The organism is Brevibacillus nigriterrae (assembly GCF_049846925.1).
Classification (GTDB): domain Bacteria; phylum Bacillota; class Bacilli; order Brevibacillales; family Brevibacillaceae; genus Brevibacillus_H.
On record NZ_JBNCMT010000018.1, the window covers coordinates 57672 to 106966 of the forward strand.

General features: G+C 44.7%; 50 protein-coding genes and 12 tRNA genes. 9 read left to right on the top strand and 53 right to left on the bottom strand.

Features of this window, described 5'->3' with window-relative positions; all coding sequences use genetic code 11:
• Window positions 1-74 precede the first annotated feature (74 nt).
• The 3 genes from ACPW7N_RS14475 to ACPW7N_RS14485 all read right to left on the bottom strand — a co-directional run bounded on the left by ACPW7N_RS14475 (window position 75) and on the right by ACPW7N_RS14485 (window position 3873).
• A complete protein-coding gene (locus tag ACPW7N_RS14475) occupies window positions 75-1097 on the bottom strand; it encodes a homoserine dehydrogenase (RefSeq protein WP_425651812.1) in 1023 nt (340 codons plus the stop codon).
• A gap of 82 nt (window positions 1098-1179) precedes the next feature.
• Window positions 1180-3183 carry an oxidoreductase gene (locus ACPW7N_RS14480; protein ID WP_425651813.1) on the bottom strand — a complete coding sequence of 668 codons (2004 nt, stop codon included), beginning with the start codon at window positions 3181-3183 and terminating at the stop codon, window positions 1180-1182.
• A 144-nt stretch (window positions 3184-3327) separates the two neighbouring features.
• A complete protein-coding gene (locus tag ACPW7N_RS14485) occupies window positions 3328-3873 on the bottom strand; it encodes a hypothetical protein (RefSeq protein WP_425651815.1) in 546 nt (181 codons plus the stop codon).
• A gap of 230 nt (window positions 3874-4103) precedes the next feature.
• Here ACPW7N_RS14485 and ACPW7N_RS14490 point away from each other — a divergent pair, with 230 nt between their 5' ends.
• Both ACPW7N_RS14490 and ACPW7N_RS14495 read left to right on the top strand, forming a co-directional pair.
• Window positions 4104-5009 (top strand): NAD(P)-dependent oxidoreductase, encoded by a 906-nt coding sequence (locus tag ACPW7N_RS14490; RefSeq protein ID WP_425651817.1) that lies wholly within the window; start codon window positions 4104-4106, stop codon window positions 5007-5009.
• 18 nt (window positions 5010-5027) lie between these two features.
• Window positions 5028-5468, top strand: a complete 441-nt coding sequence (locus tag ACPW7N_RS14495) for a hypothetical protein (RefSeq protein ID WP_425651818.1) — start codon at window positions 5028-5030, stop codon at window positions 5466-5468.
• 13 nt (window positions 5469-5481) lie between these two features.
• Here ACPW7N_RS14495 and ACPW7N_RS14500 read toward each other — a convergent pair whose 3' ends face one another.
• The 11 genes from ACPW7N_RS14500 to ACPW7N_RS14550 all read right to left on the bottom strand — a co-directional run bounded on the left by ACPW7N_RS14500 (window position 5482) and on the right by ACPW7N_RS14550 (window position 16714).
• The gene (locus tag ACPW7N_RS14500; protein WP_425651820.1) at window positions 5482-5847 is read right to left on the bottom strand and encodes a response regulator; all 366 of its coding nucleotides are present in this window, start codon (window positions 5845-5847) and stop codon (window positions 5482-5484) included.
• 20 nt (window positions 5848-5867) lie between these two features.
• Complete coding sequence (locus ACPW7N_RS14505; RefSeq protein ID WP_425651821.1) at window positions 5868-6878, bottom strand: HD-GYP domain-containing protein; 1011 nt, start codon at window positions 6876-6878, stop codon at window positions 5868-5870.
• A 131-nt stretch (window positions 6879-7009) separates the two neighbouring features.
• Window positions 7010-8125 carry a response regulator gene (locus tag ACPW7N_RS14510; RefSeq protein WP_425651822.1) on the bottom strand — a complete coding sequence of 372 codons (1116 nt, stop codon included), beginning with the start codon at window positions 8123-8125 and terminating at the stop codon, window positions 7010-7012.
• Window positions 8118-11237 carry an ATP-binding protein gene (locus ACPW7N_RS14515; RefSeq protein WP_425651824.1) on the bottom strand — a complete coding sequence of 1040 codons (3120 nt, stop codon included), beginning with the start codon at window positions 11235-11237 and terminating at the stop codon, window positions 8118-8120. The genes ACPW7N_RS14510 and ACPW7N_RS14515 overlap by 8 nt, the downstream gene beginning before the upstream one ends.
• Before the next feature lie 102 nt (window positions 11238-11339).
• Window positions 11340-11795 (bottom strand): GNAT family N-acetyltransferase, encoded by a 456-nt coding sequence (locus ACPW7N_RS14520; protein ID WP_425651825.1) that lies wholly within the window; start codon window positions 11793-11795, stop codon window positions 11340-11342.
• A 22-nt stretch (window positions 11796-11817) separates the two neighbouring features.
• Window positions 11818-12273: a hypothetical protein gene (locus tag ACPW7N_RS14525; protein WP_425651826.1), complete on the bottom strand. Its 456-nt coding sequence runs from the start codon at window positions 12271-12273 to the stop codon at window positions 11818-11820.
• A gap of 48 nt (window positions 12274-12321) precedes the next feature.
• Window positions 12322-12567: a hypothetical protein gene (locus ACPW7N_RS14530; RefSeq protein WP_425651827.1), complete on the bottom strand. Its 246-nt coding sequence runs from the start codon at window positions 12565-12567 to the stop codon at window positions 12322-12324.
• Window positions 12568-12715: 148 nt separating this feature from the next.
• Entirely contained in the window at window positions 12716-13030 is a 315-nt protein-coding gene (locus tag ACPW7N_RS14535) for a hypothetical protein (protein WP_425651828.1), read from the bottom strand.
• A 160-nt stretch (window positions 13031-13190) separates the two neighbouring features.
• Window positions 13191-14651, bottom strand: a complete 1461-nt coding sequence (locus tag ACPW7N_RS14540) for an LCP family protein (RefSeq protein ID WP_425651829.1) — start codon at window positions 14649-14651, stop codon at window positions 13191-13193.
• Between the two features lie 214 nt (window positions 14652-14865).
• Window positions 14866-15783, bottom strand: a complete 918-nt coding sequence (locus ACPW7N_RS14545) for a pseudouridine-5'-phosphate glycosidase (protein WP_425651868.1) — start codon at window positions 15781-15783, stop codon at window positions 14866-14868.
• Window positions 15761-16714 carry a carbohydrate kinase family protein gene (locus ACPW7N_RS14550; RefSeq protein ID WP_425651830.1) on the bottom strand — a complete coding sequence of 318 codons (954 nt, stop codon included), beginning with the start codon at window positions 16712-16714 and terminating at the stop codon, window positions 15761-15763. Before ACPW7N_RS14550 ends, ACPW7N_RS14545 begins: the two co-directional genes overlap by 23 nt.
• A 259-nt stretch (window positions 16715-16973) precedes the next feature.
• Here ACPW7N_RS14550 and ACPW7N_RS14555 point away from each other — a divergent pair, with 259 nt between their 5' ends.
• Window positions 16974-18176 (top strand): MFS transporter, encoded by a 1203-nt coding sequence (locus tag ACPW7N_RS14555; RefSeq protein WP_425651831.1) that lies wholly within the window; start codon window positions 16974-16976, stop codon window positions 18174-18176.
• A gap of 76 nt (window positions 18177-18252) precedes the next feature.
• Here the strand turns inward: ACPW7N_RS14555 and ACPW7N_RS14560 are convergent, their stop codons facing one another.
• From ACPW7N_RS14560 to ACPW7N_RS14585, 6 genes are all read right to left on the bottom strand, one after another.
• Window positions 18253-20319: a YecA family protein gene (locus tag ACPW7N_RS14560; RefSeq protein WP_425651832.1), complete on the bottom strand. Its 2067-nt coding sequence runs from the start codon at window positions 20317-20319 to the stop codon at window positions 18253-18255.
• 107 nt (window positions 20320-20426) lie between these two features.
• Window positions 20427-20669: a hypothetical protein gene (locus tag ACPW7N_RS14565; RefSeq protein WP_425651833.1), complete on the bottom strand. Its 243-nt coding sequence runs from the start codon at window positions 20667-20669 to the stop codon at window positions 20427-20429.
• Window positions 20666-21652, bottom strand: coding sequence for a hypothetical protein (locus tag ACPW7N_RS14570; RefSeq protein WP_425651834.1), 987 nt, complete (start codon window positions 21650-21652; stop codon window positions 20666-20668). The genes ACPW7N_RS14565 and ACPW7N_RS14570 overlap by 4 nt, the downstream gene beginning before the upstream one ends.
• Before the next feature lie 167 nt (window positions 21653-21819).
• The gene (locus tag ACPW7N_RS14575) at window positions 21820-22767 is read right to left on the bottom strand and encodes a 3'-5' exoribonuclease YhaM family protein (protein ID WP_425651835.1); all 948 of its coding nucleotides are present in this window, start codon (window positions 22765-22767) and stop codon (window positions 21820-21822) included.
• Between the two features lie 15 nt (window positions 22768-22782).
• Entirely contained in the window at window positions 22783-23382 is a 600-nt protein-coding gene (locus ACPW7N_RS14580; protein WP_425651837.1) for a YkvA family protein, read from the bottom strand.
• 2 nt (window positions 23383-23384) lie between these two features.
• Complete coding sequence (locus ACPW7N_RS14585) at window positions 23385-24017, bottom strand: DedA family protein (protein WP_425651869.1); 633 nt, start codon at window positions 24015-24017, stop codon at window positions 23385-23387.
• Between the two features lie 183 nt (window positions 24018-24200).
• Between ACPW7N_RS14585 and phaQ the strand changes: the two genes are divergently transcribed.
• The 3 genes from phaQ to ACPW7N_RS14600 all read left to right on the top strand — a co-directional run bounded on the left by phaQ (window position 24201) and on the right by ACPW7N_RS14600 (window position 25731).
• Window positions 24201-24575 carry a poly-beta-hydroxybutyrate-responsive repressor gene (phaQ, locus tag ACPW7N_RS14590; protein ID WP_425651838.1) on the top strand — a complete coding sequence of 125 codons (375 nt, stop codon included), beginning with the start codon at window positions 24201-24203 and terminating at the stop codon, window positions 24573-24575.
• Between the two features lie 41 nt (window positions 24576-24616).
• Complete coding sequence (locus ACPW7N_RS14595; RefSeq protein ID WP_425651840.1) at window positions 24617-25126, top strand: hypothetical protein; 510 nt, start codon at window positions 24617-24619, stop codon at window positions 25124-25126.
• 143 nt (window positions 25127-25269) lie between these two features.
• Window positions 25270-25731, top strand: coding sequence for a DUF2062 domain-containing protein (locus ACPW7N_RS14600; protein ID WP_425651841.1), 462 nt, complete (start codon window positions 25270-25272; stop codon window positions 25729-25731).
• A gap of 66 nt (window positions 25732-25797) precedes the next feature.
• Here the strand turns inward: ACPW7N_RS14600 and ACPW7N_RS14605 are convergent, their stop codons facing one another.
• The 12 genes from ACPW7N_RS14605 to ACPW7N_RS14660 form a co-directional block, all read right to left on the bottom strand.
• Window positions 25798-26022, bottom strand: coding sequence for a hypothetical protein (locus ACPW7N_RS14605; RefSeq protein ID WP_425651843.1), 225 nt, complete (start codon window positions 26020-26022; stop codon window positions 25798-25800).
• A gap of 181 nt (window positions 26023-26203) precedes the next feature.
• Window positions 26204-26353, bottom strand: coding sequence for a hypothetical protein (locus tag ACPW7N_RS14610; RefSeq protein WP_425651871.1), 150 nt, complete (start codon window positions 26351-26353; stop codon window positions 26204-26206).
• Between the two features lie 106 nt (window positions 26354-26459).
• Window positions 26460-26795, bottom strand: coding sequence for a PspC domain-containing protein (locus tag ACPW7N_RS14615; RefSeq protein WP_425651844.1), 336 nt, complete (start codon window positions 26793-26795; stop codon window positions 26460-26462).
• A 114-nt stretch (window positions 26796-26909) separates the two neighbouring features.
• Complete coding sequence (locus ACPW7N_RS14620) at window positions 26910-27524, bottom strand: flavin reductase family protein (RefSeq protein ID WP_425651845.1); 615 nt, start codon at window positions 27522-27524, stop codon at window positions 26910-26912.
• Window positions 27525-27578: 54 nt separating this feature from the next.
• Window positions 27579-28742: a homogentisate 1,2-dioxygenase gene (locus ACPW7N_RS14625; protein WP_425651846.1), complete on the bottom strand. Its 1164-nt coding sequence runs from the start codon at window positions 28740-28742 to the stop codon at window positions 27579-27581.
• Between the two features lie 23 nt (window positions 28743-28765).
• Complete coding sequence (locus tag ACPW7N_RS14630; protein WP_425651847.1) at window positions 28766-29701, bottom strand: fumarylacetoacetate hydrolase family protein; 936 nt, start codon at window positions 29699-29701, stop codon at window positions 28766-28768.
• Window positions 29702-29903: 202 nt separating this feature from the next.
• A complete protein-coding gene (locus tag ACPW7N_RS14635; RefSeq protein ID WP_425651848.1) occupies window positions 29904-30242 on the bottom strand; it encodes a DUF3870 domain-containing protein in 339 nt (112 codons plus the stop codon).
• 61 nt (window positions 30243-30303) lie between these two features.
• Window positions 30304-31209 (bottom strand): RluA family pseudouridine synthase, encoded by a 906-nt coding sequence (locus ACPW7N_RS14640; protein ID WP_425651849.1) that lies wholly within the window; start codon window positions 31207-31209, stop codon window positions 30304-30306.
• 111 nt (window positions 31210-31320) lie between these two features.
• The gene (locus tag ACPW7N_RS14645) at window positions 31321-31473 is read right to left on the bottom strand and encodes a hypothetical protein (RefSeq protein WP_425651850.1); all 153 of its coding nucleotides are present in this window, start codon (window positions 31471-31473) and stop codon (window positions 31321-31323) included.
• A 382-nt stretch (window positions 31474-31855) separates the two neighbouring features.
• Complete coding sequence (gene tpx, locus ACPW7N_RS14650) at window positions 31856-32377, bottom strand: thiol peroxidase (RefSeq protein ID WP_425651851.1); 522 nt, start codon at window positions 32375-32377, stop codon at window positions 31856-31858.
• Window positions 32378-32483: 106 nt separating this feature from the next.
• Window positions 32484-33020, bottom strand: a complete 537-nt coding sequence (locus ACPW7N_RS14655; RefSeq protein ID WP_425651852.1) for a hypothetical protein — start codon at window positions 33018-33020, stop codon at window positions 32484-32486.
• A gap of 53 nt (window positions 33021-33073) precedes the next feature.
• Entirely contained in the window at window positions 33074-33919 is an 846-nt protein-coding gene (locus ACPW7N_RS14660) for a lipid II flippase family protein (RefSeq protein ID WP_425651853.1), read from the bottom strand.
• A gap of 323 nt (window positions 33920-34242) precedes the next feature.
• On the opposite strand from ACPW7N_RS14660, the gene pyc reads away from it, so the two are divergent.
• Window positions 34243-37689: a pyruvate carboxylase gene (gene pyc / locus ACPW7N_RS14665; protein WP_425651854.1), complete on the top strand. Its 3447-nt coding sequence runs from the start codon at window positions 34243-34245 to the stop codon at window positions 37687-37689.
• Window positions 37690-37835: 146 nt separating this feature from the next.
• Window positions 37836-39092, top strand: coding sequence for a flagellar filament capping protein FliD (gene fliD, locus ACPW7N_RS14670; RefSeq protein WP_425651855.1), 1257 nt, complete (start codon window positions 37836-37838; stop codon window positions 39090-39092).
• A 78-nt stretch (window positions 39093-39170) separates the two neighbouring features.
• Here the strand turns inward: fliD and ytfJ are convergent, their stop codons facing one another.
• The 8 genes from ytfJ to ACPW7N_RS14710 all read right to left on the bottom strand — a co-directional run bounded on the left by ytfJ (window position 39171) and on the right by ACPW7N_RS14710 (window position 46114).
• Window positions 39171-39647 (bottom strand): GerW family sporulation protein, encoded by a 477-nt coding sequence (gene ytfJ, locus ACPW7N_RS14675; protein ID WP_425651856.1) that lies wholly within the window; start codon window positions 39645-39647, stop codon window positions 39171-39173.
• Entirely contained in the window at window positions 39620-40270 is a 651-nt protein-coding gene (locus tag ACPW7N_RS14680; RefSeq protein ID WP_425651870.1) for a DUF2953 domain-containing protein, read from the bottom strand. Before ACPW7N_RS14680 ends, ytfJ begins: the two co-directional genes overlap by 28 nt.
• Window positions 40271-40330: 60 nt before the next feature.
• A complete protein-coding gene (locus ACPW7N_RS14685; RefSeq protein WP_425651857.1) occupies window positions 40331-41308 on the bottom strand; it encodes an S-layer homology domain-containing protein in 978 nt (325 codons plus the stop codon).
• A gap of 196 nt (window positions 41309-41504) precedes the next feature.
• Window positions 41505-41702, bottom strand: a complete 198-nt coding sequence (locus ACPW7N_RS14690) for an alpha/beta-type small acid-soluble spore protein (protein WP_425651858.1) — start codon at window positions 41700-41702, stop codon at window positions 41505-41507.
• 152 nt (window positions 41703-41854) lie between these two features.
• Complete coding sequence (locus ACPW7N_RS14695) at window positions 41855-43000, bottom strand: MGDG synthase family glycosyltransferase (protein WP_425651859.1); 1146 nt, start codon at window positions 42998-43000, stop codon at window positions 41855-41857.
• Window positions 42997-43581, bottom strand: coding sequence for a YkoP family protein (locus tag ACPW7N_RS14700; protein WP_425651860.1), 585 nt, complete (start codon window positions 43579-43581; stop codon window positions 42997-42999). Before ACPW7N_RS14700 ends, ACPW7N_RS14695 begins: the two co-directional genes overlap by 4 nt.
• 149 nt (window positions 43582-43730) lie before the next feature.
• Complete coding sequence (locus tag ACPW7N_RS14705) at window positions 43731-44384, bottom strand: TerC family protein (protein WP_425651861.1); 654 nt, start codon at window positions 44382-44384, stop codon at window positions 43731-43733.
• A 71-nt stretch (window positions 44385-44455) separates the two neighbouring features.
• Complete coding sequence (locus tag ACPW7N_RS14710) at window positions 44456-46114, bottom strand: M20/M25/M40 family metallo-hydrolase (protein WP_425651862.1); 1659 nt, start codon at window positions 46112-46114, stop codon at window positions 44456-44458.
• A 233-nt stretch (window positions 46115-46347) separates the two neighbouring features.
• On the opposite strand from ACPW7N_RS14710, the gene ACPW7N_RS14715 reads away from it, so the two are divergent.
• Complete coding sequence (locus tag ACPW7N_RS14715) at window positions 46348-47481, top strand: sensor histidine kinase (protein WP_425651863.1); 1134 nt, start codon at window positions 46348-46350, stop codon at window positions 47479-47481.
• 168 nt (window positions 47482-47649) lie between these two features.
• On the opposite strand, the gene ACPW7N_RS14720 is transcribed toward ACPW7N_RS14715, so the two are convergent.
• From ACPW7N_RS14720 to ACPW7N_RS14780, 13 genes are all read right to left on the bottom strand, one after another.
• Complete coding sequence (locus tag ACPW7N_RS14720; protein ID WP_425651864.1) at window positions 47650-47856, bottom strand: hypothetical protein; 207 nt, start codon at window positions 47854-47856, stop codon at window positions 47650-47652.
• 136 nt (window positions 47857-47992) lie between these two features.
• Window positions 47993-48066, bottom strand: a tRNA-Gly gene (locus tag ACPW7N_RS14725).
• A gap of 5 nt (window positions 48067-48071) precedes the next feature.
• Window positions 48072-48159, bottom strand: a tRNA-Leu gene (locus tag ACPW7N_RS14730).
• A 16-nt stretch (window positions 48160-48175) separates the two neighbouring features.
• A tRNA-Pro gene (locus ACPW7N_RS14735) sits at window positions 48176-48252 on the bottom strand.
• 5 nt (window positions 48253-48257) lie between these two features.
• Window positions 48258-48334 (bottom strand) — tRNA-Arg (locus ACPW7N_RS14740).
• A 7-nt stretch (window positions 48335-48341) separates the two neighbouring features.
• A tRNA-Gly gene (locus tag ACPW7N_RS14745) sits at window positions 48342-48417 on the bottom strand.
• Between the two features lie 26 nt (window positions 48418-48443).
• A tRNA-Leu gene (locus ACPW7N_RS14750) sits at window positions 48444-48530 on the bottom strand.
• Window positions 48531-48552: 22 nt separating this feature from the next.
• A tRNA-Lys gene (locus tag ACPW7N_RS14755) sits at window positions 48553-48628 on the bottom strand.
• Window positions 48629-48641: 13 nt separating this feature from the next.
• A tRNA-Tyr gene (locus tag ACPW7N_RS14760) sits at window positions 48642-48726 on the bottom strand.
• A 41-nt stretch (window positions 48727-48767) separates the two neighbouring features.
• Window positions 48768-48843, bottom strand: a tRNA-Thr gene (locus ACPW7N_RS14765).
• A 93-nt stretch (window positions 48844-48936) separates the two neighbouring features.
• Window positions 48937-49013, bottom strand: a tRNA-Asp gene (locus tag ACPW7N_RS14770).
• 27 nt (window positions 49014-49040) lie between these two features.
• Window positions 49041-49117 (bottom strand) — tRNA-Met (locus ACPW7N_RS14775).
• Window positions 49118-49198: 81 nt separating this feature from the next.
• Window positions 49199-49274, bottom strand: a tRNA-Val gene (locus ACPW7N_RS14780).
• Window positions 49275-49295 lie beyond the last annotated feature (21 nt).

Here is a 49295-nt window from a genome sequence, read left to right on the forward strand (position 1 = left end):
TTTATTATATTGGTAAGCCTGTCCCCATAATAAAAAAGACCCTGCCCCGAAAGGCAGAATCTTTCCTGTGACGATCAGTTATGCTTTTGAAGGATATGTTCCAGATCTTTTAAGGCTGCCGCCGCTGCTGCTCGTGGATCAGACTTTCCTCCGACGACCAGAAAATCTCCCATCACATCTGTTTCTACGTAAACTGCCTTGGTTGTACCTTTGACTTGCGCAAGCGGATGATCAACTGGCAGTAATTCCTTTTTCACCTGTACGGTAACACCTTGCTCTGTCCGCACAATACTTCCGATCAACTTGGGAACAACGTTCTGTTCACGGTATTGTGCCAGCTCATCACTTGTGATCGGTCCAATCCCCTCTCGCTTGACATCTTTTAGCTGTACGGCTGTTTCGAAAGCGGCATTGGCAAGAATCGTCATTTTGCAGGCCGTATCCCAGCCGTCGATATCAAATTGCGGATTTGGCTCGGCGATTCCCATTTGTTGGGCGAGGGCTACCGCTTCTTCAAAGCTCAACTGCTCATCTACCATTTTGGTCAAAATGAAGTTGGTTGTACCAGTAAATATTCCGCTCATCGATTTCACTTCACAGCCAGCCAAATTATATTCAAGCAGGTCGATGGTCGGTAAGGCGGCGGCGGTAGCACCGCTGATTTTTAGCATCACATGATGCTGCTTGGCAAGTGTAGAGAGGCCTTGGTAGTCGAGCACCAAGGCTCCTTTGGATATGGCGATCGCATGGATATGCTTTTGCAGCGCACTGCGAAGATACGACATGCCAGGTTCTCCATGCTCGAAGTTGGTTGGCCCTGCCTCAATCAATACATCGATCCCCGCCTGTGCAACAAAACCGGCTCCCGTATATTCTGCTGATTCCTTGTCTGTTACTGTACCGTTTCGAAATTCCTCTATCTCAGTGAGTGTCAGTCCTTCGGGATCATATATGCCAGAACGTGATTTGCAGACGGCAACCAATTGGACATCTGCCCCGTACTTTTGACGATAGTGTTCACGTCTTGCTTCGAGGAACCCAGCAACATGATATCCTACAGAACCAAAGCCACTGATCATGATTTTCCACTTTTTCATTCCAGCCAACCTCCAGGCACCTTACCACGAAGCAATCCGCCTGCCTGAAGTTGTTCAACCTGACTGGACGAAAAGCGTGGCATTAGATTTGACGACCGATAATGGTTCCTTCATAGATGGCCCGTTTCGCATCCAATTCTCCTGCTGTTTTGGCGCCACCTATTATATGATAGCGCACTTTGTCCTGTAATTCTTCACTTAATTGAGTATTTGAATTGGCGCCAGCAGCGATAATCACCGTATCAGCAGAGATGAATTCCTCTTCTCCGTTGCGAATAATTGTCACACCCTCTGGCGTAATTTCCTTGTAATCAATTTGGGTAATCATCTCTACACCATGGTGTTTCAGGGTTGCGATCGTTGCCCAGCGCGTGGTTTTTCCCAAGCCAGTGCCCACATGCTTGCCTCGGCGAAGCATGGTGATTTTTCGCCCGCTCAATGAATAGCGATGTACGTTTTTCGGATCCAAAATTCGGTAGCCAACCAGGTACTGCGTCGCTTCTTCCCGAATACCTCCACTGTTCAACAGCAAATGGGAAAGGTCGCAAGCAATTCCGCCCGCACCGATGATGACAACTCTTCGGCCCACTTTTGCTTTCCCTTCAAACACGTCTGTGTACGAAACAACATGCGGCAGGTCTGCTCCAGGCAAGTCTAATTGTCGAGGGGAAACACCAGTAGACAACACCACTTCCTCAAATCCCTCGGCAAGCAACTCTTCTGCTGCAACCTCCTGACCGAGGCGAATATCAACACCAAGCTTATGCAACTGAACACGATAATAACGAAGTGTCTCATTGAACTCTGTTTTGCCTGGCACCTGTTTGGCATATAGGAGCTGGCCACCGATTTCCGGAGATTTATCAAACAGTACAACCTGATGTCCACGTTCGGCTAATACACGAGCCGCTTCCAGACCAGCAGGGCCTGCGCCAACTACTGCTACTGTTTTCTTCACATCTGCAGGAGCCAAAGGTAATTCAAGCTCTCTTCCAGCGACCGGATTGACGAGACAGGATGCTGGCAATCCAGAAAACACGTGATCCAGACAAGCCTGGTTACAAGCAATACAGGTGTTTACGTCGTCGAATTTACCAGCTTCACTCTTTTTCACGATGTATGGGTCAGCTAGGAACGGACGAGCCATGGAGACCATATCGACGGAATGCGTGCGGAGGATCTCTTCTGCCAGACGAACGTCGTTGATCCGGTTGCTGACCACGACAGGAATCGATACAACCGCTTTAATCTGTTGTGCTACCCAGACAAATGAGCCCCGTGGTACCGTCATATAGATTGTTGGCACCTGTGACTCATGCCAGCCGATGCCGATATTGAGCGCATCTACCCCGGCTTGTTGAAGCATTTTGGCAAATGCTTGTGTTTCTTCCATCGTTGTGCTCTCTGGAATCAGATCTAGTCCTGACATCCGGAAAATCACCGGATATTCTTTGCCAACCGCTTCTTTTACCCGCTTCGCGATTTCTACCCCAAAACGACTGCGGCGTTCAAAATCGCCTCCCCACTCATCTGTCCGCTTGTTCGTTACAGGAGAGAGGAACTGGTTGATGAGATAACCTTCTGAACCCATGATTTCTACGGCATCATAGCCTGCTTTTTGTGCCCGAAGCGCAGCATCTACAAAATACTGAATTGTCTCTTCCACTTCTCTGGATGTCAACTCACGTGGTGTGGTGCTGTTAATGGGAGCTCGCAACGGAGACGGAGCTACTGGATCGAGACCTGTTTTTTCTTTGTATGCGTATCGACCGGTATGGAATAGTTGCATGGCAATTCGCCCACCTTCACGGTGAACCGCATCTGCTACCAGTTTTGCTTTTTCAATGTGATCGTCGTGGAAGATATTGAGATACTCATCCCCAATTCCTCCTTCCGGGCAGACCGCAATTCCACCTGTTACAATCAGACCTGCCTCACCTTTGGCACGCTCAGCATAAAAGGTTGCCAGCCGTTCCATTCCATTTTCGAGCCCTTCAATTCCGACATGCATCGAACCCATCAGAATCCTATTGGGCAAGGTCAATCCTGCGAGTTGAATCGGTTCAAATACACGATTAAGTATCATACATCATCCCCCTGAACTTTTGAATGAATACTCATTCATTTTTAAGTAGTAAATTCTTGATACTCTGATTAAATTCCTTCCTTTGTGAGTTATTTTTATAAATATAAAATAAAGTCTGCAATTTTTTGCTGTAACCAATATGCACTATTGAGCAAATTTCCTAAATAGATAAACACTTAACCCCATCCATGATATTCCGAAGGGAACCGACGACCATGCGGTAATGAATTGGTCATTAAATATGAGTAAAGAAACAGAACTCAACAACAGTAAAACCCTGGTCCAAAACGGTAATAATTGAGACTTAAGCATGCTTACACTAAAAAACAATAACCCTGCGATTGTTATTAGAAAACCAATTGGCTGAGCAGCTTCGTACTGGATACTCAAGTCTATTGAAATACGAGATATCGTACCAAAAAGATAAAGGAAGCTTCCGAGCAAAGTAACATTTAGTGCCCATCGTGCAGATCGTTTTGCGTCCTTTAGGGACGCATATAAACCAGCCAATCCTATGCCGATACAAGCTATTCCGCATCCGAACCATGGCATAAGAGACTGAGAACTTCGGTAAATTTGAGCATCGGGGTTACCAGGGGGCATCATGGACAATTCAAAGCCCATCCTTAGCCAAATCATCCCACCGATTAATGCAGACAAGGCGGTGATTAAAAAAACAACTCTCTTCATCAAAATTCTCACCCTTTGTTATAGATATTCCCACTATCGTTCAAGTGAAATTGCTTCATTTCTATTGAGCATTTCGCTCAACCTGCAAATTCTTTGGCCTCATCTTGAATGAGGACGAGCACACATGTAGACTAAGCATAGTAAGAAAACCCACCCGACACAAGCTATCGCTAGCGCCGGGCGGTGCCCCAAACTTATACATAGCAAGAGAAAGCGGAGGGATACTAGAGATGGAAAGAATAGGATTTATTGGACTAGGAACTATGGGGATGCCAATGGTTCGCAATCTTTTGCAGGCAGGTTTTGATGTACATGTTGTGTCTCGCAGTCGTGGACCAATTGACAAGGCAGTGAGTCTGGGTGCCATTGAAGCAAGCAATCCACGTGAGTTGGCGGAAAAGGTTGATATCCTGCTTACATGTCTGCCATTGCCGCCTTCGATTGAAGAAGTTTATTTCAGTGCAGACGGAATTCTCGAGGCTGATCTAACCAATAAACTGATTATTGATCACAGCACAGTCAGCCCGTTGACCAACAAGCGTTGTTATGATGCTATCCAGGCAAAAGGTGGCTCCTACATGGATGCGCCGATCAGTGGAGGACCGATGGGTGCTGAGGCTGGCACGTTGGCGATAATGTGTGGTGGCAAACGTTCTGATTTCGACCGTGCACTTCCTGTATTTGAAGCGATGGGCAAACATCTATTTTATATTGGTGACATCGGAAACGGCAGTGTTGTCAAGCTGATGAACAATTATCTGATTGGCGTACATACGGCTGCGCTCGCAGAGACATTTACCCTGGCAACCAAAATCGGTGTGGATACAGAGCTGATGAGGGACGTACTCACCGTTAGTACGGGTGACTCCAAAATGTTGCACCGCATTGTTCCTCTTGTCCATGAACGTGATTTTGCCGCCCGATTTAGTAATGAACTCCTGCACAAGGATATGAAAATTGCAACCGAGCTCGCCGAGTCGTACGGTGTAGACATGCCGATTAATCAGCTTGCAGAAAAAATGTATGCAGAAGCAAAAGAAAAATACCCCAAAGAAGACATGGCTGCTTTGTTTAAAGTTTATGAGGAAAAAGTTGGCGTAGTTGTACAGGGCAAAACCAAAAATGTAGTGGTTTAAATTGAGGAGGAGTTTGAATTGCGTTTTTGGATCACCGTCCTGCTCATCTTTCTCCTTGTGCTCCCGTTAACTGCTTGCGGTTCAGCAAACAAGGATGAAAACAAACAAGTCATCATGTTAGAGGGACGCAGCGGGGATTGGGAAGCATCCCTGCGAAGCACGTATGTGACTACTACTACTCCGGACAAAGGAACGCTGTATCAATCATTGACAATTCGCTATATTGGCAAGGAACCACTGGTTCAAAAGTTCTCTTTTGCTTATCAAGACACGGTGGACAAGATCAGCCAAAATGACGTCCAAACACTGCCATCGGGTGTCTATCAGGTTCAGTCTCAAAAGGAAAATACAGTTGCCCCGTGGGATTTTGCGAAATGGGGACGGAATCAGGCCAATTTGACCATTCAGTTCCAAGGGCAAGAAATCGCATTGACGATGATAGCAACAGGGAGGCAGTGATAAACTGCCTCCTTTATTGTTTTAATGCCTTTGCAACAGCAGAAAGTATATTCTCCCTCTGAATGGGCTTCACCAAAAAATCGTTTGCTCCGCCTCTGATCGCATGAATCACCAATTTGCGTTGTGCCATTGTTGAACACATAATGACTCTAGCATTAGGATCAACCTTCTTGATTTCCATCAACGCTTTTATTCCATCCAATTTCGGCATGGTAATATCCATAGTGATCAAGTCAGGCTTATACTGTTTGAACAAGCGGACAGCTTCCTCTCCATTGGTCCCTTCTGCAATAACACTATAGCCTGCTTCTTCCAATAAGTTCTTTAACATTAGTCTCATAAACGACACATCATCTACTATGATTATCTTTGCGAGCATCACTCAAACTTCCTCTCAACTCAACCAACAAGTTGCTCTATCTGTACGTTGCGACACTTACGTAAATCAATATAATGGTTATCAAGTTGCACCAATGGCTTAATCGGGTCCTCTTGATGAATCAAGGTAACTCGTCCCTTTTGACCGTCAGAAAGAATGACTTGACTTCCAACCGCCATCTCCATCATCCGTTGAACAAACACATGGCAAATAACCGGATCCAGCTTGCCAAACCGTTCTGCCATCATCTGCTCAATTACTTTAAAAAACGGTTGGGCTTCCTTATACACCCGTTTCGATGTCATGGCATGAAACACATCAGCAACGCCAACAATTTTACTGAATAAATCGATCTGCTTCCCTTTGACTTTATTCGGGTACCCGCATCCATCCTCCCGTTCATGATGCTGCAAAGCTACTAACGATACACGGGGATGCAGATTCGATATTTGCTGGATAATCTCAAAGCCAAAAACTGTATGTTGCTTCATCTTGTTGAATTCTTCATCTGTAAATTTGCCAGGCTTATTCAGGATTTCATCGCAAATTTTGATTTTACCGACATCATGAAGCGCAGCAGCCAGTGTAAGCAAGTTTAGTTCCTCTTGATTCAAATGCATCCATTTGCCAATCATCGTCGAAATTACTGCTACCCCGATATTATGGCGATAGGTATAATCATCTTTTGCCTGTAACCCGGATAACACACTGTAAAGATTGGGATATTCCGTAGCATGATGAATGGCGGGAATGATGTTCATATGCAGTTCTTCCAAAGGTATATCGCCTGTGGAATGTATATATTCAAAGATTTCTCTCATTTCTTCCGTCGCACGATACACCAGACTCTCATTGGTCTTTTCCTGTTGCGTCACCTGTTCCACATCTTCGTTCGAGACGTGTACACCATTCTTTGAGATGACTTGGACAAGTGAATCTGTCAATATGGTCTTCTCCGATGCCAGCAGTAATCCCCCTTTCGTAAATAGATCCCGTTTCAGCCTAGAGCCAATCTGGTCACTTGCTTTCATTTTTAATCCTCCCTATGGAAGTTAAACATACACATTTGAATTCTACTGAATAGCTCTCACAAAATTCTCACAAAATACCATTTTCTAATAAATTACAAAAAAAGAAACAGAGATTATCTCTGCTTCTCAGTTCATGATTTCAAATAAGATGAAACAAAGCTTTTCATCTCTTCAGGAGGCTCCATCTCCAATTCCCGACGATAGAATGCCTCGAACCGTGCATACTGCTTTGCCACTTTTTCTCGATTCCCACATCTTGCGTAAATTTGTAACAGGATCATGTTCATTTCCTCATTCAGAGGATACAAAGTCAGGAATGCCTCCAGCCGTTGCTCCGCTTTTTTCCAATCCCTATTCTCAAGATCATGCTGAATCAGTCGATGGACAAGCCATGTAAATTGCTTTCTGTACCCTTCCTCCAATGGAGTTTTCCAAATGTAGTCTTTCCCCTCCAGCAGTGATCCGTTATAGAGAATACACAAGTATTCAGCTTGCTTCGCATCCCGCATCTGATCGGTAATCGAAAAATCGTACCGTTGAAATACTAACACATCATACTCTAGTTTTGCTGGTTCCAATATATACCCTTCGTTTGTTCTCTGGATATCCACGTCGATCTCGTGCTCTTTCAACAGTTTCTTTAAACGATACATCGTATTGTGTAAATTATGCGAAGCCCGGTCTACATCCATGCCCGGCCACAGCAATTCTGCCAATTGCCACTTGTTTATATCTCGCTCGGGATAACATAGAAAGTAAGAGAACAATTCTTCTGTCTTTCGTGTTGTCCAACGAACGAGTTCTCCTTTCGAATTTCGAACTTCAAATCCGCCAAAGCATCGGATCGTTGCATGTCGAACTTTCTCTTCCACCGGGGCAGCAAGTCGATGCAGCTTTATCAAACGGTTGGTGACCCGCTCGATCGCCGCTGGTGTCACAGGTTTCAAAATATAATCAAAGGCATACACCTGAAAGGCGTCCAACGCATACTGCTTGTAGGCAGTTGTAAAAATAATTTTGGTTTGATCGAATAGCTCATTAATTTTTTGAGCGAGTTCAAGCCCGTTCATTTTCGGCATTTCCACATCGAGAAATACGACATCCGGTTGAAGGTGTGGTAGACAAGCCAGTGCCTCAAGGGGATTCGTGAAAGTACCCAAAATGGTGTAGTGCGGGTTAAGACCGATCACATATTTCATTAGATCCAGAATGGGCTTTTCATCCTCCACTATTACTGCCTTAAACAAACTTGCCCCTCCTCTCTTCATCAAAATCAGCTTGTCCATCATAAGGTACAGGCAAATACATCGTAATTTTCGTCCCGTATCCCATTTCCGAGCTGATGGTTAACGTTGCATCTGGGATATTATCGAGGCGTTTGCGGATGTTCTGGATACCAATGCCGCCTCTTTGTTGCTCACCTTTTGTTAGTTGATAAAGAAGATCATCAGATATGCCGACACCATCGTCTTCAATCATCACCTTAAGATAACGATCACCTTCGACAATGGAAAGCGTAACCTTGCCCTGTCCCTCCTTCTCAAAAAGCCCATGTCGGATGGCATTCTCCACAAACGGCTGGACGCATAAAGAAGGTATTTCTTTATTCTGTACACTGTCATCAACATAACAGATAAAGTCGAAACGTTCTCCGAAGCGAGCCTTTTCAATCTCGACGTACGCATGAATCAGTTCCAACTCTCGGTACAGCGGAACGAACAGCGTATGACGGTCCATATCCAGAATATAGCGTAGATACTGACTCAGCATGGATAACAAATAAGCCGCTTTTTCTCCATCCGTATAACAGAAAGAGATCACACTACTAAGAGCGTTGTACAGAAAATGGGGTTTGATCTGAGCTTGATGGAACGCATGCTCATTGCGAATCGCCTCCTGAATCGACGTTTTCATCGCAATCAATGTCTGAATCCTGGCAATCAGCGTCTCCGCATCAAATGGCTTGGTCACATAATCATTCGCCCCTGCCCGATAGCCAAGGGCAATGTCATGCGGTGTGTCCTTGACTGTCGCAAACAAGATGGGCAGATCGAGGATAGAATAATGGCTTCGTAACTTCTTGCACAATTCAATACCCGAGATTTCCGGCATCATGACATCCAGAATGACAAGATCAACCTCTGTATGTTCTATCATTTTGACCATCGCTTCTTTTGCCGAGAAAGCGGTAATCACATTGTACCGATGCCGTTTCAAAATGTTCAGCAGCGTATGAATATTGGAAGCCTCGTCATCAACAATCATGATCGTATGCTCATGTTGATCTAAAATATCAAGCTGTACGCTGTCACCGAAAACCCTTTTCTGCTCGATTGTCGTACTAGCAATTTCATGATGAGCAGATGTCTGTTCCGCTCTCGGCAAAGCAAATGTCATGCACGTTCCTATTCCAGGCTCCGACCACTCCACCCGGATGTCTCCGTTCATTTGTTCAACCAGCTTGCGACTGATGTACAAGCCAACCCCCATGCCTGTGAAACCGTCTTTGGGAAGCGGTTGATCGTACTGCTCAAAATACTCGAAAATCGCCGTATGTTTTTCCTTGGCAATCCCCACTCCCGTGTCCTCTACGGAAATAGACACTGTACTTCCGACCACACTCGCCATCACCTTGATCGTCCCTTTGTCTGTGTGCTTAATCGCATTGTGTACAAGATTGTACATGATTTGACGAAACCGGTTCTCGTCTGCCAGAACCAAAACCTGGGGGGCAACCTGATTGTCCAACCGCACAGACTTGCCCAAAAGCTCGAATTGCAGCACATCAAATACAATTTGGGTTACCATCTTTACATCCACAACTGTCAGATTCAAGCGCAGCTCCCCATGCTTCAAGCGAGTGACATCGATCAAATCGTGAATCAGCATGGACAACTTGATGGAAGTATCCTTGATCAGCCACAGATTCTGTTTTTGCTTTGCCGATAATGTTTTCTCTTCGTCATCCAACAGATAGGAAGTGATATTCAGAATGCCATGTAGCGGTGTCTTGATCTCGTGGGACGTATTTGTTAAAAATTCATCCTTGAGTTGATTGGATATCGTCAGTTGATGTGAAAGTGTCTTTGTCTTTTCATAAGCATGAGAGAATCGCACGGCCATCAGAATATTCATGAAGATGATGAAGTACAAGACACCAATTTTCCCTGCCAGATCGGTTGGTACTAAATTTACCGCATAAAGAATTCCGTCTATTAAATAGATCGTCAGTGAAACGCCTGAACCAATAAACAGCAACAGTTCCTTCCCGTTGGACAATTCCCCCTGATTTTTACTGGAGAGATAGATTATTCTTCCCAGGATATATAGGTAAATGAGTTGCGCATAAATCAATAAAGTGCCCTTCACTTCGGTATAGACAGAATAAGGCAGTACGAGAATCGCCACCATGTAAAGCAGAATTGGGCTAATAAACTGTATCATCCTGGTTTGTGACATAACCTTGGTATCAATGGAACAGAAATACATGATCAGGAGTATCGAACTTAGAAACAGAGTAACATCCTGCAGCTTGTATGCAATGGTGAAAGGAATAGCGGGTAATAATCGCAGCAGTATCTTCTCGCCATAAACTGATTGATAGACAAACAGGGTAACTAAATACATTCCGCTGAAAAAATAGGATTTCTCCTGCAATCGCATGAAATAGAAGCTGAGATGATACGCCGACATAACAGCAAGTATGATAATAAAGGCGATATCGGTCCCGAGCAGGATACTATTCTCTTTTGTAATATCCTCAGGCAATCCAAATTGGATCGAATTTACGATGCCCCCATTATAGAACATGTAATTTGCCACTTGAACCACAATCTCGATTTCGTGGTTATTCGTATGAAATACCACAGAATAAGGGGTATTCCCGGGAGTATGGGTATCTATGTCTGTTGCGGGCACTCCGCTTTCCCCTGCTATACTACCATCGAGGTATAACCGATGAGCCATACGGATGTTCCTTGTTTTTAGCCCGAAAATTTCCTCCGAATCTGGAAGAAACACTTTCAGTCGATACGTCCCAAAACCTTTTCTGTTCATACCACCATCGGCATTTTTCCCTTTCCACGTACCAGGCACGGATAGATACGAGGCGTCTTTATGTGTTCCTTTGAAAAAATCTTCAGGCGCAAGCAATTTTCCCGGATAAAACTCCCACTCGCCATCCAAACCAACCAGTCCTTGATGTCGAAAATCCCAACCTGACAAATCCAGCACTCCCTGCTTCGCAGTCGGTGCTCCCTGATTTGGAATCGTTCGCTCGTAAATACCAATGTATATCGCAACAGACAGGAAGAAGATCAGGCCAATTCCGATGTATTTGAGGTAATTCCTTATATTCAATACCGATACCCCTTCCGTCGAAAATTGCCTTTACTCAAACCTATCATTTCATACTCACAAAAAACTCACAAATACAAAGAAGAACACCCCAGCGGGTGATCTTCATTTGATCTCTTTTTCAAAACAGGTAAGAAAAAAGTTGGGTGCTACTTCTATTTCCTGAATCGGATGAAACCCATTCTTTGTGTAAAGTTTTTTTGCAGGGGTGTTCTTTTGCCCTGTGGATACAATCACTTTGTCTATACCCTGTTCTACTTGATGAATATAGGATAATAAAGACTGGGCAATTCCTTTTCTAAAATGATCAGGATGAACGATTAGTCGATGGATATCGAGGATGTCCTGTTCTCTTTTGTATGAAATGGCACCTGCTAATTCTCCATCGTAAAAAAAGCCATAAAATGTTTCACCACACGATTGCAGGGTTTCAACAGTATCCTTCAATGGTGGAATATCGTAGAAACCAATTAGCTCTGCTTCAATCTGATAGGAAGGTAGCTGAATGTTTAGTACTTGCACAGCAGTTTCATGTTGTTCGATTTCCAAACGGTTGATCATCACATTTTGTCCTTTAGTTTATTTATAATCGTGTAAGCTGATTTACCTCAGATGCACATTTGCTTAACAATTGATGAATCTCTTCTTCCGGCATTTCTAGGTTGAGAATAAAGAAGTAGTCGAGGATATGTTCTACTTCTGCGGTTTTATCAGTACTTATGTAGCGACGTTTTTCTGTAATGCTCACACTTTCTACAATTTGTTTGGCTGACTCCCAAAGAGACGCTGTCTCTCGAACGATGCCTTCCTGTGACAGATAATGAACTTCTACCTCCAGTTCACAGGTTGTTTCATCAATGGGGAAGAAATGTACACGTGCCAGTGGATTTTCGATCTCATCACGTGGGACAAATTGCAGTTCAACTTCATGCTGTTCTCCTGCATCATAAACAGATTGTTCTGATTTGAGCAGAATATTGGCAACTACCCCTTCTTGAAGCAGCAATTGCTCCAGCTCTTGAATCAGTTTCTCCAGCATACGTCAGCCCTTCTTTCTTTCATTCATCTCCCTCTATTGTAGTAGATTTTAATCGCCTCCTCCACCTCCACCATCTCCACCGCCGCCGCTGTCAGAAGAACCGCCAAACCAGCCGCCGTCCGAAGAGTCACTTCGATGATCATCCCAATCATTTGAACCTCCGTCAGAGCTGTAGTAACTGTCAGAGGAATGATGCCGCTTTTTTGCCGCTTTCGGTGAAGCTGAAGAGAAAATAATTGCACTTATCACGATGATGCCAACTACACCAATAAAAATCCATGTCAACACTTCCATTCATCCACACTCCTTTGCTTCGTAAATACCCTTCTCCTAGTACTACGAATACCTTATTCCATTTGTTGCAAAACTTGAATGAAAAATGAAGACAGTAAACCACAAAACGGCTTACTGTCTTGTCATGTACTATTCTGTTCATCTTATGTCATGAACTAGTGGTAGGACTGCCCCAGTTCTTGTGATTAACAAATTCGGATAACCATGCTCGGCGAATCTCCTGGTTCGGGCATAATCCCAACACATAACTATCGCCTCGCATATACTTTTCCTTGATCCATTCTTTGTGTTTTCGAAAGAATGCCTTCTGAAACTCAATGGGCATTTGTTGATACTCTTCCAGAGCTGTAGGGTTTTGGAGAAAGAAATCTTCATCGTAGACAATTTCATCATCACTTTGTTGTCGACTGAACAGCGCCAAAAAGATTAGAACGATCGCTAAATTCACCCAGAATAGTGTCATACAAAACCCTCCCCGTCCTGCTAATCTTCAAATTGTCAGAAGTGTCAGTTTTTATATACTATTATTTTACCACCTTTTTGGTGTTATTAAACCCCTGATAAATGAAAAAATCAGGAGACTTTCGCTCCTGATTTCATGATTTTATGATTTCTGTATTCGCTTATCCATTGGTCCCATTCGAGCCGGTCGAATTGGATCCATTGGTATTCGTATCGGTCGGCGGTGGTGAAACGATATCTGCAGGCGGTGCAGTTATATCAGGTGGTGGTGTTGTTTGCTCCGGAGTAGATCCTGTTTCCGGTTGTGTCGGTACGGTTGTATCTGGTTGTGTGTTGTTACTATCTGTGCTATCTGTGCTACCCGGCTGTACCACATCGGCAGGTGGAGTATCAGTTTTCGGCTGCTCGGTTGTCGCTGGGTTCTGTTTTGGTTTTTCAGGAGCAGTTTTGGCTGGTGTTGCTTCTGACGCTTTTGTCGTCTGTTTTTTTCGGGGCTTGGTGTTCGTCGTCACTTCACTATCATCCCCGATGGATGAATCGTTCACTTCCGCTACTGAATCCGTAATGCCCATTTGCGATTTCAATGTTGATCTGATTTCTTTCAACTGCTCAGCAGGCAACAACGTATAGCTGATATTTGGATTCCAATACGCCTTGTTTTCGAGGGTCGTGATATTGCTGGATGTCACTCCCTTAAAGTCAACAACCAGTCCTTTTATTTGTTCAGGGGAAAGGTCCGTATGAACATGTTGTCCTCCAACTTCAATAACTTTAAAGATTTTGGTGAATCCCTCGAAGGACGTCATCTTATCCATAATGGAGCGAATGACTTCCTGCTGACGGCGATTTCGGTCAAAGTCATTGGAGAAATACTTGGTTCCTCGGTTATCATGACGATGACGTACATAGCCAAGAGCCTGTTCGCCATTTAGTGTCTGAATTCCCGGTTCCAGATTAATGTGAGTATTGTCTGTCGGATCGTCGTAAACGAGTTTGCGGTCTACGTTTACCTCTACTCCGCCCAATTCATCGATGATTGATTTGAATCCGTCAAAATCGACTTCTACATAATATTGAATCGGAACACCGAGCATTTGTTCCAGTGTTTTCTTCGCTAAGGTTACCCCATTTTCCGTTGGCGTCTGTCCATTCACTTCCGCTTGACGACGCTCCACTTCCCCATTTGCATAAATGGCATTGATTTTATGATAGCCACGGTAGCCTGGTATCTTGATTCTCGTATCACGTGGCAAAGAAAGCATGGTGACTTGCTTCGTAACCGGATTAACGACAGAGACGATCATTACGTCTGTATTCATCGAGCCTGTTTCCTTGCGAGTATCTCTTCCCAAAATTACAATACTAAGCGGTTTATCGGAGTGGTAAGCATCATCGAGCCCTTCAGCGAGCGTATTGACACCATCCCGATTATTTGAGCTAGCATTTTTAATCGCTTCATCCACTTGCCAGTAAAAGGAAGCTGCGACACTTCCACCAATCATTAGCAAAAATAAAAATCCTATTGTAAGGATGCGACGGAGTCTTTTCCGTTTGTTTGGCCTTGCCACTTTAGAACGTTTGGCTGTTTCATTCGAACGGCCTCTTGATACTGAGTCCGACATGAGATCAATCTCCTTATTCGTGTGAGTCTATACTATACACATATATATGTAAATCATCGAAATTATCGTACAAGCATGAATCGACATTTGAATGAAAAAAACCCTGCAAACCATTGTATCATACGCATGCAAGTTTTTGTAGAAAAATGTTGGGCCTGCAGTCGTAACGACTGACAGGCCCATCTCAAAGATCATGTTCAATTATTGATTCTAATTATGCTTGGTATTTCGCTAATTCAATGGCAATCTGCGCTCCCACACGGGCATTGTTTTTCACAAGTTCAATATTCGCTGATAAACTGCGCCCAGCGGTAATTTTTCCCAATGCTGAAAGGAGGAATGGTGTCACTTCTTTGCCACCAATGTTGTTCTTGCCTGCCTCCTGTAATGCTTTTTGAATGGCATCTTCAATCTCGGCTGCAGGTAAAGCAAATTGTTCGGGGATCGGGTTGGCAATGATCGTTCCCCCATCTAAGCCCAATTCCTGTTTCTCAGCGAGAATGCGAGCAACCTCATCAGCAGAGTTCACCTTGTAGTTGCAAAGATACCCGCTCTCACGGCTGTAAAAGGCAGGAAAATGCTCTGTTTGATAGCCGAGCACAGGAACTCCCTGTGTCTCCAGATACTCCAGAGTAAGACCAAGATCCAGAATCGACTTCGCACCTGCACAAACTACCGCTACATTGGTTTGAGCCAGTTCCATCAAATCTGCCGAGATGTCCATCGTCTCGGCTGCCCCTCTATGTACTCCCCCGATGCCACCTGTGACGAAAACGGAGATTCCTGCCATTTTCGCAACGATCATCGTGCCTGCTACGGTAGTTGCTCCATGCTTTTTCATCGCCACGACATACGGCAGATCCCTGCGGCTTGTCTTGATCACCTCTGTGGCTTGAGCGAGTTGTTCAATCTCTTCTGTGGTTAACCCTACCTTCATTTGCCCGTCGAGGATAGCAATTGTCGCAGGAATCGCACCGGCTTCACGAATAATCGCTTCAACAGCCAATGCTGTCTCTACATTCTGGGGATAAGGCATTCCGTGGGATATGATGGTTGATTCCAGAGCAACGACTGCCTTTTTATTGTTAAGTGCTTGTTGTACCTCAGGTTTAATGTCCAATTTCACGTAAATAATCCTCCTTCGCCTGTTCCAAATCTCGCATGTTTGTATCCGCTACGGACTGATTGCTTCGCAAGGCAAATCCAGCCATAGCCATGCCATAAGCGGCACGTTCAACCAATGAATTGGTTCTTGTTAAACCATACATGACTCCCGCCGTAAATGCATCTCCAGCTCCGGTAACATCGAGGACATCTGCCTTAGAAGCAGGCAGCCACATCTGCACTTGCTCCTGATGGATGTAGACCCCTTCGGAACCGAGCGTGATAAACACTTGCTCCACGCCTTGCTGATGCAACTTGGCGGCAGCCTGCTTCACTTCATCCTGGGTAGACACTTCCATACCGGTGAGAATAGCTGCTTCGTCTCTGCCAGGAGCAAGAAGAGTCACCCCATCCAGCAATCCTTTAAAACGTTCTGCCTTTTTCACAGATACCGGGTCAAGAGCAATCAGCTTGCCTTGCTTTTTCGCATGTTCAAGAAATTGTCGTATGATTTCAACAGGTAGATTGGCATCGAGAAATACCCCTGTTGCCTTACTCATTAAATTAAGTCCCGTATGTATATGTTGCTCATTCCACGCCTCAGTTATGGCCATATCTGCAATCGCCGTGAGCAATTCACCTTCTGCATTATGTATGGAAACATACCTGCCTGTCCGATAATTCGGTAGTCTCAGCATCCCAACAGTACTTACACCACTTTTCATCGTGGTTTGACGAAGCCATTCGCCGTCTGTATCCTCCCCCACCAGCGAGCAGAGAACAACTTCATCACCTAGTCGAGCCAAGTTTTCAGCTACGTTCCTGGCAACACCTCCTGGTGAAGTGTGGACAATCCCTGGATTGCTTGTGCCCAACTGAAGATTGTACAGTGGCTCTCCTTTGATATCGACATTCGCTCCACCAACTGCCAACCAGCTTCCTGCGTGCTGACTCTCCATATAATTCCTCCTTGCTTACCCTGAGTTCTCTCTTACCTGGCAATTGAAAAACTGTTATTTATCAGAGGAATACCTAATTCTACTAGTTATTATATCAGTACTTCCCCTTCTGTCCATTCTCCGCGTACACGAATCATCCAAAATGAGTTGATGACTTACTTACTTTTCGTGTGTTACAGTTTGTGTAGATTATTAAGTAGAGAAAAGTTCACAAAATTGTTGGAGAAAAGCAGGAATAGATGGAGAAGGGAGAACACCTATGTCAGCTTCAAATCAAACCGTTTACCGCATCTTGTTTGCTGTAAGCCTCGTGCATCTGTTAAACGACAGCTTACAAGCTGTAATACCCGCAACTTTGCCTATTTTACAAAAAAACTTGTCTCTTAGTTACGCTCAACTCGGCATTATCCTACTTGTTATTAATATCGTATCTTCCATTTTGCAGCCAGTGATCGGCTATATGACGGATGTAAAACCAAAGCCTTTTTTATTGCCTGTCGCCATGCTCGTCTCTGGCCTCGGAATGCTTGGGATTGCCTTTGCTGAAAATTTCTACACGGTTCTGTTTGCTGTAGCCCTCGTTGGTGTTGGGTCTGCCGTGTTCCATCCAGAAGCGTCACGGGTGGCCTACCTTGCTGCTGGACCTCGGCGTGGACTTGCTCAATCTATTTTTCAGGTTGGGGGAAACGGAGGACAAGCACTTGCCCCGTTAATGTCTGCATGGTTTTTTGTGGCATTTGGTCAGTTGGGTGCAGCCTGGTTTACGCTTCCTGCAGCAATCGCCTTGATCGTGATGGTTTTTCTTGCGTTTTGGTACGGCAATCAAAACCGTCTGGCCAAAAAACAGACGACAACCGTGGAGCTTAACTACCGAAGAGAGCGGATGATTGCACTTGGTTTGCTTGTTGTTTTCGTCAGTGTTCGGTCATGGGTCAGTGCAGGATTCCAGGCTTTTTATCCTTTGTATCTGATTGATGTCAAACATATTCCATATAATGAAGCACAATATTATACCTTTACTTTCTTGATGGCCGGCGCCATCGGTACTTTCTTCGGGGGACCACTGGCTGATCGCTTCGGCAAACGCAATTTGATGGTTCTCTCTACGCTGGGTGCTCTGCCATTTATCCTTTGTATGCCATATGCACACGGATTTTGGGCATATCCACTCCTGTTTGTCGGCGGATTGATTTTACTGTCCAGCTTTTCTGTCACTGTTGTTTATGCACAGGAATTGCTGCCAGGTCGTATTGGCACCGTATCTGGCCTGATTATTGGTCTTGCTTTCGGAATGGGTGGCATCGGCTCATACTTCCTGGGAATTCTCGGAGACACCCATGGGCTAACGTTTGTTATTACCTTGTGTTCGATTTTACCGTTAGTCGGATTTCTCGGTTTGCTGTTACCCAAAGATGCAACGATTCAAAAATGGGAACAGGCACGTCTGCGAGCCGCATCCTAAGAGGATTCGATTCTTAACAAATAAAGAGCAGGTTTCCTTTTAGGAAGGAAATCTGCTCTTTGATTTTTGTCATATTTTAGATCAGTACAGACTGGTTCACACCGAGAAGTGTGCTGATTGATGGCGGATACACTTCCGGAGTGCCAAACAATCTCCATTCTCCCTGATCTGTCTGTCCGATCAACCCGAACAGCATCCAGTCTTCAGCAAGCCCCGAATCAATTTCCTCGTGGAACACGATGGAAATTACATCTCCGTTGCCAAGCTTCACAGACCATCCATTCGTCTGTTTTTCCAGTAGAACCATATGGCTCTCCTCTACAGTTTGCGGCTGAAGGGCACGCTCTTGCAGGTTGATGGAGGCTTCCTTCTGGAAAATGGAACGAAGCTTGTATGCTTCTGGCAAATCTTCTTTTAAGTCAGCTAGAAGCGGTTGAATTCCCGCGTTGACTGTAAACTTGCTTTGTTTGTCCATCCATTTGAAGAAGGCAGACAGAACAGACAGCAGGTTCGATGCAAGTGTTTTGGTTAATGTATCTACACGCTCAACCACATCGTGTACGAGGAAATAGGCAATCTCTTCCTGTCTTAGTTGATCCCAAGTGAAATCTGGTCCAAAAGCACTTCTTACAAAGGAGCGGAACAGATTCATGGCTTCGTCGTACTTTTTGACAGTAGCTTCTGATTTGCCATCGGTCATCTCGGCAACAAATCGTGCAATATCCTCCAAGCGTTCCGTTGAAACCGTATAAGAACTATCTGTTAACCCGTGCACCAACGGTCTGGAAACCAGGTTTTGAATGTGCACAGTCGGATTCGATAATGCCAAGCGAGGACGAATCAAATTGACTCTCATAAAACGGGCAGCACCGATACCAGCATCTGCCTCATCTTCCATCTTGTTTACAAGCAGCTCAACCTGTTCCCGCAATTCAGCCTGATTGGATGCAGCAGCCAATACGGGTGCAATTCCATCCAACTCAACATGGGGTGTCACTAGCCACTTTTCAGCAAAGTAGGTCTGAACCGCAAAATGCAGAACTTTTTTGGGCAGTGTTGGCTGACTCGTAATAAAAATCGTGCCCCTCGTCAATCGGGAACCTGTGGAAGTCAGTCGAGTAATCACTTCCGTTGATTGGAGGGATGTAAGGTGCAGAGTTTGAACCATCTCGTCCAGACGGTCTGAAAAACTCTCCAGCATTACCTGATTGCCATTCAGGAGAACCTCTCCCTGCACTTCGTGAAGTTCCAAGAGCGTATGATTGAGCGCACGGAACAGGAACTCTTCTTTTCTAGCCGCATATACCCAGATTTCTTCGGCAAGATCACGCTTTTTCAATTCGAACGAAGGGTGCTGTTCCAACGTTTTGCGAAGCTGATCCAAATCCGTCTCTTCATAAACTTGACGTACCAGTTCGTCTGGAATTTTTTCTGACTTTTGTTTGTTGCTGCCTGCTTCAAGAATGATTCGATACAGCTCTGTCGCTCTCAAGGACAATTCGTCTTTTGATCCTGACTGGTCTTTTGACGGGTATCTGGTGTTCCAGGCAAGCAAGCTCTCTTGCAAATTCGCTTGAACAATTAAACTGCCGGAGAACAATAAATCTCTTGCTCCCAACGGAAGTAAGCGTCCAACGATGATTTGTCCCGCCTGTGGCTGATGAATGCTTCCACCGACCAGCGAGTGCTGATGACCTGTCGCCAGATCATGAACAGTGACCGAATCATCCAAAACTTCATCTACTTGATAAAGCCCCAAGGACAGTTCACTAAATCCTTGATACATGGTTCGATCCATTTTCTTGCCGTACTGTCTCAGGAAATCCTGAATCAGCGTTGTCTTCCCATGATACACATCGAATACGAACCAGTTGAGGAAGTGAACTTCCCATACTTGTTGTCTCACATCTTCAACGGATAACCCTACACTTTCAGCAAAGAGCTTTCGTGCACGATCAATCTCTTTTTTAGTAAGCTGTGAGGAAATGTATCGATTAAACCGTTCAATCCATTGCATGTACTCATTGCGCTGTTTCTGTTCGCGTGATCCCTGCAATTGGGTGATTGGAGTGACAATGCCGCAACATTTCTTATATTTTTTTCCGCTTCCGCACGGACAGAGTTCATTTCTACCGACTGACATGGGGGTTGAATCTCCTTTCATCCCAGCGCGGTATGCGCGGGGAACGAATCCCCCTATATATACCGCATGTAACAGATATTATTCAAGTTTTTCCTATTTTCATTCATTCAATCGATACTCATATCCGCTAAAGGTTCCCAGTGATCTACGAATGATTGGAGCTTTTGAATACGCTCTTCAATTCGCTTTTTCTCCAAAATATATTCAGAGATACGTGAAAGCTGGTTCTCACTAAATAATTCAACGACTTGCTGTTCCATAAGAGTAAGGCGCATCCGGTATGCCGCAATTACCTCTCTTAACCGTTCAAACCGTTGATCAAGTTGGATAGAGTTCTCTTGAATGATCATTGCTGGTCGTATTGTGCAAGCACTTGCGAAATACCGAGTAATGCTTGCTCATTCTTATGTTTCTCATTCATCAGTACTTCAATCGCTTGAATATTGCTTTGCTGGAAGTTAATAATTACTTCTTGTGCCATTTCCTGATTTCTCACTTCCAGAAGTGCCAATGCCTGGCGCAGATGTTGAGTAACCTCTTGTTTCACGTTTGCCTGCACTTGAGTTGTATTCATATGTGTTTCCTCCTCGAACGTATTAGGTAAGTTGTTTTCCTGTTGGATCGTCGCTGCAATTTCAGTTTCAGCAAATGTCATCTCAATTTGTTCCTTTGGTTCCTTAAGTTCTTCAAGTTCTTCAAGTTCTTCAAGTTCTTCAAGTTCTTTAGGTTCATCTGAATAAACCAGGAACAGATTGTCTCCTACCAGCTTGAACCTGTCGTCCAATTCAGGCAAGAAGATATACTCTTTTTGCTGAAGCCCCAGCTCCTGTTCCACGAAATAATACAGATTGCGTAAAGAGACGTACTCTACTTCTTTACTGGCAACCCAGTCATAAATCTGGTCGTTCATCAGTTTCCACTCGGCTAAGAACCAACGAGAGTCTCCCTCATACTGAACGAATCTCGGATCTTTTTCCAGGACTAGCAAACGAGATGCCTGATTCCATGAAAATTGCGTTTGTCTGCGTACCTCTCGAAGTATCTGTTCTACCGTCTTAGGGGCATGCGTATCACGTACATATCGATAAGCTAAGTCAAAGAGCTGGTGCGGTTGGTAGGTAAACTCGATGATTGCTTCCGAGCTTCCCACACGCACAGGCCCTTGGGACATCGATAAAATTTCCTGTAATAAACGCTCACTATCTGCTGTTTGCTCTGTCTTCGTCAACCATTGGTTGAGTCGTCCGATGATCTCATCTTTTGGAAGTGAACGCTCCCCTAGCCGAAAAACCTTCTTGATGTAGCTTGCTGGCGTATAGGTTGGCCGTTTCATGAACATTCTCCTTCATTACTTACCATGTTCTTTCCACGAAAATGGAATAACTTAGTTATTCTACAATAATCGCAAATCTCCTACAACTGTAAGGATTTTTTTGCTGATTTAAGCGCAAGAAAAGCCAATTGCCCCTATGTCTTAGAGGTAAATGGCTTCATTGATTGTTAATACCCCCGCCACACCTTGCGTCTCAAGGCAGGTGAATAAATCCACTCTTCTTCTGCTTCCCCATCGGCAATTGCTTGTCCCACTGCATTCATCTTGCTGTCAATCTGATCAAGGTAATGAAACATGATAGCCGTTGGTGTCTTGCCCGAAACCGCACTGCCCCAGCCGAATTCGAGGTCACCGTGATGACTCAAAATACAGTGTTTGAGATGTAATACTTCATTGTCATGTGGATCGATTCCCAGCGTGCGACAAGCTTCACTGACAAGATCAACCCCCATTACCAGATGCCCCATCAATTGACCAGGCGTCGAGTATTCAGGTGCAAATGCATCTGTCAGCTCATACAGCTTGCCAATATCATGCAAAATACAGGTGGCATAGAGGACATCCTTATCGATCTGTGGGTACAGAGGAACGAGTCGTTTGGCTGCCTCAAGCAACGAGACAATATGCTCCAGCAAACCACTGTAGTAGTTGTGGTGCATTTTGACTCCTGCGGGAAAACTCTTTAACCGGACAAAAAGGTCTTCATCAGAAAGAATGGTGCGGATCACAGCTATCAGCTTCTCGCTTTGCATCTCACGAATCGTTACTTCCAGACGATCCCACAGCTCTTCCACAGTGAATTTGGACGTAGGGACGAGCGTCTCCATCGCCACTTCATCGGCTTGTGTGGTCAGGCGAATGCGGGAGATGATCAATTGCTTTTTACCACGGTATGATTGTACCTGTGCATCAATTTTTACAATGGACTTTACTTGGATGGATTGTTTATGCTCTTCGGTCACATCCCAAAGCTTGGCAACAATCGAACCGCTGGAATCACCCAGCTCCAGATTCATGTATTCACTTTGATTGCTTGTGACACCGATCTCCCGACTTTTCACCAAGCAAAACGTGACAAGTCTTTCTCCCTCCGCATAATCGTGCAAATATCTCATAACGGTTCTCACTTTCTATTTTCGTTTCCCCAACAGGATTTCTTCGATTTTTTTCAGTACTCTTCTGCCGATCAATTCGTCAGCCGACTTCACGACCCGGGTAATCACATCGAGCAGGTCTTCTGTGCCATTCCAATGTTCCTTGACGATTTTATGATCCACATCAACCAAAATTTTTCTGAGCGCATAGACAGCCAGCACGACATCATCAGTTAGCCCTAGTGGTCCTGTCAACGCTTCCGGAATAAAATCAATTGGAGCGATAAAGTAGGCGATGGCTACACCAGCAATCGTTTTTGACTGAACCGGCACACGCTTGTCCACGATGAGCCGGGCAAGCAGTACGAATAAATCTGGTGCCAGCAAAACGTACTTGGCGATATTGTCACTTACCCCTTTTTCATGAATAAACCGCTCGATTTTGCTCCTGAGCTTGTCATAGAACCGCTGGTGCTCTTCAGAAAGCTGAATGGGAACAAGCTGTTGCGTTGGTTTATTTTCTATGATGACGGGGACGTGGCTGTCAGGTGTTTCATGTGCTTTGATTTCAGATTTTGTTTCGGGGTTGATGTAAACCTCATTTTCCTTTTTGTTTTCATCGGACAAATTCGACATGTTTATTCCCTCCCATTAGGATTTTTGGCGCAGGTTGGCGTGCTGCCTGGAACTTTTCTCGTTTTACGAAAGTAGGAGTAGCCAGCAATAATGGCAAAAACTACAACAAAAAAGATGGCCAGATTACGAGAAATCAAATCAAACAGCTCATCCCATCGCTCACCCAATTGCCATCCCAAGGTTACGAACAGCACACTCCAGAACAAGCCCCCTGTGTATGTATACAGCATAAAAGTTGGGAACGGGAGCTTCGTGATGCCTGAAAAATAGGCAGTGAACTGTCTGACTCCTGGGATAAAATAGCCTAGTGGCAACGCCCATTTCCCCACTTGATTGAACCAATCCTCTGTTCGTTTGTACAGTGTATACCCCATCCCCAGTCGCTTTCCGTACTTTTCAATAAACGGATACCCCAACAGGCGACCAATCCAGTAGGCTAATGTCATTGCACTGATTGAGCCGAGAAAACAGGTTACAAACGTCGGAAAATAAGCTAGCTTGCCAGTCGAAACCAAAAAACCGGAGAAGACCAGCAACGTCTCTTCGGGCAATGGCATTCCAATAATACCCAGAAAAAACAATATGTAAAGTGAAACATAGCCGTACTGTTCAATATAGCCACCGAACAACTCCATAATTTCCTGCAAAAATCTTCACCACATTTCACATAGGTGTTTGCTGCTTCGTCTATCTATCATTATGCCAAATCACAGTGGGAATTCAAAGTAAGAAGCAGTCTCTTGACATTTTCTGTCTATAAGTGTAAATTACACATAGGTAAATAATGAATACTATATAGATAAAGGAGGGTTTCTGACATGGATCAAGATATGGTGAAACCCATTCGTAGCTGGCTGACACCTTACCTTTTACTTTTGTTACGTTCCTGGGAGACCCACGGATACGATTTGATCCAAAAGCTTAGTCTGTTCGGATTTCCCAGTGTAGATCAAGGAACTGTCTACCGTACATTACGACAACTAGAGAAAGAAGGTTTCATTACTTCCGCATGGGATGCAGCAGATGGCGGCCCTGCACGCAGGTTGTACTCGATTACCGATGCAGGAGAACAGTTTTTGAAGCAATGGGCGGGTGCGCTAGGAGAGTATAATCGAATGCTCGAAAGCTTCTTTTCCTTATACACAGGAAAACCGATTAACCCGTCTTCACCTTCTGATACAGACAAAGAGTAGCAGGTAAAACGATATTACGATGGTGCGAGGAGGATAGTAGCATGCAAAATCAACAAGCGTTTCTGAATTTGCCACAAGCGATGCTGGATTTGTACGAAAAACAATGGGCGCAAGTAACCGATACTGCAGCCAAAACAGATGTTTTCTCCGAAGTTATGCAATCCTATCTCCAGACAGCAGCTTTTTGGCAAGAGGTCGTTACCAAAACAAACAACACCTGGTTGAACTCCTTGAACCTCCCGACACGTGAAGAGGTAGCACTTACCAATGAACAAATCGTTTATTTAGAGGAACGTCTGGAGGAAGCAGAGGAAAAACTGGCTCAAGCCGAATCACAAAACGCACGCATCGTTTATTTGGAACACGAGCTTTCGACCCTTCGAGCAGAGCATGCAACGCTTCTGACACAGATACAGGTCTTGTCAGACAAGCTTTCTTCCGTGATAGAAGGTAGCGGAGACAGCGCAACAGTTTCTCCCAAGCAAACCCCTCCTGCTGCGAAACCCCGAAAGTCAAGTCGTACAAAAAACACTTCTGAAACTTCTGAATAAGCTAATCGGGCGGGATTAGGTGCAAGCCATCCCGCTTTTTTCATTTGAAAAAGCAGGAAAAGTCTGCTTCACCATGGCTACATCCATATAATTAGGTTATAATGTATATACTTTATTGTATTTCTATAAGGAGACCAGCCATCATGTGGAGAAAACTTTATCGCAAACTAAAATACGAATACTACAAGTTAATACGCATGAAGGGTGATCCATCGAAAATAGCTCGAGGCTTTTCTGTTGGGATTTTTATTGAGTTTATCTTGATACCTACATTCCTGGTGTCCCTTATATTTCTCTACCCATTAAATTTACTGCTTCGTTCCAGCTTTTCCGCTTCTCTGATTGGTTTTGTTATCGGCAAAATTATTTTACCCGTTTTTATGCTGATTAACTTTAATATTGGCAACATTATTATTGGCAAACCATCTGAGGATCATATCGGAATCGGATGGGCTTGGTTAAAGCAGAATTTGCTAGCCTATTTAACGGGTAGTGCCATTATGGGACTACTGGTAGCATTCGGCAGTTATTTCCTTATCCTTTTCTCACTGCAGTGGTATCGTAAAAAAAAGGCTCGCCGCTCCCTTGCCCAAGGTGAGGCGTAAATGTATACAGTCGACTGAATCAAAAAAAAGACCGAATTCCTATCAAGGAGTTCGGTCTTTTTTTACTTATTTTTTGAAAGCGCCTTGTTCACGAAGGGTTTCCATGATTTCACTTACTGTGTACTTCTCATCAAGCAAAGACATAATTGTATCAACTTGATCCATTTCCAGACCAGTTGCCCACAAGCTATCACGGAGCAAGACATCGTTAGAGCGACGGAAATAAGTTTGAAGCGTGCGCAACACACGTCCTTCAAAACTGGTTCCCAACAACAATTCAGTTGTAGACATAGCATCCACCTCTTATGTAATTCGATTCGCTTTCCAGCACATATTCATATATTATGCCCGAAAATGAAAATAGAATCAACTTTCTTTTGGCGCTCCTAAATCTTTTGCACTGTCGACAAACAAATCCACCCGATCGAAGCCTGAGCTTTGTCGGGTGGAGCGCGGTTTACTGCCTGTTCAATTATCTTGCAACTTTTTGATTTGACACTACCAACATTTCTTCCAACTCTTCAACATCTCGCTCCAACTCGCGGATGTCGTCTTCAATCAGTTGTTTTAGATGTTGTTTTTCGCGTAATACTTTGCGAGTTTGTTCCAAGCGTTGGTTCATGTCAAAAACTCCTAAATACACTGCCGTTCCCTCCCTATGTAGGATGCATCTTCCACCTTACAAGATATGCAACGGCAGCTTGTCAGTTTACAGATATTCTTTTGATTTATATTTTCCACTTCGCAAGTTCCGCACGAAGACGAATAATCTCTTCTTGCAGTGCTCTTTTTTCAATTCGATCAATGTCTCTGTCCAAATCGATTCCCGCAGGCATGGCGTATGGATGACCAAACAGGTCTTTATCCATGGAATACGGTGAAAAAAGCGGCTCTTTCGGCATAATGATCGCCATCAGGAAATACAAAAGCAACGGAACTCCTGTGAAAATGATGACCAAGACAGTCGCAAGCCTTACTAAGGTTGGGTCAATGCCAAACGTCTGAGCTAATCCTCCGCAAACCCCAAACACTTTTTTATCTGTGCGTGAACGATACAAACGCATATAATTCCACCCTTTCTGATATCCGTTACCTTGATATCTCTATGGTAGCGAATTTTGATCGTTCGTATAACTGGCTGGGGAGGGATTTGTCCTCCGTCTCGGGGCGGAGCTGCTTTACTTGTTTGGCAAAGCAGGACGTGGACGGTCGAATGTTTCTCCGACTGTTCCGTAGGTGTGCCCTGCCAAACGGCTTACCGGGGACAGACCTGCCAAATCGATCCTGCCTTCATAGTACAGCTCATCCTTGACATGCACATGGATTACTTCGCCAATGATCAGGTCAGATGCTGCCGGATCACCGAGCGTAACGATTTGGTGAAGCCGACACTCGAAGTGGATTCTAGACTCTGCCAGCCGAGGCGTTTTGACTGCGCGGGAAGCTACAGAGGTCAAGCCGATTTCCTCTACCTCGCTCACATCACTGGGATAGTCGGCGGAGCTTTGATTGACTGCCTCTACATTGAAGAGATCGACCATATTGACCACAAATTCCCCTGTATCCGCAATGTTTCGGGCGGTGTCTTTCATCACTTGATTTGGCTTCCTCGATACCGCAATGGAAATCATCATCGGTTCGATACAGGCGACGTTGAAGTAACTGAAAGGAGCTGCATTCAACACACCCGTTTTCGATAGTGAGGTAACCCATGCGATGGGACGGGGAACCACACACCCGATGAGCAGCTTGTATTTGTCCTGTCGTTCAATTTGACTGATGTCAATTTCCATGTTCCGTCCTCCTTACAGTTGCTGCTGCACCTTTATCCTGGCTAAATGTACACCCTATTCTATCTTGGGCAGCCAGCTGTACATATAATCTTTATCTTCTACCGATAAGGCCTGTTGTGTCATCAACAATGGTCTGAAAGTATCCAGCATGACAGCAAGCTCCTGTGTCTCTTTTTTGCCGATACTAGCCTCGATCTTCCCTGGATGCGGGCCGTGGGGAATACCCATCGGATGGAGTGTAATCGAGCCTTCATGAATTCCTCTGCGGCTCATGAAATTGCCTGCTACATAATACAATACCTCGTCGCTCTCTACATTGCTATGGTAGTACGGAGCGGGAATTGCTTCTGGATGGTAGTCATACATCCGAGGGACAAAGGAGCAGATGACGAAATTGTGTCCGGCAAACATCTGGTGCACAGGTGGCGGCTGATGAATTCGTCCGGTGATCGGTTCAAAGTCATGAATGCTGATGGCATAGGGATACAGGTACCCGTCCCACCCCACTACATCAAGTGGATGAAAGTCAAACTGATAGCTGTACAACGAATTGCCTTTTTTCACCCGAACCTCAAATTCACCTGTCTCTGTATACGTCTCAAGTCGCTCAGGAACACGAATGTCTCGTTCACAAAACGGTGAGTGCTCTAACAACTGACCATGCTCATTGCGGTATCGTTTAGGCGTGGTGATCTCGTTGTCCGTTTCCATCACCAGGAATCGGCTTTGACCATCCGTTGGAATAATTCGATACGTCGTTCCGATGGGAATCATCAGGTAATCACCGGGGCGATAGGAGATGGTGCCAAAAATGGTTTGCAGCTCACCATGACCTTGATGGACGAACAATAGCTCATCTCCATCTGCATTGCGATAAAAGTAATCCATCGTTTCTATAGGGGCACAGACACCCAAAACCACGTCCTGATTGCCTAGCAAGTATTTACGTCCAAGAATAGGGTCTCCCCCCAGTGGCAGGTTAAAAGTTAGCAGATGCCGGTGTTTCAATACATCCATCTCGATTAATTCGAGATTCCGATCGGCAAATTTTCTGGCCTCTTTTACCTGTGTCGGCGGATTGTGATGATACAAAATTGATTGGATACCCGAAAAACCTTTTGTCCCCATCACTTGCTCACGATACAATTCTCCATTCGGTTTGTAAAACGTGGTATGACGCTTCTGCGGTACGTTCCCCATACGCTGATAAAACGGCATGCTTACTCCCCCTTGCGATTTTTTTATTTCACTACGTTGCGCAATACGCCCAGTCGGTCGATAACAAGCTCAACCACATCTCCAGACTCCAGCCACCCGAAGTTCTCTTCACCCAGTTCCAAAATGCAGCCTGTTCCGACAGTTCCCGAACCGATGACATCTCCCGGAAACAAGCGGCAGTCAGCAGAAGCTCGGGCAATCATCTGGGCAAAAGTAAATGTGATCTCTTGAAAATTGCCTCTCGAATACTCCTTGCCATTCACTCTCGCTACCATTTGCAAATCATAGCGATCTCCCTCTGCACTCGGAATCCGCAAATCCTCTAGTTCATCAGGAGTCACAAGATAAGGTCCTATTGATGTAGCAAAATCTTTTCCCTTGGCAGGCCCTAACCCTACTTTCACCTCTTCTCTTTGAATGTCCCTGGCACTCCAATCATTGAGGATACAAAACCCAGCAATATACGAGTCTGCTTCTTCAACAGTGATGTTGATACCGCTTTTGCCAATCACACATGCAATCTCCAGTTCGTAGTCCAGAGCACGTGATGCTTGCGGTCTGGCAATGCGATCATCAGGTCCGTGCATGGCGCAAGGATTTGAAAAATAAAAAACAGGAAATTGATACCACTCCTGAACCATCTTCAACCCTCTCCTTGCCCTCGCTGTTTTCACATGTGCCTCGAACGCATAAAAATCGCGAAAACTGGTTGGTCGGGGAATCGGCGGGCCAAGGTGTACCTGTTCAAGTGACAGTTTGAACCCCGAACTACGCTCAGAATTCCGTTGCAACTCTGCAAGAGATTCTCTCCAATTTCCCCAGTCCATCAGGAGATCCAGCATGGTAACCGCGCGACGAGAAGTTGCCTCTGCAACATCGATAATCCCGTCCTCAGTAAATATCCCCGCTCGCCATTCCTCGTCACCCGAATGATTTTTTCGAAATGTGACCAGCTTCATCTGAAAACCACCCCCATTGTTTTTTTGTAAATAGAAAAACCCAGTCTTCGCTCTCTTCTATCGAACAAAAAAGGACAGACAAATCCTGTACTTGTTGTTCCAAAAAAGATGATTGCGTAAGACTGGGTTCTGTCTACTTCGTCAAGAGCCGATCTTATCAGGATCAGCCCTCCATAGACAACCAGTTGTCAACGGTATGTATTTACTTATTTTTCTCGGTGTAACGGTCAATTGCTGCTTGGATGGCTTGAATAATAGCACCTTGCGTTGGTGTGAGAAAGCGTGAGCGAATCTCCTGGTGAATGAAATCCCAATCATCAAGGACGCTGCGCCCAATGACCAATCCTCGCAAAAATTCCTCAGTCAGCCCCATCAAAAATGTAAATGAAGCATCGACAACCTTGCCATCTCGCTTATCAATTACGAGTGAACAGGCAAACACTTTCTGCATCTCCGACAGTGGCGTTCCCTTTGGCAATTGGGCAAATCCGGTTGTCAGCAAATACTCGGAAGATACGTAGCGTGGCTTCGGATCGCTCATCAAGTCTGCCCCCTACTCCCATTTTATAAGAAAGATTCTGAACTTTCCACTAGGTAAATGTCTACAACTTCTTTTGCTTGATCTTGCGTACCAGCTCGGCCATATCGTCGGGCAATGGATCGGTAAAGATCTGTATTTGTTTTGTTCTCGGATGATTGAATTGCAAGCGAACGGCGTGCAGCGCTTGTCTGCCAATCTCATTCCGTATCCCTCCATACAAATCATCGCCGAGTAGCGGGTGTCCCAGATAGTTCATATGGACACGAATTTGATGTGTTCTACCAGTTTCCAATGACAGCTCGACCCATGTAGCTTCATTTCCTCTCGCCAGAACGGTGAAATGCGTTCGAGCCGATTGCCCATCCTCACGCACCTCTCTTTCGATAATCGAGGTTTCTTTCAGCCCGATTGGCGCATCAATGAGTCCCTGATCTTCCGCAACAACGCCATGAACAATCGCCTGATACGTCCGTTTCATCGTTTTATCCTGTTGCATGCGGGAGCATTGTTCATGTGCCCATTGATTTTTGGCCACCAAAAGTAGGCCAGAAGTGTCCTTGTCCAGCCGGTTGATCGGGCGAAATTTCCTACTTTCGCCCTTTGCCAGCCAATACGCCACAACGCCGTTGGCCAGTGTTCCGTTCGGATGTGTCCGAGTGGGATGAACGACCAGTCCTGGTGGCTTGGCGATCAGTAACAGGTCTTCGTCTTCATAGCGAATTACTAAAGACATCGGCTCCGGCTCCAGTGTCTCCGCTGATTCATCAGGGAGAGTGACTTGGATGACATCTCCTTCTGCCACCTTTTCATTTACATAGACGAGCGTCCCATTCCTGGATATTACACCGGAGTACTTGGCTGAGATGAGCAGGCGGCGGGAAACGCCGTAATTTTTTTGCAACAGGTCTCTTACTGTCAAGCCGCTTTCTTCTGGTGAAACGACGATGCGCAACAGCTCTTCATTCATGCTGCTTCTCCTTCACAACTTTGCTCTTCACAGTATATCGACTCTGGTCACAAAATCGCAAGCGAGTGGATAACATGCCTTCCCCAAAAAGAAAAAAACGCATGACATTTGTCAGGCGTTACTTTTGGATGCCTTTTCGTCTTTCTCAAGTGACGGCAGTTGATTCGGATGAATAAAAGTTTCTTTGGTTGTTTGTACTGGTCCCTTCGAAGCTTGCGGAGTCGAAGCCAGGAATTGTTCTAGGCGGTCTAGGCGTTTTGCCACTTTTATTCTCCTCCTTTCTCTACTACCATGTCTATTCGTGACTTTGGAAATATCGACTTAAATTCTTTAACTAAAAAAACTGCCCAACAAACAAAATGTCAGGCAGCTTGATCTTTACAATTCGTCCAAGGCATCAATTATTCGTAAAGTAACAATCCAATCTCATACAAGGCACCCAAGTGGAATTCAAATTCGTCTAGCTCCAGATTCGGAAACATGAGAAATTCACCTCTTTTCAAACTCTTTTGTTATTAGCTTTGCCAGTTATACGTATTCGTTATACCTTGTGGCAGTTACGAATGAGGAACAAAACGGAAAATGAAACACAAAAAAACGCCCCCGACGAATCGGAGACGTTTTGGCGTATCATTATTCGCAAATCTTACTTCGCTGCTTTTGCTGCTGCAATCGCTGCTTCGTAATCTGGATGAGTAGTAACTTCGTTTACGTATTCCACGTGAACCACTTTGTCATTTGCATCGACAACGAATACAGCACGAGCGAGCAAGCGAAGTTCTTTGATTACTACACCATAAGCAGTACCGAAAGAAAGATCACGGTGGTCAGACAAAGTTTGCACTTTATCGATACCGGCAGCACCGCACCAGCGGGATTGAGCAAATGGAAGGTCTACAGAGACGGTCAGAATGGTAACCCCGTCCAATTTAGCCGCTTCTTCGTTAAAACGGCGAGTTTGTTGGTCGCAAACACCTGTATCCAATGAAGGTACTACGGAGATAACACGAACAGTACCTTTGGAATCATTCAACGTAACTGGAGTTAAATTGTTTGCCAATACCGTAAAATCAGGTGCTTGATCTCCCACTTTTACTTCGTTGCCAACCAATGTAACAGGATTTCCTTTAAAAGTAATAACGCCTTGACGTTCAACAGCAGTCGTCATTGTAACGGCCTCCTTATTTTTGGAAATTATTATGTACCCTCTCTTATCTTACATCAACTAATGATATATTTCACTATAAAAATATAAAAAAGTATACCGTAATCTTTTAGAGCGACTTGCTAGCTAACTCTTTTTTGGCGGGTGGATCGATTTTTCTGATCTGTTTTACTTCATGTTCGAATTCCCAATCGGACTTGGCATTTAACTCATGACATTTCATCACAGCATGGTACAAGGCATATCGATAGCTTACTTTCTTCAGTTCATAGCGTGAAACAAACGTCTGTGGTGCAATCGTATTGATAATTTCAATCTGATAGGCATGTTTCTCATGTTTGGTGGTCGTCGGTACAACATACCCCATCTGTTTGAGTATACTTCCGCAATCAAATATACCCTCATCGTCAAAATCGATTACCTCTTCTGTAGAAGCAAGACGATCATAAAGCATGCTAATACTAAACAATTCAAGGTGTGGCGGTCGTGATATTGCCAGAACTGACCCATCGAAGTTGACGAAATAGATTTTGTCACGGTAGGCAAAAATAAGTTCATCTTCAGGCGTATCTTCCGAGCACAACCAGTACCTCTCAGGGATTAGCTCTCTCCAAATCGTTGCTGATTCCTTTGGCGTAAACTCCATTCTGTCATCCCTCCGTTCTCTCTACCATTTTGGGCAAAGAGAGCAGAGCATATTCATGAGAACAACCGATCGAAAATCAGCACGAACTCCTTGATCATGATCCCAAATGGCCACAACAGCACTTGCCCGATTACGGTTCCGAGCAGGCGCCCTACACCAAGCTGAAAAACCGCTGCTTTTAGATCGTGAATTCGTCGTTTCTCCAAGACGACATCATCCAACAGCTTGGCACTCACAGGATCGACAAAGATAACCAGAAGCACCGTGCCTACCCCGTTAATAACAGCCGCCATTTGGTTAGCCTTCAAAACATGATCAGGAACAAGAGTTCCGGCGTACAAAGAAGACAGGCTGGCAATGGAATAAAAAGCAAAAATGGCAGCATTCAATAGTAAAAACGTGTAAGGCATTTTCGCTGCCCTGATTTCTTGCCAGTTACTGCGAAAGGAAGGCAACCAGATTTGGGAGGGAAGCTTGCCCAAGGTGCGAAATAGCCCCTCATTGAATACGATTCTAGGCACACTTCCATGCTTGTCCAGCTTCAACGTTCCGATAGCAAGAATACGGGCAACAGATGGAGTCAGCAAAATTCCTGCAAGTATCCCGACACTCATAGATATGAGGACCAGCCGAAAATCATACACCATTGCGTCAATATTTTGCTCCCGAATAAGGGGATCAAGAATCTTTCTATTCCCTGTGATTACTTGGTCAACAATCGATGCGATCAAAATCGCCTGAATCATGACAGCAAATCGTGAAACAACAACGAGTATATTAAACAGTGAAGTCGATGCCCCAACCCGTCTGGTTCTGGCACCTGATAATCTGGCAGCGTATGAGACTGTCTCCACACAGCTAATAATACTGGTGACAAACATAATGAATAAAAGCTTCATGTTGCCATCCCCTCTCCAGTTCAACAAAAAATGCACCCATTTTCTAAAAAAACATTAAATAGTATAACACTTTTACTCAAAAAGGTGATTTAATAGAACATATTGACCGATTTATTGCGCACATTAATCGATTTTCCCTATAAAAAGTAAATAACAATTGCACAAAACAGTGCCAATCAGCAAGTAAATAGCATAACACTTTTTATAGGAAAAAAGTTTTTGCATTGCAAAAGAACGTGTCAATGTTACTAAAGTTTTGTATATTTATTTAAACAGAGTAATTAAGCCTCTTTAAGTGTAGAGAGCGTCTAGGGGGAGAAACCGTGGAACAGAGAAAAATTAAACGCTTATTGGTAGCCAACCGTGGAGAAATTGCCATCCGCATTTTCCGTGCGGCTACTGAACTAGGCATCCGTACTGTAGCTATTTACTCTGAGCAAGATAATGTATCTATTCATCGCTTCAAAGCTGATGAATCATATCTTGTGGGAGCAGGCAAAGGACCCATCGAAGCGTATCTGGATATCGAGAGTATTATCGAGATTGCCAAGCGCAACGACATTGACGCCATTCACCCTGGTTACGGGTTCCTTGCCGAAAATGGAGAATTCGCTCGCCGCTGCCAAGAAGAGGGCATCAAATTCATCGGGCCGTCACCGGAATTGATCGAAAAGTTCGGTGACAAGGTAGAAGCCCGCAAGATGGCAATTGAAGCAGGAATTCCAGTCATTCCTGGCACTCCGGAACCAATTGAAACACTGCAAGATGCCATGCTGTTCGCTAAAGAACACGGCTATCCGATCATCATCAAAGGTGTTTCCGGCGGTGGAGGTCGTGGCATGCGCATTGTTCGCAGCCAGGAAGAATTACAAGATGCACTGGATCGTGCCCGCTCTGAAGCTCGTTCCTCGTTCGGGAATGCCAAAGTGTATCTGGAGCGCTATCTGGAACAGCCGAAGCACATTGAAGTGCAGATCATCGGTGACGAACACGGCAATGTCGTTCATCTGTACGAGCGCGACTGCTCGATTCAGCGTCGCCATCAAAAAGTCGTCGAAGTGGCTCCAAGCGTAGCACTTGGCGAACAGTTGCGTCTGGAAATTTGTGAAGCTGCTCTTCGTCTCATGCAAAAAGCTGGTTATGCCAATGCTGGAACGGTTGAGTTTTTACTTACACCTGATAAGAAATTCTATTTTATTGAAGTTAACCCACGAATTCAAGTGGAGCATACCATCACCGAGCTAATTACCGGAATTGACGTTGTTCAAACGCAAATTCGTGTGGCAGAAGGACATGCATTGTCCGATTCTGTAATTGGCATCTCTTCTCAGGATGACATCAAAACAAACGGTTTTGCGATTCAATGCCGTGTTACTACCGAAGATCCTGAGAACAATTTCGCACCTGATACCGGTCGAATTCTCGCATGGCGTTCCGCTGGCGGTTTCGGTATTCGTCTTGATGGTGGCAATGGTTACCCTGGTGCCATTATCTCACCATATTACGATTCATTGCTGGTGAAGATTTCAACGTATGCTGAGGATTTCGAACAAGCGGCAAGCAAAATGTACCGCTCCCTTCGTGAATTCCGTATCCGTGGTGTGAAAACCAACCTGCAATTCCTGGAGAATGTCGTAACACACCCTGACTTCCTCAACGGGCAGTACGACACTTCCTTTATTGATACAAAGCCAGAGTTGTTCGTCTTCCCAGGCAGACAAGACCGTGGAACGAAATTGCTCAACTACATTGGAAACACGATTGTGAATGGCTATCCTGGTCTTCCCAAAGTCGAGAAAAAACCGCATTACGATTATCCGCGCATCCCAAAAACGCCAATTTCACAACCCTATCCAGAAGGAACAAAACAAATTCTGGATCGTGAAGGTGCGGATGGGTTAATCAAGTGGATTCAAGCGCAAAACAAGGTTCTCATTACGGATACCACATTCCGTGATGCCCATCAATCCCTGTTTGCCACTCGTGTTCGCTCCTATGATCTGGTGGCGATTGCAGAAGCAACAGGCAAACTGGCATCCGATTTGTTCTCGCTTGAAATGTGGGGCGGAGCAACGTTTGACACAAGCATGCGTTTCCTCAAGGAATCCCCTTGGGAGCGTCTGCAAATCCTGCGCCAAAAAATCCCGAATGTCTTGTTCCAAATGCTACTGCGTGGGGCAAATGCCGTTGGTTATACAAATTATCCGGACAATGTCATTCAAAGCTTCGTCAAGGCATCGGCTGAAAATGGTATTGACGTATTCCGCATCTTCGACAGCCTGAACTGGCTTCCTGGAATGCAGGTTGCTATCAACTCTGTGCGTGAAACAGGCAAAATTGCGGAAGCTGCTATCTGTTACACAGGAGATATCCTTGACCCGAATAAAACAAAGTACACGCTTTCGTACTACGTGAATTTGGCCAAAGAACTGGAAAAGGCTGGCGCACACATTCTTGCCATTAAAGATATGGCTGGCTTGTTGAAACCGTACGCTGCCTACGAGCTAGTCCGTGCGCTGAAGCAGGAGGTTGGCATTCCGATTCATCTGCACACACATGATACCTCTGGAAATGGCGGAGCGATGCTGTTGAAAGCGGTAGAAGCAGGCGTTGATATCGTTGATGCTTGCGTGAGCTCCATGTCGGGTCTCACCTCTCAACCGTCTCTAAACGCTCTGGTTGCTGGATTGGAACGCACCGAGCGTGATACCGGTCTCAATCTTGATTCCTTTAACAAGCTGTCCGATTACTGGGCAGACATCCGTCCACTCTACCAAGGCTTTGAGAGTGACATGAAAGCAAGCAATACAGAAGTGTACGTACATGAAATGCCGGGCGGCCAATATTCCAATCTGGAGCAACAGGCTAAGGCAGTTGGCCTGGATGGACGTTGGGACGAAGTAAAGACCATGTACTCTACTGTAAATCAGATGTTTGGAGATATCGTCAAAGTAACGCCTTCTTCCAAAGTGGTCGGTGACATGGCACTCTTTATGGTCCAAAACAACCTTACCGAAGAAACCATTTATGAAAAAGGACAGCGTATTGATTTCCCTGATTCCGTGATTCAATTCTTCCAGGGGTACCTCGGTCAACCACCGGGCGGCTTCCCGAAAGAACTGCAAGAGGTCATTTTGAAAGGCCGCGACTATTTCACGACTAGACCAGGAGAACTTCTGGCACCAGTAGACTTTGACAAAACCAAGAGCGAAATCGAAAGCAAGATCGGTCGTGAACCAAGTGACCTGGACGTTCTTTCTTACATTATGTACCCGCAGGTGTTCCTGCAATACGATCAAAGCCTGAAAGAATTTGGCGACCTCTCTGTACTCGATACGTCTACATTCTTCTACGGGCTCCGTCCGGGTGAAGAAGCATCTGTAAGCATCGAAAGAGGGAAAACACTGATCATCAAGCTTGTTGCAGTCGGCAACCTGCATCCCGATGGCAACCGCATTATCTACTTCGAATTGAATGGTCAGCCTCGTGAAGTGATGATTCGCGATCACTCAGCAGTAGTTACGGCAGACCTTCGTCCGAAAGCAGATCCTCAAAATCCGTATCAGCTTGGCGCTTCCATGCCGGGTAAAGTACTCAAAGTGCTGGTTGAGGTCGGCGATAAAGTCCGCAAAGGGGAGCACTTGCTTGTAAGCGAAGCGATGAAAATGGAGACGACCTTGCAAGCCCCTGGTGATGCGAAGGTAAAATCCATCCATGTGAAAGCTGGCGATACAATTGAAGCTGGCGACTTGTTACTAGAACTGGAATAACAAATATTACACTGAGAAGGGCGCTCCCAGATGGGTTAGCGCCCTTCCCTTGTCTCGTCTGCCCGTTTACTTACTGGAAAATGTTGAGCTATTGACAAAACAGAAGTATAATTAAGAATAATATGTTTCTTTTGGAGGTGAGCTTGGTGATCGGCATTACCCCTTATACTCTGACATCACAACGGCACAATCAGTACAATTTTCAAATGTATCAGGCATCATTGAAAAATCCTATTTACCCTCTGTCCAGCTATTCATTCCAATCTTTGTATATGAAACAACAGAGCTGGTCTTTGGAAACTTCTGCTGTCCTGACGAAATTGATGAATGAAGCTAGTTCCATTCGAAAAGAGGCAGAGCAATTCAACGCCAAACAGACAAAGAGTCCGCTTCATATACGGACCGTGACCTCTTCCAACCAACAGGCTGTTATAGCTACAGCACAGCCAAAAGCCGACATGACGAATTATAAGGTGGAAGTAACCAAGCTGGCTAAAATCCAAAAAAATACAGGCAATCAATTGTCCAGTAGCGCTTCTTCTAACCTACAGGGAAATCAGGCATTTCGACTGAATGTTGGCGGCAAAGAGCACACGGTCTCCTTTTACTCCTTTAAGGAGGATTCCAATCATCAGACGATGTCTCGCATGGCCAAGGCAATCAACCGGGATGATATTGGAGTGACTGCCCGAGTAATCGAGGATAAAGAGAAAGGTACCAGCCGGCTGGAGCTATCTAGCAATCAAACAGGGGTCAAGCAATCTTTTTCTATTTATGATGTCGAAGGAACCAGTGTTCAGACAACAGGAGCTGGCCAGGTGAGTCAATCAGCAGAAGACGCTGTCTATAAAGTAAATGACAAACCCTACACCTCTGATTCCAACAAAGTTACCATTGGTGATAAGAAGGATGTCACTCTTATGTTGAAGGAAGTAACGAGTGCATCCATTACATTGTCAGTTCAGCATGATCGGTCTCAAATACTTGATAAAGTGGAATCTCTGGTTGATCGGTTTAATCGGTTTGAATCGTTGCTTGATTCGACTTCGCTCCCTCTCTCCACTGATTTCCGCCGCTCCTTGCAAAAAATAAGCAATGATGCCAGAGCCCAGTTCGAAACGCTCGGAATTGAAACAATGGCTGACGGAAGCCTTGAGCTAGACGAACAGAAGCTTGCCGAGAAACTTGACAAGCAGTTCCAGCAGGTTCAATCAGCGATCAGTGGGTCAAATGGTTTTGCAACCAAGCTGGCAAAACTGGCTGAGCGGGTGGAACAAACTCCTGTGATCAATATGTATCAATCTCCAAACAATCGATTCAACCCATATAATCAGTATTTGCTTCCCAATGTGTTTCTCCAACAGGCTTCATCTACCGGGCTTTACTTGAATACCATCATGTAAAAAATAAAAAGAGGCATGGATACTTTTCATCCATCCCTCTTTTTTTCTGTGCAAAACGTCTCGACGTTACATGTTGTTTCAGCTTCTCTTCATAATCGTCTCAATATCGTCTTCGTCCGCATTGGTAATGATCGTAGTCGTTTGATGGTTATCCTTTTTGTTTGACTGCATGACTCCCTGGATCTTGTCAACAAATTGGGGCACTGAATCCAGGATGCGATCATACAAGTGGGTAGAATTTTCTAACGGTATGGAACGGATTCCCTGTTTGCCTACAACAAGAAATGCCACTGGAGTAATCGAAACCCCGCCACCACTACCTCCCCCAAATGGATGGGAATTACTATCGTTGTGAAGATGATGATTATCGTGGTGTTGATTATAATTGAATTCACTGCCTCCTGCCGCAAAGCCGAATCCAACTTTGGAAATAGGCAATATTACACTACCGTCAGGGGTTTCCACCGGGTCTCCGATAATCGTATTTACATCTACCATTTGCTTGAGGTTTTCCATTGTTGTACGCATTAAACCCTGGATGGGGTGGTCTGCCATTTTCGCTCACGCCCTTTTCTTAGTTTCAGTAAAATACGAATCCCTGTGACAATAGCATGTCCGAGCTTCAAAGTAAGTATGCACCTGAACTGAGTATGTATCACCGTCTGATTCCATACAGGCTGTACACTGAGACGTGGAAAGGTCCGCAAGACGATGTAGTTTGTCATGGTAGCAAGAATGATGCTTTTGATACTCCATATGATCCCCGTAATTGTTCCAGTAGCTGCTGCATCGCCAATCCCCATCGATGTATGCCAAGAAAGCTCCTTGCACTGTATATGCTTCAGAAATTTCTGGATGGTGGGGTAAAAATCATGTACATGGCTGATTACGGTATTCATTTGCTTCTTAACCCATTGCACCTTATCCTTCGTGATCGTATCGACTTTATCTGAATCATTGGGATTCATGCTGGATTCCATCTGTTGCTTCACTTTCACCTGAGAACCAATTATTTTGATCATGGGAATCTCATGCTTTATTCGAAACAATCGATACCATATAGTTATCTCAATGATGACATGATCCCGTTCTTGGTGTCGCTCGTACATCAGTACGATTCGCACCGGCGTGATTACCAGCAGTATCAGAAAAATACCAATAAGACCAAAAACAAACATGCCAACCAAAAAAATCCCCGCCTTTCCCCCATAGTATGAGTAGGAAAAGCGAGGAATATGTTAATCCAGCACGTACACTTTGGTGTCCTTTTGTCTTCCGTAAGCTTTTGCTGCTTCAAGGGAAGGCAAAAATACATCAACATGATTATTTTTCACAGCACCGCCAATATCTGCTGCAATAGCATAGCCGTATCCTTCAATATACAAATGAGAACCTAGTGCTATGACATTGGGATCGACAGCTACCGTTCCTACACGAAGTGGAGCACCAATAAATGATTTTTCCACATTCACTGAGCCTGTGTACGCAGTTGTTTGTACCGTTAGTTGACGCTTGTATTGAAAAGGTACAGGCTTTTCCGTACGGCTATAGGCCAATCGGGGAGCCACAATGTTTTCATACGTGTAATTAGCAGCCTCTGCTCGTGTAACCAGTTTCGTCGGTTCTAACAGTTGATCATCGGTTGGAGTCGCAATGTTTTTGTTCAGTGCATAGGCAAACTCACGCTGCCCCCAACTATCAATTTCGTGGGTATCCGGGTACTTGTTCAAGGTCTGTATCGTAGTTGACCATCGCAGTTGATTTACCCTGCCACTGTCACCCTTGGCACGGAGGAGTAAGGTGATGAACTCCTGCCGTTCAACTGTTTGTTGTTGATCAAAGTAAAGATTGCCTTGCCTTGGTGAACCGTTCACAATTCCCAGTCGATAAGCAGTTGTGGCAAAGGGATGCAGCCATGATTGCAACGAGATGTCAGCAAAAATTGTTTGGCTTCCCTGATACGGTGTAATTCCTTTTGCTTTCAAAAACAATGTAACCAGTTCAGCTCTCGTTATCGGCTGATCCGGATAAAATTTACCGTCTTCTTTCCCTTTAACAATCCCCTGCTTATACAATTCAGAAATTGCCTGTTCGGCCCAATGGCCAGATATATCGTCTAAACCTGTTGTTTTCTCTTCTGCCTGTACATCCTGGATTGGTAAATGCAATACCAGCATTATGCCAACCAGTAATGTCAAAAGCCATTTTCTACCCATTCATCAACCTCCATTATGTGACTTAACTATTTTGTCAATATGGGAAGCGATGCCAACCTGTAATGAAAAACCTAATCTTCATTTTACTATATGACTGATTTGGTTCAACCCTCAAATCCTGCCAATGGAAACATGAAAGGGCCCCTCTTTAGGGACCCTTTTTACCATCCAGTTATTCTGTTGTCTTTTCGATTGACTAGCGTCCAGACAATTGCTGTTCAGCAAAGGATACGAGACGTTTCGTAATCTCTCCACCGACACTGCCGTTTTGACGAGAAGTCGTATCTGCTCCGAGTTGTACGCCAAACTCTTGAGCGATTTCATATTTTAATTGATCAAGAGCTTGGTTTGCTTGAGGTACGAGAAGATTGTTGCTTCCACCTTGGTTTGCCATGTAGTTTCATCTCCTCTAACTTTTTTTGCTGCTAATTTGAGTTATTAGCAGCATTCAATGGATGTTAGCAACCCACTCAATGCTACTAATAACGTCCTTGCTTACTTGGTGATGGTGTTGAATTTAATATGCGTGTACTACTCCGAACTCATTCATGGTAAAATTTCCAATCCATTCGGGCTGATCAATTCGACGACTCGATAAGCGGCATCAGGCTTTCGATGCTGTCTAATTGTATGTGCCACTTGCGCCAACTCTTCATTTTTGATCTGCCAACGGGTAATAAGACGAGGAATTTCTTCGAGGTTTTCCACTCGTTTGGCAACACCCATCTTCTCCAAAAATTTGCCATTATGCTGTTCCTGCCCCGGTAATGGCTGCAAAAAAAGCAACGGGGTTCCCATCGACATTGCTTCCGAACAAGTCAGTCCTCCAGGTTTGCTAATTAAGAGGTCAGCCGCCCCTTGATAAGCCCACATCGATTCTACGAACCCGAGAATATGAATCAAATGTGGTGTTGTGACTGCCTGAAGACTATGTAACAGGTTTTTGCGAAGCTGTTCATTACGACCGGTTATCACCAGGATTTGCAGTGGCCGGCCAACCTGCAGCAATTGAGCAAGAATTGATGACAAATTTCCATATCCACCTTCTCCCCCACTGAGAAGCACGGTAAAAACACCCGGCTTTAAACCTAAAGCGGATTTCCACGCACTTTTATCCAGATGGGAGTCTCTCGCAAATCCAGGCCGAATGGGTATTCCAAAGGGGCGAACCTTTTCATCCGGTATTCCATACACTTGTTTGAGCTCGGCCGCCAGATGTTCATGGGCAACCACATAATAATCTACTTCTGGGTGGATCCAAAAGTTATTTACATAAAAATCAGTTGGAATGCTGGTCAATTGGAAAGGATGAATGGCCTTTCGTTTTGCCTGACAAAGGGCAGACAAGCAATAGGCATGAGTCGCTATGACGTGATCAGGCTGAAATTTGTCGATCACCTGTTTTAGAATACGTCTCGCTAATATCTTACCCAGCGGTTTTTTTATCGTTTTTCCCCACAGTTTTTCCAGGTTGTAGACCTTTTCCCACAGACCGGGTGCATAGCGAAGGCTTGAATGGTACGTCTGATTCGAAATTTTTTGCAGCAGTGGACTTATCTCCCGTAATCCGTCAAGCATTCGGATTTCCATCTTGGGAACCTTGTCCTCCAGAGCTTGCTTCAAGGCAACAGCAGCCATTCGATGACCACTGCCTGCCCAACCTTCCGTATAAATCAATACTTTTTTGCTCATTTTTGGCTTTCACCCATTTGCTGCTGATTTAGGTAGCGCTGAAACAACTCATCTTTTGACATGTACACCCGCTTCAGTGGAAGATTGCGATCAAAAGTCTCCAATCGTTTCATGCCATCAGGATGTATGATTCGCAACATCAGGCGTAAATACCATCGTTTGTACCGAAAAAACCAGTTCATTGGCACATCGGAAATGGAAAAACCAAGCGGTTCAATCCCCTTGTGCAGCATCGTAGTGCCAACAATCCCCTTGATCTCGTCCACCCTTGGATGGGATGCCAAATAGTTGGCTAATTGGGGAAGTGAATTAATAATCTGTCGCCGCAATAAAAGAATCATCCGGGTATCGTTCTTTACTCCCTTACAAAGATTGGCAAACATGTAATTATGGATATGAATTTTAAGAATGAGGTCACCTTGATTGATTGTGTAATTGGAATCTGTTTGCAGCGGTTCACCTCGATACCTCAAGAGCACTACCCGAAAAATGTTTCTGCCCTTTTCAATGTAAGTAAGCCTCGTGCAGCTTTGATAAATGGTGTCCCATACTCCCCACAGAGAAAGAATCCCCGCATTCATTTTTATCGAATCCTTTCGTTTTTGACTATATTATTACCATCTGCCTTTAAAACTAGGCACATCAAAGCACGAACTTGTTTTTTTGCCAAAAAAAAACACACCAAGAACTTGTCTCGGTATGTATTCATACTCATATTCACATTCGTATGTTATGTTCTGTTTGCATATTTTCCAATCATGACAATCAAGATTGCTGCCAATGAAGGGACGAGGACGGGGAGTATCGGGATTGTGTAGGCTGCATGATGCAAATAAGGATCCTCCATGCACATTTGTGCGGCTGTGAAGGCTAGTATCGCCGAACCAACATAGAGGATCACAGGAAAGCGATTGATCATACGCGCAATCAAAGCACTTCCCCACATCAACAGCGGAATGCTAAGCCCCAATCCAAAAAGGACCAACCCCAATTCGCCCTTTGCTGCTCCCCCCACTGCCAACACATTGTCGAGACTCATGATGAAGTCTGCCAAAATGATTGTTTTTATCGCCTGGCTCAAATTCCTGCTGTAAGCGACATCTGCCGTTTCTTCTTCACGCTGCATGGTGATTTTCATTGAGATCCATAGCAACATTAAACCGCCAATTAATTTAAGGAAGGGAATATGTAACATCCAGGTAGCCATTGCCGTTAACCCGATCCGCAGCAATACGGCACCAAGTGTTCCATACAAAATTGCCAGCCGTTGTTGCTTGGGTGCCAACCCCCGACAGGCCATACCAATGACAACTGCATTATCTCCGCTTAACAAGAGATCGATTACGATAATATTGATAAAACTGATCCAGTAGCTCCCGTCCATGTTCATCCTCCATGCTGGGCGTTTCCCTTTACATGTATGCACGGATGGATCGAATCATGACAAGCTGTTGGTTACCCCTTGTAACTCCATAAGTTGTGAATAACGGAGAGCATGATTTCTGGTACCACTTCCAGTGAATAAGTAAGTTCAACTCTCTCCCATTTTTTATGTGCATCGAATCCGTATGGGCCAATATTGACGATTGGTACATTCAATTGCCTGATTTCGTCAAAAGGAACGGTATGTTTGCTTCCCCAAGCAGGCATGTTGTCAATATAACCATGAATGCCTTCCTCATCATCACTCAGCTTAACGAAGCTCATGTCTGAGATGTACGGGAAGAACTGTCGAACTTCAATGGGTTGTGGGCAACGGTCTTTTACATTGGCAACAGCTTCTTCGACTGCTTTCATCAGGCGCTCTTCATAAGGTTGCTGTGAGCTTAGGGCCACCCTCGGCGAATACAGCGATGAGTAAAATAAAATACAGACTGGCTCACGATTTTCATCGAATCGGTGCAATTCTTCTACCATCCTGCAGCAAAAGTAACGAATATCCAGATCGCTGTTCAGAAGTTCCTTTGCTTTCGCTTGCATGGCCGACTCGATGATTTCTTTACCCTGTTTGGCAATGACATATTCCATGTACTCCTGATACGTATAGACACGAGGTTGCAGGTTCAATTCTTTCGGATTGGTGTTTGTTCTTTCACAATACGTCTTGTATCTCGACTCGTACGTCTGAATTGCTCTCTCAAAGGCAGTTGTTGCTCTTTCCTTTAAAAGGTCGAGAACTTCTTTTGGAGACAAGGAATGAACGAGAAAATTATAATAGGCGAAACCGGCAAGCGGCGTCTGCACATCGTAATACGGTTTCAAATCCGTCTGCTTCAAGCTGACAGGTGGTGGCGTTACTTCCCCATACATTTCATCACACAAATCAGGGTTATAATCAATTTCTCTTGTCAACTCTGACAACAGCAGATTGGGATCAAACCCGTCAAATGCTTGGCCTACATGTGTCTCTTTACCAACTACATAAAACGATGGCAACAACTTTCCAACAGTCCCCAAATATATGTATCGATTCGGATCTCCTTCACTTCGAGCGGTAACAAAGTCAGTATTGATCGCAGCCGTAATGGACAAGTCCCGTTCTTTTGCTAACTGATTTAGAAAAGGTACAGCAGCAAGTATCCCGTTCGAACTGTCTTCTTCATCACACTCGGCAACTAGAAGGAGGTTTCCTTGCATCATTTCAGGACTTTCACTGAAATGGCGCAGGATTGCCAGATTTGCAGCAACTCCACTTTTCATATCACATGAGCCACGCCCAAACATCCAGCCTTCGTCGTGCAGGTGCTGCTGGACACTTTCTGGAAGGTGTGATTGTTTTTTCATTCTCTCCTTTAGCACAGCAGGTTCCGTTGCCACATCCTTTAACTGAGCGTAGTCATCCACACCAACCGTATCGATATGCCCTAGCAAAAGAGTTGTCTCTGAAACCTGATTTGTCGCCGTAACCAAAGCGACCACATTATATCTTTCAATCGATGATTCACCGGAGGGCTGTAGCCAAATCTGCTCTGGATGCTTCTGAAAATAAGGCCAGCCTTTTAATTCTTCATAAAGCTGTCTGGCTACGTCTGCCTCCCCTTTTGTATTGACGACACTTGGTATTTGTACCAGCCACTCTGTCCATTTCTGAACGTCTTTACGATTAATAGCCACCAAATTATGCCCCCTCCAGTTGATCTAATCTATTTTTTCTGTCTCTTTTGATCATTTCCTGTCTTCTTCGAAAAGAATATTTTTCAAGATTTACCCGTTAAAAATAGGACCAAAAATCGAAATCTAGTAAATCCTGTCGGAATATAGCTAATTATCTTCCAGAAATTAGGGGTAAAGTTACTTGAATTTCTCTTGTATCTTCCCTAACATAAATGAGGGGGGGGAAGTTGCTAATGATCGACAATAAATTACTGCATCTTGGCAAGGTGACGAACCAGATACTCACCTTCCGAAAAATAATAAAAGAGCGTTGGGAACAGGATATAAACACGAAAATTGGTTATGATAGTCCAATTCCATCTGACTTTATCGAGTCAAGGACACAGATCATTGCTCAATCACTGATTCGTGATGTATCACAGGAGCTATTTGATCTCTCACTGGTCATGGGAAATTGGTTTCGAGACAATCACATGTCGCTTTCTGCCATTCTGCGGACACATCAATCCTATCGAAATGTGTTCTGGGAAATTGTTCGTCCAACCTTACCCTATTTACATTTATCGCATCATGAAATCATGTTCATCGAGCAACGGGTTGGAGAAATCATGGATGAGAGCCTCTACTTGTCAATTTTTCATTTTGAAAATTTGGTCAATGAAGAGCTTTCGCAAAAAGAAAAAACAATTTCTTATCTGCATAAGGACAAGCTCACCATCTTGGGCAAACTTGCGGCAAGCATGGCCCATGAGCTTCGAAACCCCCTTTGTGCCATTGAGGGATTTTTGAAGTTAATTAATGAAAATATTAAAGGACAAAAGGATCTGGAATCTTACATCCAGGTTATCATGCATGAATTCGAAAACCTCCACCGGCAAATAACCGGGTTCCTTAGTTTTTCCAAGAAGCCCATCCTTGATGAGGTATTCAAGGAAGTGAATCTGAATGATTTGCTGAACGAATTAGAAATTCTGATTACACCTCGCCTCATTGCAGAGAATATTCACTTTGTTCGCTCACTTACCTGCAACCAGATCAATTGTTATGAAGAAGGATTCAAACAAGTGCTGGTTAATCTCTTCAACAATGCCATGGATGCACTAAGAAACTCGTCCAGTAAAGAATTACATATATCCTCTTTTGCCACACCAGAAGGGGTTCAGATTATTGTTCAGAACAATGGAGAAGCAATTCCTCAAGAAGTAGCAGACCAGTTGTTCCAACCGTTTTTTACGACGAAGCATGATGGTACGGGAATTGGATTGTCAATCTGCAAAAATATTATCGAAAAACATAACGGACAGATCCGATGTGAATCAGACGAAGAACTAACAAAGTTTATCATTACACTCCCATCCGCTGGTTAGTAGTCCTTTTGCCCTATACAAACACAAAAATGCCTCCAGTGTATTCCACCGGAGGCGAGGCAAGAGATCAATTACCATTGGGCAAGCGATCTTAAAAAATACTCTACACGAAAAAACTTATTTGAACCATGAATAATTATCAACATGATTCGACATTTACAACTTTAATTAACGGGAAAGACCACTTATCATATCAATGACACCTGGCATTTGGGTAATTTTAAATCCACTATTCTGTTGATTGGTGTAGATGGAGTAAGTTTTGGAGGTTGGTGGTTGTTGGGGTGTCCGATCAGAATTCACTCCGCAACCTCCCAGCAGCACTAAGGCTGTCATCATCCACAAAACCCTGCCATACCACTTTACTCTTCTCATCGTTACCCTCCTCGTGAATCGGGTCATGATGTTAGTTTTGACAGGCAGGAGATATTTATTTCATCCATGTATAGGAACTAGTTTCATTTATTGGACAAAAAAACAGACACATCATTGTGTCTGTTAGTTTTTTAGATGGAGCGGGTGATGGGAATCGAACCCACGCGACCAGCTTGGAAGGCTGGAGTTCTACCATTGAACTACACCCGCACATATGGTGCCGAGGACCGGACTTGAACCGGTACGGGAGAAACTCCCGACAGATTTTAAGTCTGTTGCGTCTGCCTATTCCGCCACCCCGGCGATATGCAATTAAAAATGGTCGGGAAGACAGGATTCGAACCTGCGACCCCTTGGTCCCAAGCCAAGTACTCTACCAAGCTGAGCTACTTCCCGACAAATGGCGTGCCCTGAGAGATTCGAACTCCCGACCTTTTGATTCGTAGTCAAACGCTCTATCCAGCTGAGCTAAGGGCACAAATTTATGGAGCGGACGAAGGGTCTCGAACCCTCGACCTTCGCCTTGGCAAGGCGACGCTCTACCAATTGAGCTACGTCCGCATAATACTACTTTAGAAGCTTATTTTTGGTGCGGTCAAGAGGACTTGAACCTCCACGGTGTTGCCACCACTAGAACCTGAATCTAGCGCGTCTGCCAATTCCGCCATGACCGCATAATTTTTTGAAATTACATGGTGGTGAGCCATGAAGGACTCGAACCTTCGACCCTCTGATTAAAAGTCAGATGCTCTACCAACTGAGCTAATGGCTCTCAAACATATAAATGGTGGGGAGAGACGGATTCGAACCGCCGAACCCAGAGGGAGCAGATTTACAGTCTGCCGCGTTTAGCCACTTCGCTATCTCCCCATAATTCACCTCAAAAAGTAAAGGAATTACTTTTTAGGTAATGGTGCCGGCGATAGGACTTGAACCCACAACCCCCTGATTACAAGTCAGGTGCTCTACCAATTGAGCTACACCGGCATATCAACTCTTCAATTATACCATACTATCGTTTATTTTGATAGTAAAAAGTATGAAGCTTGTTACTGTAAAACTAATTACAATCTTAAAAGATGGCGGAGCTGACGGGACTCGAACCCGCGACCTCCGGTGTGACAGACCGGCGTGAACTCCAACTTCACCACAGCTCCATATTTAAGCAAAACAGGTAATAAAATTGGTTGCGGGAGCAGGATTTGAACCTGCGACCTTCGGGTTATGAGCCCGACGAGCTACCGAGCTGCTCCATCCCGCGACGACCATGGACGGTCTAGTGTCGACGTTGTTACAGGACGTAACATTCTTAGTCGACCTTCCTTAGTCCAAGTAGTTAATATGGTGGAGGCTGACGGGATCGAACCGCCGACCCTCTGCTTGTAAGGCAGATGCTCTCCCAGCTGAGCTAAGCCTCCAGGTTTTATGTTTTGTTCCGG

Bases quoted from the DNA above. Each gene is read 5' to 3' on its own strand.
- ACPW7N_RS14500 (WP_425651820.1), bottom strand. From the start codon at position 5,847: ATGCTCGCAAAGATAATCATAGTAGATGATGTGTCGTTTATGAGACTA.
- ACPW7N_RS14560 (WP_425651832.1), bottom strand. From the start codon at position 20,319: ATGTCAGTCGGTAGAAATGAACTCTGTCCGTGCGGAAGCGGAAAAAAA.
- ACPW7N_RS14550 (WP_425651830.1), bottom strand. From the start codon at position 16,714: ATGGAGAGTCAGCACGCAGGAAGCTGGTTGGCAGTTGGTGGAGCGAAT.
- ACPW7N_RS14615 (WP_425651844.1), bottom strand. From the start codon at position 26,795: ATGCGTTTGTATCGTTCACGCACAGATAAAAAAGTGTTTGGGGTTTGC.
- ACPW7N_RS14605 (WP_425651843.1), bottom strand. From the start codon at position 26,022: ATGTCTACAACTGAATTGTTGTTGGGAACCAGTTTTGAAGGACGTGTG.
- ACPW7N_RS14575 (WP_425651835.1), bottom strand. From the start codon at position 22,767: ATGAGATATTTGCACGATTATGCGGAGGGAGAAAGACTTGTCACGTTT.
- ACPW7N_RS14555 (WP_425651831.1), top strand. From the start codon at position 16,974: ATGTCAGCTTCAAATCAAACCGTTTACCGCATCTTGTTTGCTGTAAGC.
- ACPW7N_RS14490 (WP_425651817.1), top strand. From the start codon at position 4,104: ATGGAAAGAATAGGATTTATTGGACTAGGAACTATGGGGATGCCAATG.
- ACPW7N_RS14705 (WP_425651861.1), bottom strand. From the start codon at position 44,384: ATGGACGGGAGCTACTGGATCAGTTTTATCAATATTATCGTAATCGAT.
- ACPW7N_RS14595 (WP_425651840.1), top strand. From the start codon at position 24,617: ATGCAAAATCAACAAGCGTTTCTGAATTTGCCACAAGCGATGCTGGAT.
- ytfJ (WP_425651856.1), bottom strand. From the start codon at position 39,647: ATGGCAGACCACCCCATCCAGGGTTTAATGCGTACAACAATGGAAAAC.
- ACPW7N_RS14610 (WP_425651871.1), bottom strand. From the start codon at position 26,353: ATGAACCAACGCTTGGAACAAACTCGCAAAGTATTACGCGAAAAACAA.
- ACPW7N_RS14695 (WP_425651859.1), bottom strand. From the start codon at position 43,000: ATGAGCAAAAAAGTATTGATTTATACGGAAGGTTGGGCAGGCAGTGGT.
- ACPW7N_RS14700 (WP_425651860.1), bottom strand. From the start codon at position 43,581: ATGAATGCGGGGATTCTTTCTCTGTGGGGAGTATGGGACACCATTTAT.
- ACPW7N_RS14525 (WP_425651826.1), bottom strand. From the start codon at position 12,273: ATGCTGGAGAAACTGATTCAAGAGCTGGAGCAATTGCTGCTTCAAGAA.
- ACPW7N_RS14660 (WP_425651853.1), bottom strand. From the start codon at position 33,919: ATGAAGCTTTTATTCATTATGTTTGTCACCAGTATTATTAGCTGTGTG.
- ACPW7N_RS14480 (WP_425651813.1), bottom strand. From the start codon at position 3,183: ATGATACTTAATCGTGTATTTGAACCGATTCAACTCGCAGGATTGACC.
- ACPW7N_RS14715 (WP_425651863.1), top strand. From the start codon at position 46,348: ATGATCGACAATAAATTACTGCATCTTGGCAAGGTGACGAACCAGATA.
- ACPW7N_RS14530 (WP_425651827.1), bottom strand. From the start codon at position 12,567: ATGGAAGTGTTGACATGGATTTTTATTGGTGTAGTTGGCATCATCGTG.
- ACPW7N_RS14600 (WP_425651841.1), top strand. From the start codon at position 25,270: ATGTGGAGAAAACTTTATCGCAAACTAAAATACGAATACTACAAGTTA.
- ACPW7N_RS14680 (WP_425651870.1), bottom strand. From the start codon at position 40,270: ATGTTTGTTTTTGGTCTTATTGGTATTTTTCTGATACTGCTGGTAATC.
- ACPW7N_RS14565 (WP_425651833.1), bottom strand. From the start codon at position 20,669: ATGATCATTCAAGAGAACTCTATCCAACTTGATCAACGGTTTGAACGG.
- ACPW7N_RS14585 (WP_425651869.1), bottom strand. From the start codon at position 24,017: ATGGAGTTGTTCGGTGGCTATATTGAACAGTACGGCTATGTTTCACTT.
- ACPW7N_RS14535 (WP_425651828.1), bottom strand. From the start codon at position 13,030: ATGACACTATTCTGGGTGAATTTAGCGATCGTTCTAATCTTTTTGGCG.
- ACPW7N_RS14685 (WP_425651857.1), bottom strand. From the start codon at position 41,308: ATGGGTAGAAAATGGCTTTTGACATTACTGGTTGGCATAATGCTGGTA.
- ACPW7N_RS14580 (WP_425651837.1), bottom strand. From the start codon at position 23,382: ATGTCGAATTTGTCCGATGAAAACAAAAAGGAAAATGAGGTTTACATC.
- ACPW7N_RS14540 (WP_425651829.1), bottom strand. From the start codon at position 14,651: ATGTCGGACTCAGTATCAAGAGGCCGTTCGAATGAAACAGCCAAACGT.
- ACPW7N_RS14520 (WP_425651825.1), bottom strand. From the start codon at position 11,795: ATGATCAACCGTTTGGAAATCGAACAACATGAAACTGCTGTGCAAGTA.
- ACPW7N_RS14485 (WP_425651815.1), bottom strand. From the start codon at position 3,873: ATGAAGAGAGTTGTTTTTTTAATCACCGCCTTGTCTGCATTAATCGGT.
- ACPW7N_RS14505 (WP_425651821.1), bottom strand. From the start codon at position 6,878: ATGAAAGCAAGTGACCAGATTGGCTCTAGGCTGAAACGGGATCTATTT.
- ACPW7N_RS14720 (WP_425651864.1), bottom strand. From the start codon at position 47,856: ATGAGAAGAGTAAAGTGGTATGGCAGGGTTTTGTGGATGATGACAGCC.
- ACPW7N_RS14620 (WP_425651845.1), bottom strand. From the start codon at position 27,524: ATGGAAATTGACATCAGTCAAATTGAACGACAGGACAAATACAAGCTG.
- tpx (WP_425651851.1), bottom strand. From the start codon at position 32,377: ATGACGACTGCTGTTGAACGTCAAGGCGTTATTACTTTTAAAGGAAAT.
- ACPW7N_RS14635 (WP_425651848.1), bottom strand. From the start codon at position 30,242: ATGAGCGATCCGAAGCCACGCTACGTATCTTCCGAGTATTTGCTGACA.
- ACPW7N_RS14630 (WP_425651847.1), bottom strand. From the start codon at position 29,701: ATGAAGCTGGTCACATTTCGAAAAAATCATTCGGGTGACGAGGAATGG.
- ACPW7N_RS14690 (WP_425651858.1), bottom strand. From the start codon at position 41,702: ATGGCAAACCAAGGTGGAAGCAACAATCTTCTCGTACCTCAAGCAAAC.
- ACPW7N_RS14625 (WP_425651846.1), bottom strand. From the start codon at position 28,742: ATGCCGTTTTATCAGCGTATGGGGAACGTACCGCAGAAGCGTCATACC.
- ACPW7N_RS14570 (WP_425651834.1), bottom strand. From the start codon at position 21,652: ATGAAACGGCCAACCTATACGCCAGCAAGCTACATCAAGAAGGTTTTT.
- ACPW7N_RS14475 (WP_425651812.1), bottom strand. From the start codon at position 1,097: ATGAAAAAGTGGAAAATCATGATCAGTGGCTTTGGTTCTGTAGGATAT.
- ACPW7N_RS14655 (WP_425651852.1), bottom strand. From the start codon at position 33,020: ATGGAGTTTACGCCAAAGGAATCAGCAACGATTTGGAGAGAGCTAATC.
- ACPW7N_RS14640 (WP_425651849.1), bottom strand. From the start codon at position 31,209: ATGAATGAAGAGCTGTTGCGCATCGTCGTTTCACCAGAAGAAAGCGGC.
- phaQ (WP_425651838.1), top strand. From the start codon at position 24,201: ATGGATCAAGATATGGTGAAACCCATTCGTAGCTGGCTGACACCTTAC.